Raw genomic sequence first — 55,714 nt, 5'->3', positions numbered from 1 at the left:
CCGGGCCGAAGGCGGAGCCGGAGATGACGGCCACCTTCTCTTCCATCAGGAACCGCTCGCAGAACTCATCGGAGCTCAGTCCGCTGGAGCGGATGTCCGGGAAGACATAGAAGGCGCCCTTGGGCTCAAAGCAGGGCAGACCGATGCGCCGCAGGCCCTCCACCAGGTAGCGGCGGCGGCCGTCGTACTCGTCCCGCATCTTCTCAATGTCCACGTCGCCGTTGCGCATGGCCTCCACCGCGGCGTACTGGCTCACGGTGGGGGCGGACATGATGCCGAACTGGTGGAGCTTGAGCATCTGCCGGATGATCTCCTTGGGACCGCAGACATAGCCCATGCGCCAGCCGGTCATGGCATGGCTCTTGGAGAAGCCGTTGACCACGATGGTCCGGTCCTTGAGCTCCGGCAGGTTGGCCGGGGAGACATGGTGCTGCCCATAGGTCAGCTCGGCGTAGATCTCGTCGGAGAGGACCATGATGTCGGTTCCCTCCAGCACCTTGGCGATCTCCTCCAGGTCCTTGCGCTCCATGATGCCTCCGGTGGGGTTGTTGGGGAAGGGAAGCACCAGCACCTTGGTACGGGGAGTGATGGCGGCACGCAGCTCGTCGGCGGTCAGACGGAACTCGTTTTCCGCCTTGGTCTCCACCAGCACCGGCGTGGCCCCCGCCATGTTGGCCAGCGGGCCGTAGCACACAAAGGAGGGGACGGGGACAATGACCTCATCCCCCGGATTGACCAGGCAGCGCAGGGTCAGGTCGATGGCCTCGCTGCCGCCCACCGTGACGATGATCTGGCTGGCAAAGTCATATTGCAGGTCAAAGCGGCGGTTCAGATAGGCGGCGATCTCCCGCCGCAGCTCGGCCATACCGGCATTGGAGGTGTATTTGGTAAATCCCTTCTCCAGGGAGTAGATGCCCGCGTCCCGGATGTGCCAGGGGGTCACAAAGTCCGGCTCGCCGATGCCCAGAGAGATGGCGTCCTTCATCTCCTCCAGGATGTCAAAGAAGCGCCGGATCCCGGAGGGCTGGACGTTCTTGATCCGGTCGGACAGAATGTTTTCATAGTTCATGAGAAGATCAGCTCCCTCTCCTGTTCCTCGGCTTTTTCAAAAATCAGATGCTTTTCCTTATATTTTTTCAGGATAAAGTGGGTGGCCGTGCCGGTCACATCCTCCAGCGTAGCCAGACGCTGACCCACGAACTGGGCCACCTCTTTCAGGGTGCGGCCGGAGATGATGACCGTCAGGTCAAAGGCGCCCGACATGAGATAGACGCTCTCCACTTCATCATACTGATAGATGCGCTCGGCCACCCGGTCAAATCCCTCGCCCCGCTGCGGCGTGACCTTGACCTCGATGAGAGCCGTGACCGCCTCCCGGTCGGTGCGGTCCCAGTCCACGATGGCCTTGTAGCCCAGCACGATCTTCTCTTCCTCATACATACGGATGGTCTTTTCGACCTCCTCCACCGTCATACCGGACATGGAGGCCAGCTGCTCATGGGTGAGGGTACAGTCCTCTTCCAGGAGTTGAAGCAGTTTTTTCATGCAAGTTTCCTCCTATCTTCTCCCATTTTTATTCCAAACAAAAGGCATGGTCCTAATTTTGATTATTATACTCCCTGGTGTATGTCGAATACAATAGCAGCCCTTTCCCTCGACAAAACTCTGCCATCCTGCACAATTTTTTGTCGAAAATATAGAAATCTTTTCTACATTTTCGTTAAAATTTCACTGGAATTTTCATTTATCCAGTGATATGATGAATCATATTCGCTGATTCTGCCCATTTCTTCCCATCCATTGGCCCCATCGGTCTGTGCCGGGAGTATCCACGCTTCCTTCAAGGAGAACGCTTTATGGAATACATCGACCTCGTCAACCGAATCATATCCGCCGAACACAGCGCCAGTGCGCTGGCGCAGGAGGCCCGGGAGAAGCAGGCCTCCCTGGACGCCGATCTGGAGCGGGAATGCGCCCAGCTGCGGCAGCGGTATCTGGAGCGGGCCCAGCGCCGGATCTCCATTGTGGAGGAGACCGAGGCGCAGCTCGCTGCCGAATCCATGGCCGCGGTGGATGCGCGCCTCTCCCACGCCATGGAGGCGCTGGAGGGGGCATACCGTGCCCATCAGCAGGAGTGGGTGGACGCCCTCTTCGCCCGGGTGGTGGGGCAGACGCCATGATCCGAGCACAGATGGAGTACGGCGCCCTCTCCTCCAAGGTCCACGCCCTGTATGGAAAGCGGCTCCGGTTGGCAGACTTTGAACATATGGCCTCTCTCCGGACCGAGGCCGAACTCTCCGAGTATCTGCGGAGCCATCCGGCCTGGTCCGCCTGCGCCGCCCGCCTCGCGGGCGGCGTCTATATCGGCCGGGTGGAACTGGAGCTGGCCCTCTGGGACCAGTTCCGGACCGATTACCGTAAGCTGCTCCACTTTATCCCAAGGGCGGACAAGGCCCTCTTCACCTTCCCCATCCTGCTCCAGGAACAGCGGGCCATCCTCTCCACCCTGCGGCGGCTCAAGGCGGGCCACCCCCTCTCGCCCCTTCCCCGATCCATTCTGCACAGCACGCTGGACCTCCAGGCCCTCGCCTCCTGTACGGACTTTGACGGGCTGACCGCCGCGGCCCGGGATACCATCTATGCCCCCGCCCTGCACCGGCTGCGTCCGGCCCAGGCGGGTACTCTCCCCGACTATACGGGAGCGGAAACCCTGCTCCGTTCCACGTATTTCTCCCACATGTACCATATCATCCACAAGTGCTACCGGGGAGAGACCAAGGCGGTGCTGCTGCGCTCCTATGGGGAGCAGATCGACTGGTTCAATCTGATCCATATTCTCCGTCTCAAGACCTATTTCCCCGGCCAGTCGGACTATCTGCCCGTCCTCTTCCCCTTTAATTACCGCCTGCGCCCCGAGATGATCCGCGCCCTGTGCGCCGCACCGGACCTCTCCAGTGCGCGGGAGCTGCTCCGGGACACTCCCTATGCCGCCGGTCTCTCTTCCAGCGGAGTAGAGGAGCTGGAGGACGCCTTCCGCCGGGCCTTTTATACCTTCAACCGCCGTCAGCTCACCCATGGCACCCCCTCGATCTATACCGCCATGGCCTACCTCAATCTGAAGGACCTGGAGCTCCATGCTCTGGTGAGTCTCATCGAGTCGGTCAAATACGGCGTACCCTACGACACTTCTCTGGCCCGCCTGTTTGGCTGAGCCTGACTTCCTTCCACAAAGGAGATGATCGGATGTCTGTTGTTCCCATGCGGCTTCTCACCGTGGCCGGTCCTCTGGAGCAGTTTGACGCGGTAGCCGCTTCCTGCGTGCTCGACCAGGAATTCCACCCGGAAAACGCCCTCTCTCTCATGGAGCGGGTGGGGCATTTGCGGCCCTTTGCCTACTCCAATCCCTATGCCGCTCCCCTGCGGCGGGCCGAGGAGCTGCTGGACGCGCTGGGCCTCTCCCCCGCCTATGAGCCCTTTGACGAGCCCTTGGATCTGGAGGCGATCTCCGGCTACTTCGACACGCTGGCGCAGACGCTGGACACGCTGACCAGCCGGAAGAGCCGGCAGGCCGAGCTCTTGGAGGAGGACCGCAGCATCGCGCTGGAGCTGGAGCACCTGCGCGGTCTCTCTACCCAGCTGGAACAGCTGTGGCACCTGGACTTCATCCGCTTCCGGTACGGCTATCTCCCGCGGGAGACCTACGACAGCTTTCAGTCCGCGCTCAATGAGCACGAGGAGCTCTTCTTCATCCCCACCAATGTGGAGGCCCGCCGGGTCTATGGCATCTACTTCACCGCGCGGGAGGGCCACGAAAAGGTGGACGCCCTCTTTACCTCCCTCCACTTTGTCCGCATCCACCTGGACCCAGCGGTCCACGGTACGCCCGAGGAGGCCATTGACGAGCTCACGGCCCTGGCTGCCAAGGCCTCGGACAAGCTGCGCACCCTGGAAGAGGAGCGGGACGCCTTTGCCGCCCGGGAGTGCGCCCATCTGCGTTCGGTCTGCTCCGCGCTGCGCTACCACAGTGAGCTCTATGATCTGCGCCGCTATGCCGCCCACTCCCGGGAGAGCTTCTATCTCATGGGCTGGGTGCCGGTAGACGGGCTGGATGCGGTGATGAAGGCCCTCTCCGCCTTTCCCGAGTGCTCCTGTGTGGTGGACCGGGCCGATGAACAGACGGCTTCCGTCAAGCCCCCCACCAAGCTGCGCAACTGTTTCCTGGGTCGGATCTTTCGCCCCTTCCTGGAGATGTACGGCCTGCCGGCCTATCACGAGCTGGACCCCTCGGTCTTTCTGGCCCTCACCTACTGCCTGTTCTTCGGCATCATGTTCGGCGATCTGGGGCAGGGCCTGGGCCTGGCGCTGATCGGTCTCATTCTGGCCAAGTGGAAGGGGATGTGGCTGGGCAACATTATCGCCCTGTGCGGCTTGTCCGGCGCCCTCTTCGGCTGCGTATACGGCAGCGTATTCGGTTTTGAAGATCTGCTCCCCGGCTTCAAGATTCTGGAGGAGAGCAGCCTGCTCCCCGGCTCCAGCAACGTGCTGGTGCTCCTGCTCTGCTCGGTGGGTCTGGGTGTGTGTATGCTGCTGCTGGTGATGGGCCTGAACATCTATAACGGCATCCGGCAGCGGGACATGGAGAAGATCTTCTTCGGTCCCAACGGGGTAGCAGGCATTCTCTTCTACGTGGGACTCATCGTGGCCGCCCTCTCTACTCTGGTCTTTGAAGTAAACCTCTTTGTCCCGGCCTATGTGCTGCCCGTCCTGGTCCTGCCGCTGGTCTGCATCCTGCTGCGGGAGCCCCTTTCCCTGCTGTGCTCCGGCGACCCGGCCTGGAAGGAGACCAAGCTGGGAGAGGTGCTGAGCATCGGCCTCTTTGAGCTCTTTGAGACCCTGCTCTCCTATCTCACCAACACCCTCTCCTTCCTGCGGATCGGGGCCTATGCCATCACCCACGTGGGCCTCATGATGGTGGTCCATATGCTGGCCGGCTCGGATCTCAACCCGGTGGTCATCGTACTGGGCAATCTCTTCGTCATGGGCTTTGAGGGCCTTCTGGTGGGTATCCAGGTGCTCCGTCTGGAGTTCTATGAGCTCTTCGGCCGCTTCTATGAGGACGGGGGCATCCCCTTCCGGCCCAAAAAGATTCAGTACACCGCCCGCAGCGGCGAGGAATAAATTTGTGGAGGCATCTCACATGAAATATCTGATCGTTCTCTTTGCCAGCCTGGCTATGTTTTCCCCTCTCTTTCTCACCGGAATCCGCCGCTACACCGGCCGGAAGGCCCGGCGGGCCCTGGGGGCCAACATCGCGTCCTTCTTCGCCTGCCTGATCCTGGCCACCGTGCTGGGCTTTGGCGGCAGCGCTTCCGCCGCAGGGGAGAGCGCCGCCGCGGCCGCCGGGGGACTTGCCGAGGGACTCAAGTACATCGGCGCGGCCCTGGCCGTTGGCCTGTCCGGCATCGGCGGCGGCATCGCCGTGGCCGCGGCCGCCTCTTCCGCGCTGGGCGCCATCTCGGAGAATGAGAAGGCCTTTGGTAAGGCGCTGATCTTCGTGGGCCTGGCCGAGGGCGTGGCTCTGTACGGCCTGATCGTGGCCCTGCTGCTCCTGTTCGCCTAAGCGGCAAAGGGGGCTTTTTCCGTGAAATACTTTGTGATCACCGACAGTACGGATACCCAGGTGGGTCTCCGCCTGGCCGGCATCGAGGGTGTGGTGGTCCGGGACGCCGAGGCCGCTGGGAAGGCCATCCGGGAGGCATCGGCCGACCCTGAGATCGGGGTACTCCTCATCACCGAGGGCCTGGCCGCCCTGTGTGAGGAGCTCATCGCCCCCATGAAGCTCACCGCCCATCGTCCCCTGGTGGTGGAGATTCCCGACCGGCACAGCCTGGGGCGCGCCAGCGATTCCATCACCCGCTACATCCGGGAGGCCATAGGCGTAAAGCTCTGATCCCTCCCGCTACCTTGATCCATGGAGGACTCCACTATGCCAGAACTATCCGAAAAACTGGACCGCTTTACCGCTCTGCTCCTCTCCCAGGCCGCCGCGGAGAATGAGCGCACCATGCAGGAACTGAAAGAAAAGCATGATGCCGCCCTCTCCAGCGCGGAGGATCAGATCCTGCTGGAGGCCTATACTTACATCCACGGCGAGGTCTCCCGCATCCGCAGCGAGCAGGGCCGCAAGGTCTCCCGCCATCTGCTGGAGAGCAAGCAGGCCCTCTACCGCCGGCGGGAGGAGATCGCCGGGGAGGTTTTTTCCCTGGTGCGGGAGCGCATCGGCGCCTTTACCGCCACACCTGCTTACGCCGACCAGCTCCGCGCCCGCCTGCAGGAGGCCGCCGCCCAGCTAGAAGGTGCAGAGGATCTGGTGCTCTATCTCCGGAGCGCGGACCTCTCTCTGGGCGAGCAGCTGCGGGAGGCACTGCCTGGCCGGAGCCTGGATATCCGTCCGGGTCCCTTTGCCCTGGGCGGCTTGATCCTGGAATCGGCCTCCCTGCGCCTGCGTCTGGACGCCTCCTATGACACTGCCATGGAGGAGCTGAGCGGTCATTTTGCCAGTCTGGTGGGGCTCTCCCTGGCCGCTCCGGCCGATGAGATCCCGGAGGAAGGGGGTGCGCAGGCATGAGCTATACGATCTACGGCATCAACGGCCCTGTCGTCACGGTACGCGGCGGCCGGGGGCTGGCCATGATGGACATGGTCCGGGTGGGCGACATGGGCCTGATCGGCGAAGTGGTGGGCGTGGAAGGCGACACCACCACCGTACAGGTCTATGAGGACACCGCCGGACTGATCCCCGGTCAACCGGTGACCAGTCTGGGGGCTCCCATGTCCATCACCCTGGGCCCCGGCCTGCTCAACAACATCTTTGACGGCATCGCCCGGCCCCTCAAGGTCATGGAGGAGCGGAGCGGTCCCTTCCTGGACCGTGGGCTGGACATCCCCACCCTGGACCCGGACCGCCGGTGGGAGACCACTGTTCTGGTCCGGGAGGGAGACCAACTCAAAGCGGGAGACTGCTATGCCCAGTGTCCTGAGACCACCCTCATCACCCACCGCTGTCTGGTGCCCGCCGGGCTCTCCGGCCGGGTGACTCATGCCGCCCCAAATGGCTCCTACACCGTGGCGGATGCGCTGATCGAGCTCACCGATGACCGAGGGACAGTCCACACCCTCCGACTGTCCCAGAGCTGGCCCATCCGCACCCCCCGCCCCATGGGAGAGCGGCTTCCCATCCACCGCCCCCTCATCACGGGACAGCGTATCATCGACACCCTCTTCCCCATCGGAAAAGGGGGCGCCGCCGCCATTCCCGGTCCCTTTGGCGCCGGCAAGACCATGACCCAGCACCAGCTGGCCAAGTGGTCCGACGCCGACATCATCGTCTATCTGGGATGCGGTGAGCGCGGCAACGAGATGACCCAGGCCCTGGAGGAGTTTTCCGAGCTGCTGGACCCCAAGAGCCAGCAGCCTCTGATGAACCGGACCATTCTCATCGCCAACACCTCCAATATGCCCGTGGCCGCCCGGGAGGCCTCGGTCTATACCGGCATGACCATCGCCGAGTACTACCGGGATATGGGCTACCACGTGGCCCTCATGGCCGACTCCACCTCCCGCTGGGCTGAGGCCCTGCGGGAGATCTCCGGCCGGCTGGAGGAAATGCCCGCGGAGGAGGGCTTCCCCGCCTATCTCGCCTCCCGCCTGGCCGAATTTTATGAGCGGGCGGGCTATGTCCGCACGCTGGAGGGCAAGGAGGGCAGCGTCACGGTCATCGGCGCTGTCTCCCCTCAGGGCGGCGACTTCTCCGAGCCCGTCACCCAGAATACCAAGCGGTATGTGCGCACCTTCTGGGGATTGGACCGGGCCCTGGCCTACGGGCGGCACTTCCCCTCCATCAACTGGCTCACCTCCTACTCCGAGTACATCGCCGATCTGAAGCCCTGGTATGACCAGCAGGTCAGTCCCCGCTTCATGGCCGACCGGCAGCGGATCTTCACCCTGCTTCAGGAGGAGGACCAGCTTCTGGAGATCGTCAAGCTCATCGGCGCCGACGTCCTCCCGGAGGAGCAGAAGCTGACCCTGGAGACCGCCCGGCTCATCCGGGTGGGCTTCCTGCAGCAAAACGCCTACAACCAGATCGACACTTACGTGCCGCTGGAAAAGCAGTTTCAGATGATGGAGGTCATTTTGGCCCTCTACGACGGGGCAAAGCCCCTGCTGGAGCGGGCCATCCCCCTCTCTCAGATCAAGGCCACCGGAATCTTTGCATCCCTGAGCAAGATCAAATACGAGGTCCCCAACGACACGCCCCAGCGCTTTGAGGGCTATCATGAGGCCATCCGCGCCGCCCTGCGCCAGGTGGATGAGGCCAACCGGTGACCCACCGAATCATGTCAGGAGCTGATACACCATGAGACTGGAATATATGGGGCTCTCGGAGCTCTCCGGTTCCCTCATCGCACTGGAGGGCGTGTCAGGCGTGGCCTACGACGAGACCGCCGAGATTACCCTGCCCGACGGGAAGCGCCGGGCGGGCCGGGTCATCCGCCTGGAGGGGGATAAGGCCATCCTCCAAGTCTTTGAGGGCACTCGTGGGCTCTCCCTGGACAATGCCCGCACCCACTTCACCGGGGAGCCTGTAAAGCTCCCCCTCTCCACCGAGATGCTGGGCCGGATCTTTGACGGCGCGGGCCGGCCCATCGACGGCCTGGGGGAGCTCTACCCGGAGGAGCGCCGGGACATCAACGGCTCGGCCATCAACCCGGTCTCCCGGCACTATCCCCGGGACTGCATCGAGACCGGCATCTCGGCCATCGACTGCAACATGACCCTGATCCGGGGGCAGAAGCTGCCCATCTTCTCCGGCTCGGGCATGAAGCACAACGAGCTGGCCGCCCAGATCGTGCGCCAGGCCCGGGTGGGCGAGGAGCGCAACTTCGCCATCGTCTTTGCCGCCATGGGCGTGAAGAATGACACCGCCGAATTTTTCCGCCGCAGCTTTGAGGAGGCTGGCGCCCTCCAGCGGGTGGTCATGTTCCGCAACCTGGCCTCCGACCCCATTATCGAGCGGATCCTCACCCCCCGCTGTGCCCTCACGGCGGCGGAATATCTCGCCTTCGACAAGGGATACCACGTGCTGGTCATCCTCACGGACATGACCTCCTACTGCGAGGCGGTGCGCGAGTTCTCCTCCTCCAAGGGAGAGATCCCCTCTCGGAAGGGCTTTCCCGCCTACCTCTACTCGGATCTGGCCTCCCTCTATGAGCGGGCCGGCATGATCCGGGGCCGTCCCGGCTCGGTGACTCAGGTCCCCATCCTCACCATGCCCAACGACGACATCACCCACCCCATCCCCGATCTGACCGGATACATCACCGAGGGGCAGATCGTGCTGGACCGGGATTTGGACCAGAAGGGCCTCTATCCGCCGGTCTCCATCCTCCCCTCCCTCTCCCGCCTGATGAAGGACGGCATCGGCGAGGGCTTTACCCGGGCCGACCACCCCGCCCTCTCCAACCAGCTCTTCGCCTCCTATTCCAAGGTGCAGGACGCCCGGAGTCTGGCCAGCGTCATTGGCGAGGACGAGCTCTCCGAGACCGATCGGCAGTACCTGACCTTCGGCCGGGCGCTCGAGCAGCTCTTCATCCGGCAGGACCCCCTCCAGCGCCGCACCATCCCGGAGACCCTGGATCTGGGCTGGAAGCTCCTCACCATTCTGCCCCGGAGTGAGCTGGACCGGGTGGACGACGCCACCCTCCAGGCCCACTATGTGGAGGGGGCCTATCAGAGCCTCCTCTCCGATCTCCCACAGTAATTCTCTCTGGAACGGAAGTGACCTCCTATGTCCGCCATTCTCCCCACCAAGGGTGCCCTGATGGCCGCCAAGCGCTCCCGGGCGCTGGCCGCCACCGGGTATGAGCTCATGGACCGCAAACGCAATATCCTGATCCGGGAGATGATGTCTCTCATGGATACCGCCAAAGAGGTCCAGACCCAGATTGACACGGTCTTTGCCGGAGCCTATGCCGCCTTACAGCACGCCAATGTAAAGCTGGGCATCTGTGATAAGATCGCCGAGGCCGTGGAGGTGGACCAGACACTGGAAATTCAGTACCGCTCCATCATGGGGGTGGAACTTCCCCACCTGCCTGACCGCTCCCCGCCCCCCAAGCCGGACTACGGCTTTGCCTCCACCAGCTCGGCGCTGGATAATGCCTTTATCCAGTTTCACCAGGTCAAGGATCTCATCCGGCAGCTGGCCGAGGTGGAGACCTCCATCTACCGTCTGGCGGTGGCCATCCGCAAGACCCAGAAGCGGGCCAACGCTCTGGAGCACATCGTGATCCCGGACTTTGACCGCACCATCCGTACCATCACCGACGCCCTGGAGGAAAAGGAGCGGGAGGAGTTTGTCCGCCTGAAGGTCATCAAGCGAAACAAAGTCTCCCGATAACAGCAATGCCGCCCGGTCCCATGCGGGACCGGGCGGCATTTTTTAATAGGTATGGTCACAGATCTCACGGATCTTGGCCTGAAGGGCTTTGAGATCGGCAAAGGTCTCGGGCCGCTTGCGGGGGTCCCGCAGCAGCGCCGCCGGGTGGTACAGGGCGGTCATCTGCACGCCCGCCTTCTCAAACCACTGCCCATGCTCCCGGGTGATCTTGAAATCCTCCTTGATGAGCTTCATGGCCGCAATCCGCCCCAGACAGACGATGATCTTGGGCCGAATCAAGGCCACCTGGTTGCGGAGATAGCCGATACAGGCCTCCTGCTCCGCTGCCAGCGGGTCCCGGTTTCCCGGGGGACGGCATTTTACCATATTGCCAATGAAGATCTTGGAGCGGTCCAGCTCGATCATGGCCAGCATCTCGTCCAGAAATTTTCCGCCACGTCCCACAAAGGGACGGCCGGTGAGGTCCTCCTGTTCGCCGGGCCCCTCGCCGATGAACATGACTTCCGCATTCTGAGCGCCCTCGCCGAACACCACATTGTGCCGGGTCTCGCACAGAGGGCAGTTCCGGCAGGACATACAGGCCTCATACAGTTCATTCCACGACTTCATTCTTTCCCTCCTCTCGGTATTCTTCTGGGAAGGAAAACGCAGCTTCTCCTTCCGTCGACGGCTTTCATTGTACCATATCTCCCCGCGCTTGCATACATCCCAGATGCAGAAAGGTCCGCACCCGTGGATGGGTACGGACCTTCCCGCAAGAAGAAAGAGGAATGGGGATGTTCTCACTGGTTTCAACACTCTGCCGCGGCGTTTCCGCAGGCTTTTGTTCCAAATTCATTGTAGAAGCTTTCAAGGAGGAAGTCAAGCCTCCCCCAACGCTTGCCATACAAAACCGTCCGGATGGTTTTCCGTATTTCATTTTTCCCATTTTGGTGCTAATCGTTTGGTTCCTTCTCTTTCCCTGCCATGGTCTGCACGTTTCGTTTTTCATCTAAGTTTCGATTGGCCCCATCGTAATTATAAATCCCGAAAACTCCTCATATCTCCCGTGTTAGGGCAATTTTTCTACCCTAACCTTAAACTTTTATCTGTTCTAAGCGCTTCGTCACCCTGCTGAATCTGATTTCCGCTCCCTGCCGGAAAGGTGCTTTCCTCCGTCGCCTGCCCGGCAGATCCCAGCTACCACATGTCCCAGCAGCAGCAGAGCGATCAGGTTGGGCAGAGCCATCAACCCGTTGAACAGGTCCGCCAGGTTCCAGACCAGATCCACCCGCAGCCCGGAACCTGCCACCAGGGCGGCCAGCACCACCCAGGTATAGACCAGCACGCCGCGCCGTCCAAAGAGGGCTTCCACATTCTGCTCCCCAAAGAAATACCACCCCACCACCGTGGAAAATCCAAAGAGCAGCATACAGATGGCTACGAATCCTTTTCCGGCCTGGCCAAAGGCCCGCTGGAAGGCCAACTGGGCCAGTGCGGTTCCCTCCAGTCCGCTCCCCAGGACGCCGGTCGTGAGCAGGACCAGTGCGGTCAAGGTCAAAATCACAAAGGTGGATACGAATACGCCCAGCATGGCCACGATCCCCTGTTCCTCCGGGCGCTTTACTTTTGCCTGCGCGTGGGCGTGGGGTGTGGAACCGAGTCCCGCCTCATTGGAAAAGAGTCCCCGCGCCACGCCATAGCGGATGGTCTCCCGCAGGGTCAGTCCCGCCGCGCCCCCTGCCACCGCCTGGGGCCGGAAGGCCCCCACAAAGATCGAGCGCACGGCCTCCGGGAGTTCTGTGCGGTTGAGCACCAGAATGGCCGCACACCCGGCCACATAGATCCCTGCCATCAGAGGCACCAGCTTTTCGGTCACAGAGGCCACCCGGCCTACTCCGCCCAGAAAGACAAAGGCAGAGACCACCGCCACACCAATCCCCAACGCCAGCGTTGGAATGTGGAAGGCATGCTGAAAGGCGCCCGCAATGGAGTTGGACTGCACCATATTTCCCATAATTCCCAGCGCCAGAATCAGGAGCACGGAGAAGATCCCCGCCAGGATACGCCCCACCCTGCCCCGCACGGCTGCGCGAATGTAGTAGGCCGGTCCCCCCAATACCGATCCGTCCGGACGGACAGAGCGGTAGGTCTGCGCCAGTACGGCTTCGGCATAGATGGTCGCCATGCCAAAAAAGCCGGAGACCCACATCCAGAAGATTGCCCCTGGTCCTCCGGCCGCCAGAGCCGTAGCACAGCCGGTGATGTTCCCCGTCCCCACCTGGGCCGCAATGGCAGTGGTCAGCGCCTGAAAGGGACTCATGCCTCGGGAACGTTCTGTCCCGCTTTTCCGGCGCAGTCCGGCCGTCAGTGTTCGAACCCCCATGCCCAGTTTCCGTACCTGTACCAGACGCAGCCGCAGGGTAAAATAGATTCCCACGGCCAACAGCACATACAACAGCACATGATTCCAGAGCCACTGGCTCACTGTCCCCAGTATGGTCGCTGCGTCCACACCCATCCGCTCCTTTATCCGTCGACTCGTATGGACCAGTTTCCCCGTTTGTGCGCGGATTTATCCACCTGGAAAAGGAGCTCTGTGGAAAAACATACGGCGCGGGATAATTCCCGCGCCGTACAAAAGAGCGATGCATCAGCAATTACTTTTTCAGAACATGCTCCTCTTCCATGCCCTTGGTGATCCGTACCACAACGCCGGACAGGCAGATCAGAGCAATCAGGTTGGGCAGAGCCATCACCGCGTTGAAGAAGTCGGCCAGGTTCCACACCAGGTCCACCTTCAGCAGAGAGCCAACAAAGACACACAGGATCACGATGATGGAGTAGACATTGACCGCCTTCTGACCAAAGAGGTACTTGATGTTCTGCTCGCCGAAGAAGTACCAACCAATGATGGTGGAGAAGGCAAAGAACAGCAGGCAGATGGCCACAAACATGTTGCCGAAGCTGCCAAAGACCGTGGAGAACGCGGACTGAGCCAGAGAGGCCGCAGTGCTGTCGTCGCCGATCATGTTGGGGGTAACCACACCGCTGGTGAGGATGACCAGCGCGGTGAGGGTCAGAACGATAAAGGTATCGATGAAAACACAGACGATCGCGATATGGCCCTGATCGCGGGGATCCTTCACCTTGGCCATCGCATGGGCATGGGGAGTGGAGCCGAGGCCGGCCTCATTGGAGAACAGACCGCGGGCCACGCCGTAGCGCATAGCAGTCATCATACCGACGCCAGCGCCGCCGCCCAGGATCGCCTGAGGATCAAAGGCGCCCACAAAGATCTGACGGAACACCTCGGGCACGGCCGTGATATGAGCACCGATCACGATCAGGCTGCCCACCAGGTAGCAGATAGCCATAATGGGGACCAGCTTCTCGGTCACAGAGGCGATGCGCTTCACGCCGCCCATAAAGATAAAGCCAGCCAGTACGGCCACGACGACGCCAACCACAGGCTTGGGAACACCGAAAGCAGTCTCAAAGGAGCTGCTGATGGAGTTGGACTGCACCATGTTGCCCATCAGGCCAAGGGCCAGGATGATGGCAATCGCGAAGAAGCCAGCCAGGAACTTTCCAAAGCCGCCCTGGAAACGGGCGCGGATGTAATACACAGGACCGCCGATGACCTGTCCGTCGGGGCCACGGGTCTTATACTTCTGGGCCAGCACAGCCTCTGCATAGATCGTGGACATACCGAGGAAAGCCGCGACCCAAACCCAGAACACTGCGCCGGGACCGCCCAGCAGGATGGCCGTAGCACAGCCCACCACGTTACCGGTGCCGACCTGAGCCGCCACGGAAGTAGCTGCCGCCTGGAAGGAGCTCATGCCGTCCTTATCGGCCTTTTTACCAGAAAGACTGAATCCTCCGAACATCTCGCGCCAGCCGGCGCCGAATTTGCGGATCTGAATAAAACCGAGCCGAACGGTGAACAGGATGCCGGTAAATACCAGTACATAGAGCAGTACGCTGTTCCAGACAAAATTACTGGCCGCACTTACGATAGCCGCTAATTGATCCATAGATATTCATCCTTTCTCTCCACACGGAATCGTTCCTGATGTCCCCCGGCCACACACCTGCCGGGGTGCCTTGCATCGCGCGCCCTTTCACCCCCTGTTTTTATGGGTTCTCGTCAACATATGCACAGCCGGAACCATGCATACCGCATTCCGAACCATGCTGTCATCAAAAAAGCCGGCCCCTGTGACGGGTCCGGCTTTGCAGAGCGCATTCCAACCAATGACATACTGCCGATGCACTCTACTCTGTCCTTTTGCCTGAGAGATCAGTGCTTACGCACCTTACACCTTCGGCCCCCGTCGCTGAGATTCTCCAGAGTTTGTGCCGCCACTTTGTCCATATACCACGAACACTTCCATTTTTCTGTCTTGTGAAAAATTGAATAAAAGACGGACAAAAGAAGCGGCCATCTCTATGCACTTTTTTGATGTGCCCCTATCATAGCCCTTTTTTTCGCTTTCGTCAAGCCATAATCTGGAATAGCTAGGATGAAATTCTCATTTCTATGGCTTTTTTCCAAAAAAATACTTGGCAGTTTAGTCATTTCCAACACTCTTCATATGTCTTTGATATAAAAACATATATAGAATTTCTCCTCCCAGAACAACACAGCAGGGGCGCCGTCTCCAATAGACGGCGCCCCTGCCTTCCGGTTGTGATATTCTTATGCGTTTACCTTGGCCAACGCCGCTTCCAGATCGGCCAGGATATCGTTGATATCCTCAATGCCCACCGAGAAGCGAACCAGATCCGGGGACACCCCGGCCGCATAGAGCTCCTGATCGTTCATCTGCCGGTGGGTGGTGGAGGCGGGATGCAGTACGCAGGTCTTGGCATCGGCCACATGGGTGGCGATGGAGGCCAGATTCAGCCCTGCCATAAAGGTCTCGGCCGCCTCGCGTCCGCCCTTGACACCAAAGGAGACCACGCCGCACACCCCGTTGGGGAGATACTTCTGGGCCAGCCCGTGATACGGATCGCCCTCCAGGCCGGGATAGCGGACCCACGCCACCTTTTCGTGCTTCTGCAGATACTGGGCCACGGCCAGGGCATTGGCGCAGTGGCGGGGAACCCGCAGGTGGAGCGTCTCCAGTCCCACATTCAGGAGATAGGAGTTCATGGGCGCCGGAACGGAGCCGAAGTCGCGCATGAGCTGAACGGTGGCCTTCGTAATATAGGCCCCTGCCACTCCAAACCGCTCCGTGTAGGTCACGCCGTGGTAGCTCTCGTCCGGCGTGCACAGTCCGGGGAATTTGTCGGGATACCGGGTCCAGTCAAAGGCGCCGGAGTCCACGATGGCCCCGCCCACCGCGTTGGCATGGCCGTCCATATACTTGGTGGTGGAGTGGGTGACAATATCGGCCCCATATTCGAAAGGCCGGCAGTTGATAGGCGTGGCAAAGGTGTTGTCCACGATGAGGGGCACGCCGTGGGCGTGTGCTGCCGCGGCAAACTTCTCAAAGTCCAGCACGGCCAGAGCGGGGTTGGCAATCGTCTCGCCGAATACCGCCTTGGTGTTGGGCCGGAAAGCGGCCTCCAGCTCCTCGGGCGTGCAGTCGGGCTCCACAAAGGTAAACTCAATGCCCATGCGCTTCATGGTCACTGCAAACAGATTGTATGTTCCGCCATAGATGGCCGTAGAGGAGACCACATGGTCTCCGCAGGAACAGATGTTGAAGATCGCGTAGAAGTTGGCGGCCTGTCCCGAAGAAGTGAGCATCGCGGCGCTCCCCCCTTCCAGTGCACAGATCTTTGCTGCCACACTGTCGTTGGTGGGATTTTGAAGCCGGGTATAGAAGTACCCGCTGGCCTCCAGATCAAACAGCTTTCCCATAGCCTCGCCCGTCTCATAGCGGAAGGTAGTGGACTGAATGATGGGAATATTGCGGGGTTCTCCGTTTCCGGGGCGGTATCCCGCATGGATGCACTGGGTATTGGGACGCTGCTGGCTCATATTGGGTCTTCCTTTCTATGGCGCGGTTGGCTGGCGCAAAGTTGTTTTATATAGTACGCTAGCGTATTGAATTTGTCAACTATTTTTCCAGAGACAGATCCAGCTTAAGGGCCTGATTAAGCCCGTTGGGCAGCTGGGCCGGCTGTCCGTCTGCTCGCAGCTGGACGGTACGCACCGTATCCACATTGCCCGCCATGGTGTTCACAATGGCGTATACCGTCAGGCGCAGCTGCTCCTCATCCTGTGCCAGCGTCTCCAGTACATCGGCGGGGAGGTTCACATAACAGACCCCATCCTCTACGATCACACCCAGCAGCTCTGTCTCAGCCGGAAGTACGGGGGTCATCGTGTCATAGCTGGGGCCCTGGATCAGCGCCTCCATCACCACCGCGCTCAGCGTGTCCTCCTCGGTGAGCAGCAGCCGCCGGTATTCCACGCCCAATCCGGTCCCATCGGCCCGGGGGAACCAGAGGGTGGCCGTCATTTCCATGGGCTCTCCCTCCGTTCCCAGAAGGATGACATCCTCAGGGCGCAGATTCTCCCCGGTGGTCAGCGGATTCTGCTCTCCCTCAATGGTCACATGGATGGAATCCACCCCCTCCACCTGACAGAGGGTCAGCGCCAGGCAGTAATTGGCCAGGGTCAGATCAATGCCGGAGAGTCCCTCATAGGCCTCGGAGAAATCCAGATCCAGCTTCCCATCGTTCAGCTCCCAGCTCCGTACCTCCAGTCCCTTGGGGAAGGGGGAGGTCAGCTCCATGGTTTCAGGTCCCGCCAGAAGACGGGCCAGCAATTCCTGGATCAGCGGCTCCTTGCCCTGGGCGTGCCAAAACTCGCCCCCTACTGCCGCCCCGCTCTCGTCATTCTCGGCCACAAAATAGATCTCATATGGATGCTCTGTGTCTTTGCCCTGGCTCTTGCCCATGCCGCAGCCGGCCAGAGTCAGAAGCGCCAGCACGAGAGGCAGCATTCGTTTTCTCATTCCGCTCCCTCCTCTTCTCCGTGCCAGCGAGGAAAGCACACCTCAAAGCAGGTGCCCTCCGGCTCCCGCCGGCGGGCCTCCACCCTGCCGCCGTTCTGAAGCACGGTATCCCGCACGATGGACAGCCCCAGACCGGTTCCGCCGGCCGCCCGGGAGCGCGCCTTATCCACTCGGTAAAAGCGATCAAAAATCTTGGGCAGGTCTTCCTCTGGGATACCCACTCCCGTGTCCTCCACCCGCAGGACCACCCAGTCGCCGTCCCCGGGGCGCTTTCCCCGGCGCAGCTGCAAACAGACAAAGACGCTTCCGCCCGGCAGATTATACTTGACGGCGTTTTCCATGAGGTTAAAGGCGATCTGATAGAGGTCGTCCTCTGTAGCCAGGACGGTGCAGCCCTCGATCAGGTCCATATGCAGCGACACATTCACCGCACCGGCCAGAGGCAGGAGCATATGCTCCACCCGGAGCAGCACCTGTTTCACATCCACCGGCCCCACCGCTCTGGGGGGCGCGGTATCCATTCGGGTCAGCGTGAGCAGCTTTTCCGTGATACGGGTCAGCCGCTCCGCCTCATTTCCAATGTCAGTGACAAATTCCCGCACCGTCTCCTCATCCATCCCATCGTTCTGAAGGATGGAGTCGGTCAGCAGACGGATGGAGGCCAGGGGGGTCTTGAGCTCGTGGGAGGCATCCGAGACAAACCGCCGGCGGACCTCCTCCGTGGTCTGAAGCCGCCCGGTCAGCTCATTGAATTCATCGGCCAGCCGCGTGAGCTCATCCCCACCGCCAATGGTGACCCGATGGCTGTACTCGCCCTCCCGCACGGTGTGGATACCGCTCAGAAGCGCGGCGATCCGCCGGGTCACCGCAGTGGAGAACAGAATGCTGAATCCCAGGCCGGCGGCGCATACCACCAGGGAGATATTGCGCAGATTGCTCTGAAAGTCCAGCAGCATCTCGGCCTGCTCTTTATCGTACTCGTAGAGATAGACGGCCCCCTGGGTCATCCCCCGGTAGAGGATGGGGGCGGCCGCCCGGGTGCGGAAGGCCCCATCCCGATATTCCGACCGGAACACATCGTTTCCCTTTAAGGCGCTGACCACTTCCCATAAAAGGGCATAGTGGTCCATGGCATTGTCCACCTCGCTGGTGTCGTAGAGCACCTTACCCGCCGGGTCGGTCACCATCACCCGGTCTACGCCGGTGACGCCCAGCTTTGTGAGGTTGGCCTCCACGCCCTCGGCGGTCAGTCCCTCGCCGCCCGCCAGCGTGGAGGTGATGATATCCGCCTGCCGCCAGAGAGAGTCCTGCTTGGACTGAAAAACCAGATTTTGCGAGATCAAAATGGGATAAATATTCAAAAAGATCAGCAGCGCGGCAATGATGGCCCCGTAGCTGAGAATAAATTTACTTTGGAGGGAGCGCCAGAAGGGCACTCGTCTTCCGCTCTGCCAGGGCCGCTCCATCTGCGCCTGCCTCCTTTCCCAAACGCCGCAGTCTCTCTGCCGGGCCAGATCAGCTGTTCTTCAGGTAGTAGCCCACGCCCCACTTGGTGAGGATATAAGCCGGGTGCGCCGGGTCCATCTCCAGCTTTTCCCGCAAGCGCCGGACATGGACATCCACGGTACGGTAGTCCCCGGCATACTCATAGCCCCAGACCACATTGAGCAGACTCTCTCGGCTGTATACCCGGCCCGGGTTGCGCATCAGCAGCTCCATCAGATCAAACTCTTTCGCCGTGAGCTCCACAGACTCTTTTCCCTTCCAGACCGAACGCTCGTCGGGGTCCAGGGTGATGTGCCCCGCAAAGAGTCGGCTTCCCCGCTCCTTCTGGGCCGTCATGCCCGCCCGGCGCAGCAGGGCCCGCACCCGTGCCTTCAGCTCCAGGATATTGAAGGGCTTGGTGATGTAGTCGTCCGCTCCGCACTCAAACCCCATGATCTTGTCGGCGTCCTCGCTGCGGGCTGTCAGCATAATGATGGGGACATTGGAAAACTCCCGAATCCGCATACAGGCCTGAAGCCCGTCGATCTTGGGCATCATCAGGTCCAAAATAATCAGGTCAAAGGCCCCTCCCCGGGCCAGCTCTACCGCACTCTCGCCGTCATAGGCGGTCTCAACCTGATAACCCTCGCTCTGGAGGTTGAATTTCATTCCTTTGACCAGTACCTTTTCGTCATCGACTACCAGTATTTTCAAGTTGTTTCCCTCCTTCATACCGTAATCCCATCGATCAGCCCCGCCAGAATCCCCTCGCCGATCCCCTTGACCCGGGTCAGCTCCTCAACGGTACGAAAGGGTCCGTTGTTCTGGCGGTCCTCCACAATGGCCTGAGCCCGTTTCTCCCCAATGCCCGGAAGGGTCTCCAGTTCCTCTGCGGTGGCGGTATTGATGTTGATCTTCCCGGACGCCGTTTCCGGTGCCTCTTCTTCCGGCTCCGCCGTTGGAGCGGCACTTGGCGCCTCTGTCCCGACTGTCGGAGCCGTGCTGGGCACTTCCTGCTCCTGCGCAGCGGTTGGAATGGTCACCACCGCCGCGCTGCTCCGTTCCACCTCGACCCGTACCGGCGGCGCGTCGAGCGCGCCCCTTGCCAGCCACCCCGCAGAAAAGGCCAGAAAGACGGCGGTCAGAAACAGCACCGCCCCCTCCAGACGCGAAATCCGCATGGTTCTTTTGGCTCCTTTCCGTTGCGTGTGCGACACTTTTTTGCTATAATGATGGTTACATAATCTCATTTCGTTCGGCCCCATCTCTGGTGCCGGATGTTCTTATATACATTTATTGAGTATATCACAATTGCAAGGAGTTTCCTATGAAAAAAAATCGTCTCGCATCCTTCCTCCTGCTGGCCGGTCTGTTGGCCGGTCTGGTATTTCCGCTCTCCGCCGGGGCCACGGAGACCCAGCCGGTCCAGACACCCGCTCCTTCCGCCGCCCCCTCCTCCGTTCCCCAGCAGCAGAGTGCGCTCCTCGCCTCCATGCACATCGAAGGCACCGCCGCACTGCTGGTGGACGATGACACAGGCGAGGTGCTCTATGAGCAGAACGCCCACGGCAAGGTTTACCCCGCTTCCATCACCAAAGTGATGACCTGTCTGCTCACCCTGGAGTCCATCGCCAGGGGCGAACATCAGCTGGACGAGGTGGTCACTGTCGGTGACCAGGTCAATTACGGCATTGGCGCCGACGGCTCCACCGCCGGCATCAAGGCGGGAGAGCAGCTCACCATCCACGATCTGCTGGGCGCCGCCCTCATCCCCTCCGCCAACGAGGCCTGCAATGCCATGGCACAGCTGGTGGCCGGGGATGTGGAGAAGTTTGTGGATCTGATGAACCAGCGCGCACAGGAACTGGGCATGAACGACACCCATTTTGCCAACCCCCACGGCTATCATGATCCCGACCATTACACCTCTGCCTATGACATCTACCTCATGGCCCACGAGGCCATGAAGGACCCCACCTTCCGGGAACTGGTCAGCTCGGTAGACTACAAGATCCCCGCCACCAACCTCAGCGAAGCCCGTACCCTCCACTCCACCAACGGCCTGGTCTCCACCTGGCGGGTGCGGGATTACTGGTATGAGTATGCCACCGGCATCAAGACCGGCTCTACCCCGGAGGCGGGACACTGTCTGGTCTCCTCCGCCACCAAAAATGACCGCAACCTCATCGCTGTGGTGATGGGTGCGGCCAACTATACCGAGAACAAGGACGTCAACTATTTTACCGAGAGCAAGCGTCTGCTGGAGTTCGGTTTCAACAACTTCTCCCGCCAGACCATTCTGGATGGCAGCAGTCTGGACTTTCCCGAGGTGTCGGTCACTCTCTCCAAGACTGATTATGTGACCGTCCGGCCTGCCGGTTCCCTGTCGGCCACTCTGCCCAACGACATTGATCCCGCCGCTTTCCAGCGTGAGCTGGACCTGCCCGAGAGTGTGGAAGCCCCCGTTGAGGAAGGTCAGGTCCTGGGTACCGTGACCCTCACCTACAACGGTCAGGAGTACGGTAAAGTGGATCTGGTGGCCAACAGCTCTGTGGAGCGCTCCGAGCTCCTCTACCGGCTGGATCGGATCCAGAAATTCTTTGACCAGCTCTGGGTCCGCATCGTCCTGGTCGTGCTGGCTGTACTGCTGGTCTTCCTCTTCCTCCGTCATCTGATTACCGGCCGCAAGCGTTCCCGTTACGGCGGAAGCCGTGCCCGGGGCGGCCGTGGTTCTTCCCGTTATTCCGGCCGCAGACGGCGCTGAGCAAAGGCCCGTCCCCACTTAAATCCGTGGGGACGGGCCTTTTTATTTTGATATCCGTCCTCTGCTAGACAGGGGACGTCCTCTCTTTTGCGTGCGTGGTCCGCAACTCGTTGACGATGAGCGCAATTGCCTCGATCTGTGTATCCGTCAATCCATCCACATTGATCGTGCGCTTTCCGGATGCCCCCAAAAGGTAATCCGTGCTGACTCCGAAGATCCGCGCCATGCGGATCAACACGTCATACGGAGGTAAATGCACACTGTTTTCATAAGAACTCACGACAGATTTGGAAACACCCAGCTGTTTTGCCAGTGCAATCTGTGACATTCCACGCTGTCCGCGCAGATGTTTGATCTTGGCTCCTATTTCAGGCAGGTACACATCCATCCCCCCTTATTCCTGTTATCTTTGACCATTGTATCGAATTCATGGACACGATAGCTGGAATAAATCCTGAAATACTTGACTCCACTTTTCAGACTGGGTATAATGGCTTCATCCTGCACCACTCTGGACTGTCCGCCGTCCACAGACGGACTTCATTTCAGCTCTGGCCGTCTGTCATCGCCCGCCGCAGCTGTTCCACCGCTCTCTTTTCGATCCGGGAGACCTGGACCTGGGACACCCCGAGCACCTGGGCGGTACGGTCCTGGGTGAAGGAGCGAAAATAGCGCAGAAGGATCACCTTCCGCTCCCGCTCGGGCAGGCAGCGGATGGCTTCCCGCAGCGTCTCACGCTCCACCACCTCCTCTTCAAATCCCGCGCCCCCCACCAGGCTCTCCAGCGTCAGGCCGTCTCCCGTCTCCATCTGGAGGGAGGCCACCGGCTGATTGGCCTCTTCTGCGGCGGCGATCTCTTCCGGCTCCAGTCCGGTCTCCTCCGCCAGCTCAGAGAGGGTGGGCTCCCGCCCCAGGGCGGCCGAGAGCCTGTCCCGGGCCTGGCGGACGCTTCCTCCCCGCTCCTTGAGTCCACGGCTGACCTTGAGGGTCCCGTCATCCCGGAGAAAGCGCCGGATCTCTCCGGTGATCTTTGGTACGGCATAGGTGGAGAACTGGCAGCCAAAGGCCGGGTCAAATCCCCGCACCGCCTTTAAAAATCCCAGGCACCCCAGTTGGTATAGGTCCTCCGGGTCCACGCCCCTCCCGTAATAGCGGCGCACGATCCCCCAGATCAATCCGGCATTTCCCTCCAGGATGCGGGCACAGGCGTCGTTATCCCCCCTCCTTGCCTCCTCCAGCAGTTCAGGGGTATCGGCCACACTCATACCGGCAGGCCCACGCGGCGCGCAATCTGCTTTGAGAGCACCACCGTTGTTCCTTTCCCCGGGGTGGAGCGCACCCGTACCCGGTCCATAAAGCTCTCCATAATGGTAAAGCCCATGCCGGAGCGCTCTTCATTTCCGGTGGTGTAGAGAGGCTCTCTGGCCCGGTCCACATCCTCAATGCCGACGCCGTTGTCCTTCACCAGGATCTCCACCGTCTGATCTCCAAACAGGCGCAGGCGCAGTGTGATCTTTCCCAGTGTCTGTGGGTAGGCATGCACAATGGCGTTGGTAACCGCCTCGCTGACAGCGGTCTTGACATCATTCACCTCATCCAGCGTGGGATCCAGCTGGGCCACAAAACAGGCCGCAGCCGTACGGGCAAAGCCCTCGTTGGCCGAGCGGCTGAGGAAGGTCATTACGACCTCATTTACCGGTTTTTGTCTCATATGTATCCCTCCCGGGGCGGGGATTTTTCCCGCCCGTCTCTGATTCAAAGGTCATCAGGCGCTCCAGTCCGGCGGTTTTGAGTACCTTCCACGCCTGCTCCGGCACCCCTGTCACCCGCACCGCCGCGCCGATCTCCGACGCCCGGCGATAGGCGCGCAGCAAAACCGCAATGCCGGAGCTGTCCATAAAGGTCACTCCGGACAGATCCAGGATCAGTTGACGGGGCAGGGCGGCTCCCACCGCCTGCTCCATCTCGGTCATGATGGTCCTGGCATGGTGGTGGTCCACCTCCCCGGTCACGTTCACCGTCAGTACGCGGCCTTCGCCCGTACAGATTACTGCCATAGCTTGTCCCTCCCCGGGAGGCCCGCGCCTCCTTGCCATAAAAAATGCTGTATACCAATTTTTGGTATACAGCGATTATATCTCATTCTGCCGCCGGAATTCGTCGAAGAGAGCACGAAAAGTCAATTCTGGCGATAGACCAACAGTTCTTCCACCCCGCAGTCCAGCACGAAGCACAGCCTTGCCAGAATATCCGCGTCGATCTTCTCCACTTCATTTTTATACCATTTGTCGATGACTTCATAGCGGGTATTGACCAGACGGGCCAGATGATTGCGGGTCAGCCCCCGCTCCTCCATCCGCTCCCGCAAACACAGTTCCACCCGCCCGTATGCTCTGACCCACGTTACACTTCGCTCATCCATAGCATCCCCCCAAACTATACTACAGGCATCCCCCTCTTTCTAACATATCCATATCTCTCGTTACTATGTGTATCGTTACTATTCACATCCGCAATTTTGTGGCATGATAGGTTCAAATCATCCGCACTTATCCCCTTCCGCCACATCCATTCCCTTTGGCAGGTTCCGGCCCTGCCTCTCTTTGTCATGCCTCCCCGGAAGAAAGGGTATCCATATGAAGCTTCTGATCTGTCTTCTTGTGCTCTTATCCCTCCTCTTTTTCCTGATCCTTCTGCTGGTCCTGAGGCGGCTGTACCATCTGCATCTGGAATGCCTGCGCTTGCAGATGGTGCTGGCCCAGCAGGATGATTACCGGACCCAGGCGCTGACCGATGTGCTCACCGGTCTTCCCAACCGCCGTTCTCTGCGCAACCTGCTCTCCGCGCTGTCCGGGTCCGGGCGGCCGGTCTGCGCCGTCACGCTGGATCTCAACGGGCTCAAGGAAATCAATGACTTACAGGGTCATGTGGCGGGGGACCATCTGCTCCGTCAGATGGCACAGTGCCTGCGCCACGCCTGCCCCTCCAATGTGCATGCCTTCCGGGTGGGGGGCGACGAATTTGTCCTGATCGGAGCCGATCTCTCGCGGGATCAGTCCAAGCGGTTTGTGGAGCATCTGCGCAGCCAGCTCTCCCACGCTGGCTTGGATGCCGCTCTGGGTTGGACATGGGGCACTGCGGACGCACTGGAAAACCTTTACGGCCTGCTGACCGAGAGTGACCGGCAGATGTATTTCCAGAAGCGCCGGATCCACAGGCGGTTTTCCTGGGCTTCCGGGCAATCGGCCGACCAGGCCCGTTCGGTCTGAATCCAGAACCTCTCTTCTGAAACAACAAGCCCCGCCGCGGTTATCCGCGGCGGGGCTTGTTCTCTTTTCTTACATGCTCTGGAGCTGTTCCTCCAGCTTCTCGATCAGGGCGCGCAGCTTTTCGGCCCGCTCCCGCTCGGCCTCCACCACGTTGGCGGGGGCCTTGCTCACAAAGCCGGGATTCTGGAGCTTGCCCTCCAGACCGGAGAGCATCTTGCGATTCTTGTCCAGCTCCTTCTGGACCCGGGCCTTCTCCTTCTCCAGATCCACCAGCTCACCCAGGGGGATGGAGATCTGAGCCACATGAGTGGCGATGACCACCTGTCCGGCCTCCTGCCGGGCCTCGGCGGCGGGCACCACCTCCACCTCGCTGGCGGAGGCCAGGCGCTTGAGGAAGGGAATTCCCGCCTCAAAGACAGCCTGCTCCTGGGTGGCCACGGTCAGATGGGCCTTCTTGGAGGGGGGCACGTTCATCTCGGCGCGGCGGGTACGCACGGCGCGGATGGCGTCCATGATGAGCTCCATGGCCTTCTCCTCCTGGGGGAAGGAGAGCTCGGCATGGTACTCAGGCCACTGCTGGAGCATCAGATAGTCGCCCTGGTGGGGCAGAGCCTGCCAGATCTCCTCGGTGATATAGGGCATGAAGGGATGCAGGAGCTTGAGGGTCTCGGTGAGCACATAGCACAGCACCTGCTGGGCGTTGCGCTTGGCCTCCTCGTCCTCGCCCTGGAGGCGGGCCTTGGTCAGCTCGATATACCAGTCGCAGTAGGAGTCCCAGATAAAGTCATAGACCTTCTGAGCTGCCACGCCCAGCTCGAACTTCTCCATGTTCTCGGTGACCTCGGGGATGACGCTGTTGAGCTTGGAGAGGATCCACTTGTCCTCCATCTCCAGGTGCTCGGGCAGGCGGCACTCCTCAATGGTCAGGTTCATCATCAGGAAGCGGCTGGCGTTCCAGATCTTGTTGGCAAAGTTGCGCATGGCCTCACACCGCTCGGTGTAGAAGCGCATGTCGTTTCCGGGGGAGTTGCCGGTGACCAGGTTGAAGCGCAGGGCATCGGCACCGTACTGGTTGGCCATTTCCAGGGGATCGATGCCGTTGCCCAGAGACTTGGACATCTTGCGGCCCTTGTCGTCCCGGACCAGGCCGTGGATGAACACGGTGTGGAAGGGAGGCTTTCCGGTGTGCTCGCAGGCCGAGAAGATCATCCGGGCCACCCAGAAGAAGATAATGTCGTAGCCGGTGACCAGCACGTCGGTGGGGAAGAAATACTTGAAGTCCTCGCTGTTCTCGTCGGGCCAGCCCAGAGTGGAGAAGGGCCACAGGGCGGAGGAGAACCAGGTGTCCAGCACGTCCTCCTCCTGCTTGATGTTCTTGGAGTGGCAGTGCTCGCACTCGGTGGGGTCCTCCTCGGACACGGTGATGTGGCCACACTCCTGGCAGGTCCAGGCGGGGATCTGGTGGCCCCACCACAGCTGGCGGGAGATGCACCAGTCATGGACGTTCTCCATCCAGTTGGTGTAGGTCTTGGAGAAGCGGTCGGGGACAAACTTGACCTCTCCGTCGTTGACCACCCGCAGGGCTTCCTTGGCCAGAGGCTCCATCTTCACGAACCACTGGGCGGAGATCAGGGGCTCCACGTCGCTGTGGCAGCGGTAGCAGGTGCCCACGTTGTGCTGGTGGGGCTCCACCTTTACCAGCCAGCCGCCCTCCTCCAGGTCATGGACGATGGCCTTGCGGGCCTCATAGCGATCCATACCGGAGTAGCGGCTGTAGCCCTCCACCACCTTGCCATTGTCGTCCAGCACCCGGATGGTCTCCAGGTTCTGCCGGAGGCCCACCTCGAAGTCGTTGGGGTCATGGGCGGGGGTCATCTTCACGCAGCCGGTGCCGAACTCCATGTCCACGTACTCGTCGGCCACAATGGGCATCTCCCGGCCCACCAGGGGCAGGATGCACTTCTTGCCCACGATGTCCTTGTAGCGCTCGTCGTTGGGGTTGACGGCCACGCCGGTGTCGCCCAGCATGGTCTCGGGCCGGGTGGTGGCCACGATGACATAGCGGCCCTCCTCCCCCTGGATGGGATAGCGGATGTGCCAGAAGGAGCCCGGCTTATCCTGGTACTCTACCTCGGCGTCGGAGAGGGCGGTGACGCAGTTGGGGCACCAGTTGATGATGCGGGAGCCCTTGTAGATGAGGCCCTTCTTGTAGAGGGAGACAAACACATGGCGGACGGCCTTGGACAGGCCCTCATCCATGGTGAAGCGGGCCCGGTCCCAGTCGCAGGAGGCGCCCAGCTTCTTCTGCTGCTCCACGATGCGGTTGCCGTACTTGTTCTTCCAGTCCCACACCCGCTCCAGGAACTTCTCCCGGCCCAGGTCATAACGGCTCAGGCCCTCGTTCTTGCGCAGCTCCTCCTCCACCTTGATCTGGGTGGCGATGCCGGCGTGGTCGGTGCCGGGGACCCACAGGGCGGCATAACCCTGCATCCGCTTAAAGCGGATCAGGATATCCTGGAGGGTGGAGTCCATGGCGTGACCCATGTGGAGCTGGCCGGTGACGTTGGGGGGCGGCATGACAATGGTGAAGGGCTTCTTGTCGGGGTCCCGATGGCCCTTGAAGCAGCCGTTTTTCTCCCACATCTCATAGACGCGGCTCTCTACCTCCTGGGGTTCATAGACCTTGGGAAGTTCTTTCTTCATACTGAAAACACTCCTGTTCTTGTGTGAACTTACATTTTGGTGACGGGAAGGCCCGTCTTGTCCCGCAGAAGGGTGCGCAGCTCCTCCGTCGTGCCGGCGGTGATGCCCCTCTTGTCAAAGACCTGGGCGTGGCGGTCGCTGAGGGCCAGAACAATAAAATTCTCCCCCTCGGCGATGGCCCTGATGCTCTCATAGCTCCAGCGGGTCTCGGCATTTTGGATGGTGGTCGTATAGTCGTGCTCGGTAAAGACAGTCTCGGTATCCCGTGCGCCAGGCAGAACCTTACGTCCGGCCAAAAAGCCATTGACTCGGTCCTCTGTAAGGAGGATGAGCAGCAGCACCACGGCCACCCCCAGGTCCAGCCATGCCTTCCATCCGGGATCGAGGATCAGATCTCCTACTCCAAACAGAAAGGCCAGGACCATCAGCACCACACCCACAATCCGGCTGCGGCGGCTCTTCTTACGGCGCACCGTCTTACGCAGGCCCCGGGCCATCGCGGTCAGCGCGTCCTTATCATAGTGTGTTCGGATCTTGATTTCCATACCGCGTCTCTCCTTTTACAAGAAAAAACGCCCTGAGCCAATGGCTCAGGGCGAACGAAGTCCGTGGTACCACCTGAATTTCCCGTATGGGACACTCATTTCCTCGATAACGGGAGGGACCGCCGCCGCTTACTCCATTCTGCGGCAGACTCCGGGACGACCTTCCCCGCGCTCCTCGGAAGCCTCGCACCAAAACGGCTTCTCTCTGCATCCGGAACAACGGGTACTCCTTCCCATCGTCGCTTTTGTCTTGATAACGCCTTTTAGTATATGAAATCCCCCGCAAAATGTCAAGAGAAAGTCCCTGTTTTCTCCCCTTGACCCACTTTTGCCGGCGTAGTACACTGGTGTTAATCACCGGAAAGGAGGAGCCGCTATGGAAGAGCATCCCATCGGCACAGTCCGTGCCGTCTATTTCAGCGCCACCGGCACCACCCGGACCGTCGCCCTCACCCTGGCCCGTACCCTGGCGGAGGAGCTCTCCGCCCCTCTGGAGGAGTATGATTTCACCCTCCCCGCCGCCCGCACCGCACCGCCGCCCGTCCAGGCAGGGGATCTCGTGGTGGCGGGCCTCCCGGTCTATGCCGGACGGCTGCCCAATGTCCTGCTCCCCTATCTGGAGACCTGGGAGGGGGCGGGCGCCCTGGCCCTGCCCCTGGTCCTCTTCGGCAACCGGAATTTTGACGACGCCCTCATCGAGCTGCGGAATCTGCTCATCCGGCGGGGCTTCCGCCCCTTTGCGGCGGCCGCTTTCGTCGGGGAGCACGCCTTTTCCACCACCCTGGCGGCCGGCCGGCCAGACCGGGCCGACCTGGACGCCGCCCGCGCCTTTGCCCGCCGGGCGGTCGACAAGCTCCGTGCAGGCCCGGTGGAGGAGCCGGTAGCCGTGGCGGGCCGGACCCCCATCGGCCCCTACTACCAGCCCCGGGACCGCTCCGGCTCGCCCATCGATATCCGTAAGGTGCGCTCCAAGGTGGGCGCGCAGTGTGACCAGTGCGGGCTGTGTGCCAAACTCTGTCCCATGGGCTCCATCGATCCCCGGGATGTGCGCTCCTATACCGGCATCTGCATCAAATGCGGCGCCTGCATCAAGGGCTGTCCCCGGCAGGCCCGCTATTATGACGATCCGGGCTACCTCTACCATAAGGAGGAGCTGGAGCTGGGATATGCCCGTCCCGCCTCCATCTCGCTCTTTCTCTGAGACAAAAAAACGCACCCTCTAGGGTGCGTTTTTTGTCTTCCGATTACGCCTTTGCCGTGGCCTGGCGCAGGGCACGGGCCAGCTGATCCGGGCAGGATGTGGGTTTCCCGCCGCACCGGATGCCGGAGAGGCGGTCGATGACCTCCTCCACCTTCATCCCAGCCACCAGGCTGGAAATCCCCTGCAGATTGCCGTTGCAGCCTCCCAGCACCTGAAGGGAACGGACCACGCCGTCCTCCACATCAATGAGCATCCGCTGAGAGCAGACGCCCTGGGTCTGATAGTCGATTACCATGCGTTTCTCTTCCTCCTTGGGGTACGGAATCGTTCGCAGGGTATCATATCACATCCCACAGCAAAAGGCAATGTGCCGCCCCCCTCATGGCGCAGACGAGACCTGGGACACTGCGGTGGCTCCATTCTTCTGCTCCTGCACCGCGCCCTGCCTTTCTTCTCTCGCCGTCCAGTAGGCGGTATTCTGGAACCGGTCCGGTTCAAATCGGAAGTACACCATATGTCCCACGCCTCCGTCCGCCCGCTCCTCCGGCGGGTCATTGTCCCCCACGAACACAAGATCGGCGACTTCCAGCGGATCGATGGGACTCTCCCAAAAGACACGGGTGGGATGGACGGCCAGGAGCGTGTTCTTTTCCTGGCTGTTCTCGTCCCGATAAATTTGAATGCTATAGTTCGGGTCAAAATGACCGGCGACTCGGGTCCCGTCCCACAGTCTGGCATAGATCCCCCAGTCGGTCTCCTTCTCTCTCTGGGCATCCAGCTGTGCCAAATACCCCTCATCGTCCGGCAGGATCAGGTCCATGGTCATGGATAGGGGCGACAGCGTCAGGTTTTCCAGCAGGACCGGACACACGCCCCCCAGGTTGACCATGGAGCGCCCGGTAAAAACATGGCTCTCGATCCGGCTTCCCTCCAGCGGGATGGTGAGATCAAAGTGGAACCCGGACAGTACCTCATCTGTCCACCCGCCCTCGGACGCGTTGTATCCCCTCAGGCTGTCTTCGACGCTGTCTCCATTTCCTCCGGTCGTCAGGCGAAGATAGTTTGCCTCCGCCGTAAACGTCCCTCCGGACCGTGTGATGGTGCACACCAACGGAAGGCGGTTGTCCAGGGGATCCGCATCCGGGAGGGAGCGGCATCCTCCGCTCACCGCGCTCCACTGGTCGGCATATTGGGTGTTGGCCTCATCCGCATAGAACCCCCACTCCACCGGCAGCCAGTAGTCTGCCCTTTGCCCCTGCTCCGGGAGCGCAGGCAGGCCTATTCCCTCCGGCGCGGCCAGCTCCAGAAAGACATACAGGGTCTGCTCATCCATGAGCACCTCTTCCACGGTCAGCGTAACGCCGGTACCGTTGGGGTCCTCATAGACCTGATGGATGGCCCGCGGGGCAACCTGTTTGGCCTGCTCCGCGGTCTCGATCCCAAAAAAGGCCCGGAACTGCGGCGATACATGGACCAGCGAGACCGCCCCCGCCGCTCCCACCAACAGAGAACAGACCGCCACAAGGGCTACGATCCCACGCTGGATATTCCGGGGGCGCCCCTTTTTCCGGTTTTCCATACCGGTCCCCAGCCGCTCCTTGAGCTGCTCTTTTTCTTCTTCCGAAAAGGCATATCGCTCCAATTCACTGCGCAGATGGTTCATAGCCGTCCTCCTCCAGTTTCTGCTTCAGCCGCCGCCTCGCCCGGGAAAGGCGCATCCGCACCGCATCCGTTCCGATCCCCAGCAGCGCGGCGATCTCCTGTGCGTCATATCCCATGTAATAGCGCAGCAGCAGCACCTCCCGGTCCCGGTCCGGTAAATGCCGCAGTTCCTCCAGGAGCCCACCCGGCTCCGGCTCGGGTGCAACGGGGTCGGCTACGCACTCCATCCCCACCACATTTCTTCTCCAAAAGCTGCGGCGCAGATTTTTGCAGGTGTTGATGGTCACACGCACGATCCAGGCCCGTTCCGCCTCCGGAGCCGGAAAGGTGCCGGTGTACTCCAGCCGCTTGAGGAGGACCGTCTGGCAGATGTCCTGCGCGTCGTGGCTGGAACGCACCCAGCTCAAGGAGAGCCGCAGGATCAGATCGGAATAGGTCTCCACCAGCCGCTCCGCCTCGTCGGGACACGCTTTCATTCACTCACTTCCCTTCCCTCGGTTCTGAACGCGTTCACCTATAAAACACATCACCCCATGCTTTTGTAACCGCTTTGGAAAAAAAGAAAAGCACGTGCCCGGATGGATGGTCCGGAACACGTGCTTTTATCCTATCACATCAAAAACATGGAGAACAGTACGGTCAAAATACCGCACGCGCCGATGGCCAGGCCGCTCATGGCTCCCTCGGTCTCCCCCAGCTCCAGGGCTTTGGAGGTCCCCACCGCATGGGAGCAGGCGCCGATAGCAAGGCCCGCCGTCAGGGGGTCCCGCACCCGGAAGACCCGGATCAGGGTGGGGGCCAGGATGCTTCCCAGGATTCCGGTCAGAATCACTGCCACCACCGTGATGGAGGTGATACCCCCATGACTGCCCGCGATGCTCACCGCGATGGGCGTAGTCACCGACTTGGGCATCAGCGCGGCCGTCAAACTCTCGTCCAGCCGAAAGAGACGGCACAGGGCATATACGCTCCCCATGGAGGTCAGAGACCCCACCGCACATCCCACCAGAATGGGAAGCCAATTCTGCTTCAGCAGCTCCACCTTTGTGTAGATGGAGACGGCCAGGCAGGCCGTGGCAGGTGCCAGGAAGAGATTGATGAGGGCTCCCCCCTGGTTGTAGGCCTCATAGGGGATGCGGAACACCAGCAGCACACCCACAATGAGCACAATCGCGATGATGAGGGGATTGCAGGCCACCAGCCCGGTCTTTTTCTGGATCCGGATGCCGATCCAAAAGGCGATCACACTCAGGGCAATGCCAAAAAACGGGGATTCAAATAGCTCAGCCATGATTACGTTTCCTCCGATTCATCAGATAGACCGTCAGCTTGATGCTGTATGCCGTGGCGGCAAAGGTGATGACTGTGGTCACAAGGCAGATCAGGACCAGCGGAATCAAGCTGCTTTTGAGCACATCAAAATAGTTCATGACGCTCACTCCGGCCGGGATAAAGAAAAAGGCCATGTTGGAGAGCAGAAAGTCCGACTTTTCCCGGATATGCTCCATGCGCAGCACTCCCGTTGCCAGCAGGAGAAACAACAAAATCATTCCGATCACACTGGCCGGGAAGGCAAAGGGCAAAAGTGCCTCTACCACCTGACTGACCCAGCAGATGGAAAAAATGATGGCGATCTGATAGATAATTTTCAATGGATCTGCACCCCCAGATGTAGGATTTCCAAGTGTTAAGTGTACGTCGCTCCCCTCCCGTTGTCAAACCAAGATTGCAGCCTCTCTTTTCCCCTCTCTTTATGCAATTTTTCATATACCGCTATCTTTCCCATGTTCATGGCGATAAAAAGCTTGTACGGGAGTCCAAATGGACTCCCGTACAGGCTAGAAGGTTTATCGCAACAGCTCCAGTTATGGAAAGGGAATCTATCCTGGAACTATGTACGCATAGGGATTACCGGTTGAAATAGGTCCGGTCGGTCACTGCCATCTTGGCGCACAGCTTGTATGCGGTCTCAAAGGCAGAGGTGGTGCACTTGCCGGTGCCGGCAATGTCGTAAGCGGTGCCATGGGCGGGGGTGGTGATGGCAAAGGGCTGGCCGGCCGCCACGGTGACGCCACGCTCAAAGCCCTTGAGCTTCAGCGCGATCTGGCCCTGGTCATGGTACATGGTCACCACGGCATTGAAGTCGCCCTTGAACGCACGGATGAACAGGGTGTCGGAGGGGAAGGGGCCGACGATGTTCTTGCCCTCGGCGTTGGCCTTGGCCACGGCGGGCTCCAGCACGTCGATCTCCTCACGGCCGCAGGTGCCGCTGTCACCGCCGTGGGGGTTGACGGCAGCGATGGCCACCTTGGGATCCTCATAGCCGGCGCGCTTCAGGGTCTCGTAGGCCAGGTTGATGGCATCGCCCACGGTCTTAGCGGTCAGATGGGCGCTGACATCCTTCAGGGGGATGTGGCTGGTGGCGCGGGAGGTCCACAGGCCGTCCAGCACGTTCATCTCGCCGTGGGGCTTGTCCATCACGCCCAGGCGCTCGGCGAAGAGCTCGTGCTCGCTCTCGAAGTGATAGCCGCCGTTCTTCATGGCCGCCTTGTTCAGAGGACCAAAGCAGAAGCCCTCCAGCAGGCCCTTCTTGCAGTACTCCATGATCATGCAGAGGTTGTCGGCCTCCTCCTTGCCGTTGACCGCGGAGACCACGGCGATCTCCACCTTGGAGGCGTCCAGGCTCTTGGTGTTCAGGAGCACCAGACCAGTCTCCTTCTTGGCCTCCTCCACGGCGGCCTCCATGGTCTCGGTCACGGTGTAGGCAAACTCAGTGCCGGTATCCTTCATGCCGCGGCGCAGAACGCTCTCATCACCCACCAGGATGGGCTTGGCGTGCTCCATCAGGAAGCCGTTGGCGCACAGCTTGGCAATGATCTCAGGGCCGATGCCCGCAGCATCTCCCAGAGGGACTGCCAGCAGGGGCTTTCCGGAAAACTGACTCATATTCTATTTCCTCCTGTCTCTTACAGTGCTTTCTGAAAGGAATGGCAGTTGGAGTTGGCCACTCCGTTTTCCTTATAAATGACGCCCTTTTTCATGACAAAGGACACGTGCTCCAGCACGGCGGGATCCTCCAGGGGGTTGCCCTGGACCGCGATCACGTCGGCGTCCGCACCGGCGCTCAGCTCGCCCTTCTTGCCCGCCACGCGGGAAATATAGGCCGCGTTGGAGGTGACACCCTTGAGAGCAGTGCGCTTGTCCGCGCCCAGCTCCACCGCGTAGACCACTTCCTTCCACAGCAGGCCGTGGTTGGCGTCGGTACCCAGCGCAAAGTGGATGCCGGCCTTGACCAGATCGCCCACGCACTTGCGCACGATCTCACGGCCCTCCCGGGCCTTGGCCACATTGGCGGGAGAGAGATAGGCCTCCCGGTCGGGATCCAGGTAAATGCCGGTGGTCAGATCCACCCAGCACTCGGGATGCGCCTTGAGCAGTTCGATATCCTCCTGAGAGGCACAGTAGGCGTGCTCGATGACCGCCACACCCTGCTCCACGCAGTCGTGGAGGGCCTTACCGCCGATGCAGTGAGCGGCCACAGGCAGATGCAGGCGCTCTCCCTCTTCCACCACCGTGCGGATCTCCTCCGCAGACAGGAAGGAGGGGACAAAGCCCTGGTTCACCGAGAACAGACCGGGCGTCGTAAAGATCTTGAGCACGTTCACGCCCTTGGACACGTTGGCCCGGGCGGTACGGCGGAACTCCTCCACGCCGGAGTGGGGCGCGCCGATGTAGCCGCTGCCGTTGGAGCCCTTCATGCCCACACCGGCGGTCAGCAGATCGGGACCGGTCACATTGCCCGCCTCGATCTCCTTCTTCAGCTTGAGATCCAGATCATACTTGTCACCCATGCAACGGGCAGTGGTGACGCCGGAGATCAGGTCGTCGTGCAGGCCCTCCAGAGCCAGCAGAGTCAGCTTGCACTCGGAAGCAGTGCCCAGGATCTCCAGATGCTCGCTCTTGCGGGCATCGATGGAGAGGTGGTTATGGCACTCGATCATGCCGGGCATCACGGTCTCCTCCGCAAAGGAAATGACCTGAGCGTCCGCCTTATCTTCCGCAGTCAGGGCGCTCTCAGCGACCACCTTGAGAATCTTGCCGTCCTCGATGACCACAGCGCCGTTGTGGATCTCCTCCAGCTCCGCGCCGGAGAGTACCGTTTTTGCCGTAATAATCTGTTTCATCGTTTTCTCCGTCCTTATCGTTCCATCAGTATTCAACGCTCCGGGATGGCCCCGGAAAGAGTCGATCGCGGCTGGTTCTTACTGAGCCAGCTCGTCCGCGCCAGGCACGTGGGCGCGGCGCTTTTTGCCCCGCTTCTCAAACCACTTGTCGCTCCACTTGGCCAGGAAGGAGACCATCAGAGGACAGAGGATGGCGGTGATGACCACGCTGGCCGCGATCTGAGCGGTGGCCGTCTCCACCTGGGGCTCAAAGGTGGGATCTGCCGCAGCAATGGCAGCCGGAGTGGTAGCAGCCACGCCGGCGGTGGTGCCGATGGCGGCGCCCATGGGATCGGGCTGACGGCGCAGCAGGCTGTAAATGATAAAGGACAGCAGGCCGGTGCTCACCAGGGTCAGCAGGCCCAGGACGATGCCGGAAACACCGGCAGCCGCAATGTTGAAGAGGTTCATGCCAGCGCCCAGCGTAAAGCCGTTGAAGGGGGGCAGGAGCACCATGCCGGGGGCCAGGATCTTACGCCACTCGTGGTCCAGGTTGCCCACGATGAAGCCCAGGATCATGGGCACCATGCAGGCGATCATGTCCTTGGCGGGGAAGGTGCCCATACCGGCGGCGCCCAGGGCGATCATGGTGAAGAAGGGGCCGTCGTTCAGCGCCAGGATGGAGGTGGCGCCCACGTCGCTCTCCTCACCGTACTCGCTGGCCAGGGTGGCGTAGATGACGCCGTTGGAGTTGGTCACAGCGCCGATCACAGCCAGGGAGCTCAGGCCCAGCAGACCGGCCTCGCCGAACATGGCGTTGAGCAGCAGGCCCAGGCCAAAGCCAATAAAGAACTTGAGGGCGGTCAGCACCACGCCCACATAAATGGTGCGTCCGGCCATCTTCACGTCAATGGTGGCGCCGCTGCAGAACAGGAACAGACCGATCAGAGTCTGGATCCCGCCCTTGAACAGGCCGGTGGTGAAGCCGCCGATGGTCAGAATATCGGGGAAAAAGGTGTTGACCAGGCATCCCAGCAGCAGGGGGATCACCATGACGCCGGCGGGGAACTTTTTCATCGTCCCCAAAATTCGTACGTTACCCAAGATGTTCATACTCTCGCTCTCCTTTGTTGTCTGAATGCGTTTGGCAACTCAGAGCTTCTCTTTATCGCATGCTTTCGCAATGCGTTTGCCCTTTGTTTATAGCAAGCAGTATGCCATTCTTGTCTTGTACCGCAATTCTCTCGGGTATTTTGTTTTGTTAAACAAAATATATCCAACTTCGCAAGCGTTATCTTGTGCTATATGTCATATTTCTTTCAACTTTTTTCCGGACAGACATATATTCTCCCACGTCTCTCGCTTCTATTGCACTTGTATTGCATTGCATTTTGCAATATATGCAATTCGAGGTAGTATCGCAACCTCATTTATGATATACTTTTTCCAAGGAGTGTGCAAGTTTCCTATGTATCATATTACCTTTCTAGCCCCCTATCCGGGCTGTATTCCCCTCATTGAACAGGTCTTTCAGGAGCGTCCGGACCGGGATCAGATCCAATACGAGATCCTTCCCGACTATTACAACAACCAATTGGAGCATGTGACCGGGGAGGCCATCATCTCCCGCGGTTTTACGGCCCACACCATGAAGCGTCTGAATATCCCCGGCGCGGAGCTCACCGCCAGCGGATACGATGTGGTCCGTGCGGTGGACCACTGTGTCAAAAGCTATCCCGGCACCCGAATCGCTGTGATCGGTGCCCTCAACCTGATCTATGGCTCGGAAATGCTCTCCCGCCTCTACGAGGACCGGGATATCCGCACCTATCCCATCCAGGATGAGACCCACCTGGAGGACACCATCCTCACTGCCATCCGGGAGGGTGCGCAGACGGTGGTAGGCGGCTCCTCCACCTGTGACATCGCCCGCCTGTACGGCATTCCCTCCGTCCTGATCGAATCGGGCCGCGAGAGTATCGATACCGCCATCAGCAACGCCATCAACATCATCAATGTCTCCCGCTATGAAAAGGAGAAGCGGAAAACCACCGACAATATCATCAATTACTCCTTCCAGGGCATCCTCCTGGTGGATCGGACGGGACATATCGAGGTGGCAAACCGCTATTGCCTGGAGCATCTCAATCAGCAGAAGGGCCCCATGAAGGGGCGGCACATTGAGGAATTTTTTCCGGAACTGCCCTACGAGGCTCTGATCCGCGGGGAAAAAAAGATCCTGTCCGAGATCTACCGCTGTGGGGACAAGCAGTTTCTCATGAACTGCGCCCCGGTAGAGGTGGAAGGACAGGTCACCAGCTGTGTCATTACCCTTCAGACCATTGAAAAGATCATGGAAGAGGAACGGGCCATCCGCAAGCGGATGCACAAACAGGGTTTTGTGGCCAAATACTCCTTTTCCGACATCCTACATGTGGGAAAGACTTTGGATGAGACCATTCACAACGCGGAGGACTTCAGCGCGGTGGAATACAACATCCTGATCCGCGGGGAGACCGGAACCGGCAAAGAGCTCTTTGCCCAGTCCATCCACAATGCCAGCCGGCGCAAAAACAAGCCCTTTGTGGCCATCAACTGCGCCGCCCTTCCGGACAATATCCTGGAAAGCGAGCTGTTCGGCTATGTAGAGGGTGCTTTTACCGGCGCAGCCAAGGGCGGCAAGGTGGGATTCTTTGAGATCGCCCACAAGGGCACGCTCTTTCTGGATGAGATCGGGGATATCTCACCCAAGCTGCAAAGCCGCCTCCTCCGCGTCCTACAGGAGCGGGAGATCATCCGTCTGGGCAGCGACACCGTCATTCCCATCGACGTGCGCATCATTGCCGCCACCAACAAGGACCTCTATGCGGAGGTCCAGGCCGGCGCATTCCGGGAGGACCTCTACTACCGCCTGGATGTGCTGGAGCTCAAGCTCCCGCCGGTGCGCCAGCGCAAACAGGACATTCCCTGTCTGGCCGAGCATTTTTTGAATTTTGAGCGTGAGAAGCATGCCTGTGTCCTCAAAGGGTTTACCAAGGGAGCGATGGAGCTGCTCACCTCCTACGACTGGCCCGGCAACGTGCGGGAATTGCGCAATTTCTGTGAGCGCATCTCCATTCTCTGCAAGCGGGAGTATGCCGAGGCCGCCGATGTCCTGCGCGCTCTGCCCAATCTGTCGGCGCCTCCCTCCTCCGCCCCGCTCCCCACTTCCGTCCCAAACAACGAGCGGGAAGAGCTTCAGCGTATCCTCCTGCTCCACCAGGGAAACCGCAAGGAAACCGCCCGTTATCTCGGCATCCATCCCAGTACGCTCTGGCGAAAAATGAAACGTCTGGGGCTGGAATAATCCCCTCCAAAATATCACACACGCCCGATCAGGTGAAACGAGTCCCCGCTGATCCGGCGTGTGTGATATATCTATGGTGCTCCTTCTCCGTCCATCGGAGCAGAAGCTGTGTGTCTGTCTGCATATGGCTCTGCCCTTGCGCCTTGTAACTGTGCTCCCATTCTCGCCTCAGACCGGTCTTTACCGCTCCTTTCTCTGGAGCTGAAGCCGGTCGGCAATCATTGCGATAAACTCGCTGTTGGTCGGTTTTCCCTTCGCATTGGAGACGGTATAACCAAAATATTTTTGCAGTGTCTCCAGGTCGCCCCGATCCCAGGCCACCTCGATGGCGTGGCGGATGGCCCGTTCCACCCGGCTGGCCGTGGTATTGAAGCGCTTGGCCACTTCCGGATAGAGGATCTTGGTCACAGCGTTGATGACCTCCATATCCTCCACCGCAATGATGATGGCTTCCCGCAGATACTGGTACCCCTTGATGTGGGCCGGCACCCCGATCTCATGGATGATGGCGGTGACCACGCTCTCCAGGCTCTGCTCCCGCTCGCCCCGCCGTCCGTCTCCCTCATTTCCGGCACAGGGGGCCGACATCTGCCGCAGCCGCTCCAGCAGCGTCGTCATCTTGCAGGGCTTCATGAGATAATAGTCCGCCCCCTCAGCCGCCGCCAGCTCTGCCACATTGCTGCGGACAAAGCCGGACAGAATCAGAATTCTAGGCCGGATCTCCAGATCCCGCAGGCTGCGCAATACTTCCAGTCCATCCTCATTTTGCAGCACCATGTCCATGACCAGAACCTCCGGGATCTTCTCCCGGACCAGCCGCACCGTCTCCTGCCCGTCCCCTGTGGCTCCTACCACCTCCAGGTCCGGCTCCCCTCCAATGGTATCGCACAGCAGTTTGCGGAACTCATTGCTCGCATCTGCAATCAGAATACGTTTCTTGTTCTCCATGTCGACTCCTTCTTCCAGCAGCATCCGTGCTTTCTTTCTGCCTGGCCAGGGCATTTTACCGGTTGATTAGTAATTTACCATAATCAGACAGCAAACGCAAGCTATTTTTACCAGTTTTTGGATTTTATATATTCGACACCACACGACCCTCTTTGCGACAATTCGATGGTTTCCGTATGGAAACTATCCCATGTTTCCCTTTTCTCGCTTTAAAGAAACGGCTGGGCCGAGCAAATGCTCGGCCCAGCCGTTTCCAATTCTGTTTCACATGGGAGCTCTGTTTGCGGCGGCAAACCGCCCGCTCTCTGCTCAGCGCCAGAACATCAGGCGGCGAAGCAGCCCCTTTCCTTTCCCAGTGCCCTTGGTCGGCGGAGCTGGTGCCTGTGCGCTCTCCCGCACCGCCTCTTCCATGAGATAGGCCTGCACATCCAGTTCCGCCCCTGTATCGGGGACGGGCACCATCTCATAGCTTCCGTCCTGCCGGAGATTGCGGGCCTTACGGGTATCCCCGCAATAGAGGGACACATAGTGCTGGATCTGTTCCCGGATGGCGGGGTCCCAGACCGGACAGGCGATCTCCACACGCCGCTCCGTGTTGCGGGTCATCAGATCGGCCGAGCCGATATACAGCTTGGTCTCCTTTCCCACGCCGAAGGCATAGATACGGGGATGCTCCAAAAAGCGCCCCACCACCGAGAATACCCGGATATGGTCGGTCAGCCCGGGCACACCCGGCCGCAGGCAGCAGATGCCCCGCACATTCATCGTGACCTGCACTCCTGCCTGACTGGCCTGGGCCAGCTTGTCGATCAGATCCCGGTCGGTCACGGAATTGACTTTGATGAAGATTCGGGCCTCCTTGCCCCGACGAGCCTTCTCGATCTCCTCATCCATCATCTCCAGCAGGCGGTTTTTCAGCCCGTAGGGAGCCACCAGCAGGTGCTCATATTCTCCCCGGAGATTGGAGGTGGACATGTTCTGGAAAAAGGCCGCTGCATCCGCTCCAATGGCCGGACTGGCGGTCAGCAGGCAGAAGTCCGTATAGAGCTTGGCGGTCTTTTCGTTGTAATTGCCCGTTCCAACCTGGGTAATGTACTGGATGCGGCCCTTCTCCCGCCGGGTGATCAGGCAGATCTTGGAGTGGACCTTAAAGCGCTCAAAACCGTAGAGCACCGTGCACCCGGCCTCCTCCAGGCGTTCGGCCCAGGCGATGTTGTTCTGCTCATCAAATCGGGCCCGCAGCTCCATGAGCACGGTGACATCCTTGCCGTTTTCCGCCGCGGCCGCCAGATATTCGACCAATTTCGCGGTGGAGGCCAGACGGTAGATGGTGATCTTGATGGACAACACCGCCGGATCCGATGCGGCCTCCTTGACCACCTTGAGGAAGGGCTCCATGGTGTGATAGGGGTAGAAGAGCAGTGCATCTCGCCGCAGGATCTGCGGGATCAGGGGGGTATTTTTCACCAGTCCAGCCGGCCACTGGGGCGTATACTTGGGATAGCACAGGGCCGCCGCGCTCTCCGGCGGCAGCTTTCCTTCCAGTCCAAAGACATACCCCATGGCCAGCGGACTATGGGCACAGAAGACATAGGCCCGCGGCAGGTCCAGACGCTGGCACAGATAGGTCAGCAGCTCCTCCGACGGCTCTCCCTGGACCTCCAGACGCACCGGGGCCAGACGTCCCCGGCGTTTGAGGACCTTCTGCATGTGGTCCCGGAAATCCTCTCCCACATCGTAGTCCTCATCTTCGGGGCTGATGTCGGCGTTGCGGGTGACCGAGATCACATGCTTCTCTTCCACCTGATAGGTCTCAAACAGCTGGTCCGCACAGGCCAGCACTACCTGTTCGGTGAGCAGATAGCGCAGACCGTTCTCCTCCAGCTGGAAGAAGGCAGGCAGCGTCTTGGGAATGGGTACCAGGCCAAAGCAGCGCTTCCCCTCCCGCCGGAGGGAGAGCACCACATTCAGGCTCTTGGAGGGCAAGTGCGGGAAGGGATGGTGGATATTGATCACCATGGGCGAGAGGACCGGCTGCACATAGTTCCGGAACCAGCGCTCCACCTGTTTGCGCTCCTTCCCGTCCAGCTCCTCCATGGACAGATTGCAGATATTGCAGCTGCGCAGCCGGGACTCCAGCTGGCTCATGATCTTGTCCCGCTGTTTATACATGCCGGGCACCGTCTTGCAGATGGCCTGGAGCTGCTCCGCGGGGGTGAGCCCGCTCTTGCTGTCCACATGGGTCTGCCGGGAGAGGCTCATATCGTAGATCGATCCCACGCGGATCATAAAGAACTCGTCCAGATTGCTGGTAAAAATGGCGGCAAATTTCAGCCGCTCAAAGAGAGGCACGCTCTCATCCCGCGCCTCGTCCAGCACCCGGCTGTCGAAGCGCAGCCAGGAGAGCTCCCGCTCCTGCGTGTATCGGGTATCCACGGTCTTATGCATGTTCATTCACTCCCATCACTCGTTTCAGCAGATATCCCTCCCGTACGCCGCACGTGCTCACCGAGACGGTCTCTACCTCATAGCTGTTCAGCACACAGTTGAGGATCACAAGGCCGGGCAGAATAGTATGTACCCGGTCGGGCACCGAGCGCAGGATCTGCCGCAGGGTCTTCTGGTCCCCCTTTTTCAGCTGCTGATAGAGCTCCTGCAGCTCCCAGGCCGGAAGGACCGGATTGTCGGGATCGGCGTTGCTCCGGTCGTTGCACAGCTTTGCCGCTGCACGGATGGTCCCGCCCACACCGGTCATATGGCTGCACCGCACCCCTGCGGTTTTGGCCCGCTCCAGCTCGGTCTTTACCTGGGCGCGGATGGCACGCCGCTCCTCTTTTGTGGGGAAGAGACCGGATACATATTTGGTATACAGGGAAAGGGAGCCCATGGGAAGGCTGCACCCGGAGGTGATCCTCCCGCCCTCGTAGGAGACCAGCTCGGTGGAGCCTCCGCCGATGTCCGCCAGCAATCCGGCCGCCGGCGCTCCGCCCCCCACGGTGGCCCCCAGGAAGGAATAGGCCGCCTCCTCCGCGCCGCTGAGGACCAAAACCTCGATCCCGGTCACCAGGCGGATGGTATCCAGCACCTCTTCCGTATTGACGATATTACGCAGGGACGCCGTGCCAAATACATGCATTTCCTGAATATCAAAATTCTCCAGTATAGCCTTAAAGCCGGCCAACACCCGGCAGGCCACCAGGATTCCGCTGTCGGAAAGTGTACCGTTCTGGATGTACCCGGCCAGGCCCGCCATCTCTTTTTTATTCATCAAAAGCTTGAATCGACGCCCCTCATAGTGGTAAATGGAGAGTCGAATGGTATTGGAACCCACATCTATGATCCCGCATTTCACGCTTTTCCACCTCTCTTATTGTGTTCAGTGTACGTGATTTTGGTGCGATCCGCAAGAAAATTTACAAAAGTTTTACGGTCAGAATGTCCAAAAAAAGCCCTGTTTTCTGCCCTCTTTCCGAAAACAACCGGGATATATGCCTCTCCTGCACAGAAAAAACGCGTCCGTCCATCCCTTTGGATGTACACGGACGCGTTTTCTGTCATTGGAATCAGCCGTTGGCCTCCAGCCAGCCGGGCAGCTCCTCCAGCCGGTTGAGTACTCCGTGGGCACCGGCCTCCTCAAAGGTCCTGCGGGCCTTCTCCGCCGCCGCAGCCTGCTCCTGGGCGGAGAGGGCCTTCCACTCCGCCTCGGTCAGACCCAGAACACTGCTTCCCTCAATGACGCCCAGAGAGCAGATCCCGGCGTTGAGACCTTCCTGAATGTCGGAAACCGTGTCGCCGATCTTGACTACCTGGTGCACCGACTGGATGCGGAACTTCTTCATATTGGCATAAATCATATACGGATAGGGACGGCCCAGTCCGTCCACCGCATCGGGGCTGAACCAGGCGTCCGGGGCATACCCCGCCCGGGCCGCGCCCGCGGTGACCACTTCCATCATGGCATCGGTGTATCCGGTGGTAGAGCCAATGCGCAGCCCCATGGCCCGCAGGCGCTCCACCGTCTCCAGCACGCCGGGCTTGGGCATGGCATACTGCTCCAGGCTCTCCATCAGCTTGGTCTCAAAGACACCGTAAATGGCATGGGCATCCTTGTCCTCCGGGGCACGGCCGTGGACCTGGGCCCAGCACGCGCCAATGCGCTCCATAGCCAGCATGGTGCGGATATGGTCGATCTTGAGCATGCCCATGGGCCGGCGGATCTCCTCCATGGTGGCCTCCACCCCAAAGGCGCGGAAGGCCTGGTCAAAGGCATTGACCGGCGCAAAACAGCCGTAGTCCACTGCGGTTCCGGCCCAGTCCAGAATCAAAAGCTTGGTGTTCATCCCTGCACCTCCCGCAGAAAATCAGCCATAATGGCGGCCAGCTTCTCAATATCCTCGGGATAGATCTCTCCGATATTGCCTACACGGAAGGTTTCCGCCTCCATCACCTTTCCGGGATAGAGTACGTATCCCCGCTCCTTGATGTACTGATACATCTCGCGGAAGGTGAACTTGGCCCCCTCAGGGTAGAAGAAGGTGGTAATGATGGGACCCTGGACCTCTGCCTCCAGATAGGTGCGGAAGCCCAGCGCCTCCATCCGCTGCACCAGGAGCTGGTGGTTCACGGCATAGCGGGCATAGCGGGCGGGGATGCCGCCTTCCGCCTTGAGCTCCTCCAGGGCCTTGGCAAAGGCCAGCACCACATGGGTGGGAGAGGTAAAGCGCCACTTGCCGTCAATGTCCATGGTACGCCACTGGGCGTACAGGTCCAGCGAAAGGGAGCGGGCCTTTCCGGCGCTCTCTTCCAGTTTCTTGCGCCGGGCCAGAATAAAGGAGAAGCCGGGCACACCCTGAATGCACTTGTTGGCGCTGCTGATGAGGAAGTCGATCCCCCAGTCGGCCACAGGAATGTCCACGCCGGCAAAGGAAGACATGGCGTCCACGATGAAGGTCTTGCCCGCCCGGCGGACCACCTCACCTACCGCCTGGATATCGTTGAGGATGCCGCTGGTGGTCTCGCTGTGTACCATGGATACATGGGTGATCCCGGGATCTGCCTCCAGCATCCGGGCAATCTTCTCCGGATTGGGGCGGCGGGTGTTCTCCTCCTCATAGAGGACATAGTTTACCCCCGCGTGCTGGGCAATCTCGGTCATGCGCAGGCCATAGGCGCCGTTGGCCGCAATGAGCAGCTTATCCCCCGTCCCCACCACACTGGTGATGACCGACTCCACACCGAAGGTACCGCTGCCCTGCATGAGCACCGCGGTATACTCGGGCTCAGACACATGGCCCAGCTCCAGCAGCGCGGCGCGGATGCGCTGGGTGATCTGCTTGTAATCGTCGTCCCAGGTGCAGTGGTCAAAAAGCATCTCCGCCTTCACGGTGTCCGTGGTGGTCAGCGGTCCGGGGGTGAGCAGCTTATAGCGATTCATGGGTCTCATTCTTCCTTTCTTCTCTAAAAACCAGGGGACGCACACCCGTGCGCCCCCTGTTATGATCGGTTCTATCAGGGCTTAGCGGATTCGGACAGCTCCTGGTGCTTCTGGAACAGCTCCAGAGTCAGAGGCTCGCTGAAGGTCTTGGGATAGGCGGACTTGTTGGCGGAATCCGAGGTCTCGCCCTCATAGAGGGGGTTGGGATAGGTGGCCAGCAGCTCCTCGCGGGCATTCTCGATGATGCACTGGGCCATCTCCATGGCCAGAGGATTGGTCTCATCCCCCTTGTCCAGCACAGCCACAGACTCCGTGAGGGAGAAGTTGCCCTCGGTGGGATCCACATAGTCGATGGGCAGGCCGTCGGCCTTGTCCGCCACCGCCTGGTGGCGCAGGCCGAAGCCCACAGCCAGCTCACCGGCGCGGCACAGCTTCAGAGGCGCAGAACCAGAGGTCTCGATGTGGTCGCCGGCGTTCTGATAAATGCCGGAGAGCACTTCCTGCGCGCCCTCATCTCCATACTCCGAGACCAGCGCCTGGATGAGCAGCCACGCAGTGGAGGAGGACTGAATGTCGGTCACAGCCACCTGACCGGCATAGACGGGATCGGTCAGATCCTTCAGGCTGGTGGGCATGGGCAGGCCCTCGGACTCCATGAGCTCGGTGTTGACGATGATGGCGCCCTCCTGCGAGGTGATGGGAGCGGTGTAGTCAGGCACTTCCTCCAGGGTATTCACATCAAAGGTCAGGGGCAGGAACATCTGGTTCTGATCCTGGGCGCTCTGGAGGTAGAAGGTGCTCATGGTGACCAGATCGGCCTCCAGATTTTTGCCCTCCGCCATCAGCTTTCCGCCCAGCTCGGAGGTGCCAAAGGTCTGGATGATGTACTTGTCCTTGTAGCCATTGGCATCCAGGGCGTTGGTCATCGCGGTGATGGCCTCATCGTCGGCGTTGGAGTAGAGGACCACCTGTTCCTCCTTGGGTGCGGCGTCGCCGCTGCCGGAATCGCTGCCCGTGCTTGCGCTGCCGGCGGCGCAGCCGCCCAGAAGGGCTGCCGCCATGCTGAGGGAAAGGCCCATGGCCATCAGTTTCTTGAGATGCATTTTGGTTTCTCTCCTCTTTTTTAAGCTTGTGTCTGTTGGATTGGTTTCTTCTTTTTATGATTTGCAAGGCAGGAAAAGGCCGCCTTTGCAACCAGGTTTGTGGCCAGGATCAGCAGCGAGAGCACAAAGACCTCGTTGAACTTGTTGACATACTGGAGCTGCTTGATCTTGGTGGTCAGCACCATCGTGCGCGCACCGGCAATGAAGATCAGGGCGCTGATGGTCACCATGGAGTTGATGAAATAGTAGCTGAATACCTCGATGAGGCTGGAGAGCGCATTGGGGGTGACCACCCGCAGGATGGTCTTGATCCAGCTGTCCCCCATGAGCATCGCGGTGGTCTCCCAGCCGGCGTTCATCTTGGAGAGGGAATTTTTCATCATGAGGTAGGGGGTGGAAAAGTAGTGCACCACATTGCATAGGATCATGAGAAGCAGGGTGTTCTGCAGCTCGGTTCCCGAGAACAGGAAGAGGTAGGCTACGCCCAGGACCATGCCGGGGATGGCGTTGGTCACCAGTGCGATGCTCTCCACGGTGCGCTTATACCCCTGTGCCAGCGTGCTCCGCGCTGTGATGAGGGCCGCTCCGTAGGCCACTACCGTTCCCAGAAGGGCGGTAGCAAGGGCCATGAAGAGGGAGTGCTGGTATACGGTCAGCAGTTCGCTGTCGGCGAACACAGTCTGCACATGCTCCAGAGAAAATCCCGTCTTGTAGGGCCAGTCCTCCACCATGGGCACCACAAAGATGACCGCGAAGAGGGAGAGCATCAGGACCGACAAGACCGCTGTCACGGCCCCCCATCCGGCGTCGCGGGCCGGGTTGCGGCGCAACTCCGCGGGGGAGATCCGGTTATACCGGATGTTGAAGCGCTCCAGAATCTGGAGGAGGCAGATACTTCCCACCGAGGGGATGAGCATGATGACGGCCACCACCGCGCCCCGGTTGAAGTCCGGGATGCCGCCCAGCATCTGATTGTAGAGCAGCGTGGCGATCACATCATATCCTCCGCCCACCGAGGCCGGGATACCGAAGTCGGTAAAGCTCAGGAAAAAGGCCTGGATAAAGGCACCGGCCAGCGTGCCCAGCAGGGGGCGCACTACCGCAATCCAGAAGGTGGACATGGTCTGGTCTCCCATGACCTTGGAGACCACCAGCGTCTTTTTATCCACATATCCCATGGTATTGTGGATCAGCAGGAAGGCGGTGGGCACCGTATAGATCACATATCCCACCAGCAGTCCCCAGAAACCGTAGATATCAAAGAGCTGCCGTCCCAGCAGACGGGTCAGGAGTCCCTGCTTGCCAAAGGAGTAGATGATGGCAAAGCCATAGGTAATGGTGGGCAAGAACATGGGCAGTGTGGCGATGGCGCTGATGAGGCGCTTGGCCCACAGGGGCAGGGCCGTATAGTGTACCGCGTAGGCCAGCAGGAACGCGATGACCACCGCGATCACCGCCGCGGCGGAGGCCACGGCAAAGCTGTTGCCCAGGGCGGGAAGGAAGCCCTTTTTGACCACAACGGAGGTGTAAAACTCCGTCGTAAGGCCGCCGTCCCACACCGATTTTCCAAAGAGAAGGAGGAGCGGCGCTGCCAGAAACGCCGCAAAGAGTGCCACAATGGCCCAAAAGATCAGCTTAAGTTCGATGTTTTTGCGCATTGTGTGTTACACAGCGGCAGCCACGCTCGGCCGGCCAAAGAGGGCATAGATATTGTCCCGCTTGATCTCCAGCTGATTGAGGATGAACTTGCGCACGAAGTCGTTTTTGGGCTGATGGACGATCTCCTCGGGTCTGGCATACTGGGAGATGGTTCCCTTATCAATGATCAGAACCCGGTCAGAGAGAGTCAGGGCCTCCTCGGGGTCGTGAGTCACGATGATGGTGGTGAGGTGATACTCCCGGGCAATGGTTTTGATCCGGTCCTTGATGGACTCTTTGATCACGCCGTCCAGGGCAGAGAGGGGCTCATCCAACAGCAGGATGCGGGGCTTCATCACCATGGTGCGGGCCAGGGCCACACGCTGCTTCTGGCCGCCCGAGAGCTGGTCCACCCGCTTGCTCAGATGGTCCCGCAGGCCCAGCAGGTCGATGAGCTCCTCCACCTCCTGCTGAGAGGTCAGGTGCGCGCGGTTTTTCAGGCCGTAGGTGATGTTCTTATAGACATTCAGATTGGGGAAGAGGGCATAGTCCTGAAAGACGATGTTGAAGCCCCGCTTCTCCATGGGAGTGCGGGTCAGATCCTCGCCGTTGTAGCGGATCTCTCCGCTGTCAGCATCGGTCAGGCCCAGGATCAGATTGAGCAGCGTCGTCTTTCCACAGCCGGAAGGGCCCAGAATAGACACGATCTCGCCATCCTCCACCCGGAGCGAAATATCATGCAGGACCGGAGTCCCGTCAAACGACTTACGGATGTGATTGAGTTCCAGCATACTTGTCTTCCTTTCGCATCGTTTCTCCGTTTTCATCCGTAGAGTACTATACCAGTCCGGCCCCGTTTCCTTCCACCAGGCTCCCGTAAAGGACTGGCAAAGACTCCGTCAGTTTGCCCCCCTTCCGGGATACCATCTCCTTACACACCGCTCCGTCGGTCTGTGCTTCCTCCGTTCTTTTAGGGAAATTGGGCACGGTTTTCCCTTTCTTTTGCCCGGAATCCCCCCGCTTTTTGTTCCATGGATACCGCTGCCGGCACACAGTCCTGGTTTTACAAATCCTTGACGCTTCTCCCCTTTCCGCTGGAAGCAAAGACAAAGGAGGGGCATCCGCCGCTCACCGCGCCGGATGCCCCGCACAAAAAATCCGTATATCAGCGATCCAGCAGGCGCACCAGAATGGAGGCTGCCTCAGCGCGGGTCGCGCTGCCCTGGGGATCCAGGCGCGCGCCATCCTTTCCGCTGAGAATTCCAGCGCCCACAGCCCACTTCATGGCCTCCTCCGCCCACGGGGAGATCTGATCGCGGTCCACAAAGGCACTCAGGTCTCCCGTAGAGGCCGGTGCACTGCCCCGATACTGCTCATAGCGGTAGAGCATGACCGCCAGCTGCTCCCGGGTAATGGCCTGATCCGGCGCAAAACGGCCCTCTCCCACGCCGGAGACAATGTTCTCTGCCGCCGCCCAATTGACGGCGCTCTCATACCAGCTTCCTGCACTCACGTCCTGAAAGGCCGCCTGTGCCGCGGCAGGGGTCCCCTCCTGCCGGTGGAGCACGGTCACCAGCATGGCGCGGCTCAGGGCCATATCCGGGCTGAACGTGGTGGCTGACGTACCGCTGAACAGCCCCATCTCCACTGCGCGCAGCGCGGCGTCTTTGCCCCAGTGTCCCTCCAGGTCCGTAAAGACACCGGGATTCAGCGGGGTCTCCCCCTCGTCGATATCCTCTTCCGGACGCTCACTCCCGCCGGAACCACCTGAGCCGCCGCTTCCGCCGCTGCTCTCTTCCCGCTCAATCTTTACCTGGAAGGGCGCCGAACTGGTGTCCCCCGTCGTGGTGCCATCCTCATTCAGGGTAACCACATTGGACGTTCCAAGGGACAGCAGGGCATCCTCACTGCCTGTATAGGTAAAGGTCAGCCGCGCCACACTGTACTCCCCCTGGAAGGCATTGCTGGCGCCGTAAAATCCGAAATAGACCCGGCCGTCCCGCACCACCTCCGGAGTGTGGGAGGCCTCCCGGATGGCCTGATCCAGATAGTCCACCTGGGTGAGGGTCGTCTTCTCCGGTAGATCGATTCCAAACTCTGCTCCGGCAAAGGGCTTGTCCTCCTCCAGACGCAACTCCAGCGTAAAGGTATTGCTGTTCTCCCCCAGCGTAATCTGGTCGGTGGAAGTCGTGATGACCGCCGCCTGCGCTCCCGCCGTCAGAAGGACGCCGGACAGCAGCGCCGCACAGGCCTGTTTGCTCATATGGTTCATATTGTGAAATCCACTCCTGTTCTTACGGTATAACGGTGGTGTGGGCATGGCCCGACAGGACCTCCCTCCAGCCACCACTCTGTCGTCGGCCGGGAATCTTTCTCTTGCGTGTTACAGCCCGGCCCATTGGTTTCCGCACTTTCATTGTAAATAGGTCATGTAAATACAACAACGCATCCCATGTGAAATCTGTGTAAATGCATATTCCTGCTCCCGGTGCCTTTTCCGATCCATTCTCCGTCTTTTGTTGACAGAAATCAGAGCTTTTCCCCCACTTTACCTGTCAAAAACAGGATATAACTGCTTTCTTTGGGACTGCAGCTTCTGTAAACGAATCGTATCCTCTGCAAAAAATCGGGATATGTGCCCCATTTTCCGCTCGTTTCCCGGTCTTATCCTCTCTAGTTATACAGAGGTTTTATCCAAACTTTACACCCCTTGGATAGAACTTCTCTTGTCCACCCCTTATACTGGTAATCAACCAGAGCAGGCGCTTGTGAGTCCAATCGAATCGGAACGGCTTTATGCCCCATTCAACGGATAGAGAGGAGCCATCTTATGCTTCCATGTCAGAACACTTGTCTCGCGTACACACCTGGCTGTCACAAAACCTGCAGCCGCTGGAAGGCCTTTCAGGAGCGGCAGTTCCTTCGCCGCCAGGCCCAGAAGGCATACCTGAAATATTATGGAGAACTGTGTACACTCCTCACCCGTCAATACCGCGGGATGGAGCCCCGCCATTCTCTTCGATGACTACCAGCTCCTCCTCTTTTAGTCATAACCACTGGCTAAGCCTGTGCTTTCCCTCCCCAATGAAGGCAAGTGTTGAAACTGCCCTTTTTTCTCATGCCGACTCTTTGAATCTCTTCAACCCGGTGTCCTTCCCTTCTCCCATCTCTTGACAAAACAGATCCAGAGGTAGATACTAAAGTTAAGATTTAGAAATTTTTTAAGCTTTTATGATCAGAATTCGATAAATAAAAATGGGAGGGCATCTGATATGAAAAAAATGGTTCGCAATCGTATTATCGCCGCCGCAGCTCTTTCCAGTCTGCTCTGCGGCGTCGCGCTGGCCTCCAGCGCGGTCACCACCAAAAAATCGAAGCCAACTACATGGGGATCCGTCTGGTCGTTGACGGCAAGGAAGTGACTCCCAAGGATCCCAATGGCAACGTGGTGGAGCCCTTCGCCAGCAATGGCACCACCTATCTGCCCGTCCGCGCCGTGAGTGAGGCCCTGGGGAAAGAGGTCACCTGGGACGGCGACACCGCTACCATCTATGTGGGCGAGGTCCCCGGTCAAACCGACAGCTGGATGAAGCTGCTGCCCCCCCTATCAGGTAAACTCGTGGAGCAAGATCTTTGACGGCAGCAATTCCGAAAAGTACATGACCGTATCTGGAAAGGACATCACGGAGGGCGTCTTCCTTCAGGACAACAATGGAGAAGCGGCCTATTCTCTCTGGAATACAGATTTGAAATACAATACCATGACCTTTACGGTAGGCCATGTGGACGGAACATACGAGGATGACTCCACTCTGGAGGTCTATCTGGACGGGGAGCTGAGTACCAGCTATGACCTCAAATGGGATGGTGCACCCCAAACGATCTCCCTTCCCTTGAATCGTGCCGCCAATGTGAAGCTCCTGCTCACGACATCCCCCGACTGGAATTCCAGAGCTGCATATGGCATCTATGATATTTCCTTCTCCTGAGCACACAAAGACATGCCCCGGCGGTCTGGATGACCGCCGGGGCATGTTCTATTTGGACAATCGCTCTGCCGCTGTACATCCCGAACCGCTTTCGGAAGCGTCTCATCTGTCACCTTGCGCACAGGGCGCACAATCTCAATACGGACAGAATCAAAATCACTGGCTGAGGCTAATCTTCCAGGGCCGGGCGCTTTCTATCGGTGTGTGCTCTTAGCTCTCTTCCGCGGTTTTCAGCATATTCTCCGCCAGAATACCGTAGCCCTGGGTGGGATCGTTGACCAGTACATGGGTCACTGCTCCCACCAGCTTGCCATTCTGGATGATCGGGGAGCCGGACATACCCTGTACGATGCCCCCTGTCTCCTTCAGAAGGGTCTCGTCCGTCACCTTGAGCATGAGGTCCCGGTGCTCTCCGCTGCTCTCCGGGTAGAGGCGCACAATCTCCACCTCATACTCCTTGATCTCCGTGCCCGCCACATTAGAGCGGATGGTGGCCTTTCCGGTGCGCACCTCGCTCCGCTGAGCCACCGGAATGGGCTCCATCCCTGTCTCCAGCTCCACGCCGGTCCAGGTGCCGAAAATGCCGCTGGAGGTGTTGGCATAGAGCTCTCCCAGGTCCTGCTCTACCTGGAAGGCCCCCCGAAGCTGGCCCGGGGCCCCCACGGCACCTTTCTGCACATCGCTCACTTCCGCAAACATAATGCTGCCCGACTGGAGCGGCATCAGCTTGGCGGTATCCATGTCACTGATCCCATGGCCCAGCGCGCCAAAGACACCGGAGGTCGGGTCATAAAAGGTAATGGTCCCGATCCCCGCCATGGAGTCCCGGATCCACGCCCCCAGCTTGTAGCTGCCGTCTGTGCTGCACTGGACCGCCTGGACCGTCATCTGGACCTCTTCTTCCCCCCGCTTGGCCCGGATGCTCATGGCCTCTCCTCCTGTCTCCTGGAGAATGGCCTGCACTTCTTCAATGGAGTCCACCTCTTCCTGATTCAGGTGGGTAATGATATCTCCTTCTTTTAGTCCGCAGGTCTTGGCCGGATTGGCTGTCCCTTTTTCCGTCTCGATATCGGCCAGTCCTACCACCATAACGCCGTCGGAAAACAGTTTGATCCCCACGGCACGGCCCATGGGGATCACCGTTCGGCTCACCGTATGCCCCTGCGCTGCGGATGCCTGCACCGGCGTTGCCACAGCCAGCAGCGCCCCCAGGGACAGCATCATTGCCGCCACCCGCAGCGCCAGTGCGCCCCACGGCTGCTTATTGGATTCTTCCCGCACAAAATCACCCCTTTTGATTTGATGTGTTTCATTCCGCAGATCCAATTGCGGAACACTCTTTAATATGGCTTCCACCTCGTGTTCCACACGCCGGCCGCTCTGCCAATGTCACACACCTTTGGCATGGAAGAATCTTCTCTTGTCCAAATGACGGGCTTTTCCCCCTTTCCTCCACTCATTTTTTCCCATTTTGTCAGAAAATCACTTTTTTCTCCCAGTCACTTTTTATTTTTTTCTCACTTTGCTATAATCATACACAACTTCTTCGAAAAGGATCTGATCGAACATGAGCACACTGAACGAACTCTCGCAAGCCATCCAAAAAGGTCGGACCAAATTAGTCCAGGAGCTGGTCCCCCGCGCTTTGGAAGAAGGACTCGCCCCCCGCGCCATTCTGGAGGATGGTCTGCTGGCCGGCATGGGAATCGTGGGCGAACAGTTTAAGGCCGGTACCATGTTCGTGCCCCAGGTCCTGATGGCAGCCAAGGCCATGAATGCAGGCACTGCGCTGCTCAAGCCCCACCTGACTGGTGACCATGCGGCCCCGCTTGGCCGCGCCTGCCTGGGCACGGTAAAGGGCGATCTCCACGACATCGGCAAAAATCTGGTCCGCATGATGTTTGAGGGCCAGGGGATCGAGGTCATTGACCTGGGCGTGGATGTGGCCCCTGAGACCTTTATCCGGACTGCCATGGAGCAGAACTGTTCCATCATTGCATGCTCTTCCCTCCTCACCACCTCCATGCCCGCCATGGGTGAGGTGGTGGAGGCCGCCAAGGCCGCCGGCATCCGCGATCAGGTCAAGATCATGGTGGGCGGCGCCCCGGTCACCCAACGCTTCTGTGAGGATATCGACGCTGATGCCTATACCGCCGACGCCGCCACTGCAGCTACCGTAGCTGCACAGTACCTCTCCGCACAGTAAACTGCAAAAATAGGCCGGTCCCCTTTTCCGGGGACCGGCCTATTTTTTATCCATTTTTTACTCAGACCGGACCGATGCACACCAGGCAGCAAGCAGCTCAGAGGTCCGCAAGTCGTCCCGGTTTTCCGGCGTGACCGTCACCAATTGCACCCCCGCATGGGCCCGTACCCGATCCAGAAAGGACTCCTGCCGGGGTTTGATGACCCCCAGAACCGGAAGCGGCCCGTCCAGCGCACGCAGCACCGCCTCCTGAAAGCGCAGATCGTTTCGCTCCAAAAAGCCCAGCTCGTCCATGACCATCACCGCACACCCGGGACGCGGTGTCAGGAGTTCCGGCCCCAGCGCGTCAAACCGGCCCGGCAGGATCTCCGCCCGTCCATTCCGACGCCGGGCCACCTGATTGTCCGCCCCACAGTCCGCATCCATCCCCCAGGGCAGAAGGTGGAGGGTATCCTCCGCTTCCGTCCGCCTCCAGCAGGTGCGAAATCCGCAGGCCGGCAGCCCCAGCGAGCGCAGCAGAGCGGACAGCAGCGTGGATTTCCCCACCTGGATCTCTCCCGTCAAAAACAAATGCACTGCCATTCCCTCCAAACCACGCGGAAACGCCGGATCGATCCGGCACGTTTTCCACATACGTTTCTTACAGAATATCCAGGGATATGCCCCGCTCCTCCGCCAGGGTATTGATCTCAGAGGCCACCTCCCGCAGACAGTTGCTGACCCCCTCCCGCTTTTCCGGTGTGGCCCGGAACAGGGGCATGGATACGCTCAATGCCGCAAATACGCTTCCCCGCTGCCGCAGCGGGACGGCCACACAGCACAGATGCGGCGTGGACTCCTCCTCTTCCCAGGCGATCCCGTTCTCCCGCACCTGTTTGAGCTGTGCCAGAAGGGGCTCCAGATCGGTGATGGTGTGGTCGGTCAGCCGTGGCAGTCCCTGGGAGAAGCGCTGCCGCACCTCGTCGTCCTCCAGACCGCTCAGCAGGGCCTTTCCCAGCGCTGTGGCATTGGCGGGCAGGCGGCTTCCCAGGCGTGAGATCATGCGGATGGCCTGGTCAGAGTCCGCCTTGCCGATATAGAGTACGTTTTCCCCGTCCAGAATGGCCAACTGACACGGCTCCTCGCAGCGCCGCGCCACCTGCTCCATCAGCTCCTGGACCCGCCGGAGAATGCTCTCCCGCCGTCCGGCCCCATAGGCCTCCCCCAGCACGTAGGCCGAGATGCCCACCGAATAGCGCCCGGTCTCCCGGTCCAGCCGCACATAGCGCCGCTGCGCCAGCGTATGCAGAATCGGAAAGAGACTGCTCTTTGGTGCATCCAGGGCGACTGACAGCTCCGTCAATGTCCTCCCCGCTCCGCCTTCCGACGCCAGGTGCTCCAATATATCCAAAACCCGTGTGGTGGCACGGTGCTGTTCCTGTCCCATAGGTTCCTCCATCCAGATCAGACCATTGCATTTTTTGATGGTATATTTTATCATCATAGCAAAGGCTCCTGTATTTTGCAAGTCCGACGCCTGTCCGGCACATTTCTCACCTCTGTATTTAGCACAAAATCCGCCCAATATCCCCGTTTTCTATTGACATTTCTCCCGTGAAATGGTACGTTACATATAGTATTCCGTAATGAGAACATTGTTCTTATTTAAGAACAGAAGCCTGTCTCTGCGCTCTTCGGGTGCCCGGAATGTATTTCCAAACAGACACCCGTTTGTATACCCCCACTGGTTCAGATCTGATCCACTCATGACCGAAAGGAGATATCCACCATGCGCAATGCAATGATCATTGACCCCAAGGACAATGTGGCCGTGGCCATTGAGGCCATTCAGAGCGGCGACACG

Annotated in this window: 55 protein-coding genes, 1 riboswitch and 1 other annotated feature (1 of these 57 only partly in view); of the genes, 17 read left to right on the top strand and 38 right to left on the bottom strand. The window is 59.8% G+C overall.

The genetic code is table 11. The features are described from left to right. Positions 1–1,069, bottom strand: partial view of an aminotransferase class I/II-fold pyridoxal phosphate-dependent enzyme gene (locus GPK94_RS12805; protein WP_101691388.1) — the 5' portion only. The gene continues 119 nt to the left of window position 1, outside the view; 1,069 of the gene's 1,188 nt are visible here — the first part of the coding sequence; its start codon is at positions 1,067–1,069; its stop codon lies beyond the left edge, outside the window. After that, positions 1,066–1,545, bottom strand: a complete 480-nt coding sequence (locus GPK94_RS12800; protein WP_101691389.1) for an Lrp/AsnC family transcriptional regulator — start codon at positions 1,543–1,545, stop codon at positions 1,066–1,068. The genes GPK94_RS12805 and GPK94_RS12800 overlap by 4 nt, the downstream gene beginning before the upstream one ends. A gap of 311 nt (positions 1,546–1,856) precedes the next feature. Here GPK94_RS12800 and GPK94_RS12795 point away from each other — a divergent pair, with 311 nt between their 5' ends. Genes GPK94_RS12795 through GPK94_RS12755 form a run of 9 tightly spaced genes read left to right on the top strand, consistent with a single transcriptional unit; the run spans position 1,857 to position 10,459 of the window. After that, complete coding sequence (locus GPK94_RS12795) at positions 1,857–2,180, top strand: hypothetical protein (RefSeq protein WP_215655997.1); 324 nt, start codon at positions 1,857–1,859, stop codon at positions 2,178–2,180. Further along, the gene (locus GPK94_RS12790; RefSeq protein ID WP_215655996.1) at positions 2,177–3,211 is read left to right on the top strand and encodes a V-type ATPase subunit; all 1,035 of its coding nucleotides are present in this window, start codon (positions 2,177–2,179) and stop codon (positions 3,209–3,211) included. Before GPK94_RS12795 ends, GPK94_RS12790 begins: the two co-directional genes overlap by 4 nt. A gap of 32 nt (positions 3,212–3,243) precedes the next feature. Then, positions 3,244–5,178 (top strand): V-type ATPase 116kDa subunit family protein, encoded by a 1,935-nt coding sequence (locus GPK94_RS12785; RefSeq protein WP_215655995.1) that lies wholly within the window; start codon positions 3,244–3,246, stop codon positions 5,176–5,178. Between the two features lie 19 nt (positions 5,179–5,197). Further along, positions 5,198–5,620: an ATP synthase subunit C gene (locus GPK94_RS12780; RefSeq protein ID WP_215655994.1), complete on the top strand. Its 423-nt coding sequence runs from the start codon at positions 5,198–5,200 to the stop codon at positions 5,618–5,620. 21 nt (positions 5,621–5,641) lie between these two features. Continuing rightward, positions 5,642–5,950: a V-type ATP synthase subunit F gene (locus tag GPK94_RS12775; RefSeq protein WP_186964132.1), complete on the top strand. Its 309-nt coding sequence runs from the start codon at positions 5,642–5,644 to the stop codon at positions 5,948–5,950. Between the two features lie 36 nt (positions 5,951–5,986). Next, positions 5,987–6,628 carry a V-type ATP synthase subunit E gene (locus GPK94_RS12770; RefSeq protein WP_215655993.1) on the top strand — a complete coding sequence of 214 codons (642 nt, stop codon included), beginning with the start codon at positions 5,987–5,989 and terminating at the stop codon, positions 6,626–6,628. Continuing rightward, entirely contained in the window at positions 6,625–8,385 is a 1,761-nt protein-coding gene (locus tag GPK94_RS12765; protein WP_215655992.1) for a V-type ATP synthase subunit A, read from the top strand. The genes GPK94_RS12770 and GPK94_RS12765 overlap by 4 nt, the downstream gene beginning before the upstream one ends. Positions 8,386–8,416: 31 nt before the next feature. Continuing rightward, positions 8,417–9,820 (top strand): V-type ATP synthase subunit B, encoded by a 1,404-nt coding sequence (locus GPK94_RS12760; protein ID WP_101691397.1) that lies wholly within the window; start codon positions 8,417–8,419, stop codon positions 9,818–9,820. 27 nt (positions 9,821–9,847) lie between these two features. Then, entirely contained in the window at positions 9,848–10,459 is a 612-nt protein-coding gene (locus GPK94_RS12755; protein WP_195279299.1) for a V-type ATP synthase subunit D, read from the top strand. 42 nt (positions 10,460–10,501) lie between these two features. On the opposite strand, the gene GPK94_RS12750 is transcribed toward GPK94_RS12755, so the two are convergent. From GPK94_RS12750 to GPK94_RS12715, 8 genes are all read right to left on the bottom strand, one after another. Beyond that, complete coding sequence (locus GPK94_RS12750; protein WP_101691399.1) at positions 10,502–11,068, bottom strand: uracil-DNA glycosylase; 567 nt, start codon at positions 11,066–11,068, stop codon at positions 10,502–10,504. A gap of 496 nt (positions 11,069–11,564) precedes the next feature. After that, positions 11,565–12,959, bottom strand: a complete 1,395-nt coding sequence (locus GPK94_RS12745) for a sodium:alanine symporter family protein (protein ID WP_215655991.1) — start codon at positions 12,957–12,959, stop codon at positions 11,565–11,567. Positions 12,960–13,098: 139 nt separating this feature from the next. Beyond that, on the bottom strand, positions 13,099–14,478 hold the full coding sequence (locus GPK94_RS12740) for a sodium:alanine symporter family protein (protein WP_215655990.1): 1,380 nt from the start codon (positions 14,476–14,478) through the stop codon (positions 13,099–13,101). 236 nt (positions 14,479–14,714) lie between these two features. Beyond that, positions 14,715–14,805, bottom strand: a riboswitch (glycine riboswitch). A gap of 338 nt (positions 14,806–15,143) precedes the next feature. Further along, positions 15,144–16,433: a PLP-dependent transferase gene (locus tag GPK94_RS12735; RefSeq protein ID WP_186964137.1), complete on the bottom strand. Its 1,290-nt coding sequence runs from the start codon at positions 16,431–16,433 to the stop codon at positions 15,144–15,146. Between the two features lie 79 nt (positions 16,434–16,512). Then, the gene (locus GPK94_RS12730) at positions 16,513–17,415 is read right to left on the bottom strand and encodes a GerMN domain-containing protein (RefSeq protein ID WP_215655989.1); all 903 of its coding nucleotides are present in this window, start codon (positions 17,413–17,415) and stop codon (positions 16,513–16,515) included. After that, a complete protein-coding gene (locus GPK94_RS12725) occupies positions 17,412–18,881 on the bottom strand; it encodes a HAMP domain-containing sensor histidine kinase (RefSeq protein ID WP_215655988.1) in 1,470 nt (489 codons plus the stop codon). Before GPK94_RS12725 ends, GPK94_RS12730 begins: the two co-directional genes overlap by 4 nt. Positions 18,882–18,930: 49 nt before the next feature. Next, positions 18,931–19,614 carry a response regulator transcription factor gene (locus tag GPK94_RS12720; protein ID WP_101691406.1) on the bottom strand — a complete coding sequence of 228 codons (684 nt, stop codon included), beginning with the start codon at positions 19,612–19,614 and terminating at the stop codon, positions 18,931–18,933. Positions 19,615–19,628: 14 nt separating this feature from the next. Further along, positions 19,629–20,081, bottom strand: coding sequence for a ComEA family DNA-binding protein (locus GPK94_RS12715; RefSeq protein ID WP_195279304.1), 453 nt, complete (start codon positions 20,079–20,081; stop codon positions 19,629–19,631). A gap of 146 nt (positions 20,082–20,227) precedes the next feature. On the opposite strand from GPK94_RS12715, the gene GPK94_RS12710 reads away from it, so the two are divergent. Continuing rightward, positions 20,228–21,664 carry a D-alanyl-D-alanine carboxypeptidase family protein gene (locus tag GPK94_RS12710; RefSeq protein WP_186964142.1) on the top strand — a complete coding sequence of 479 codons (1,437 nt, stop codon included), beginning with the start codon at positions 20,228–20,230 and terminating at the stop codon, positions 21,662–21,664. A gap of 64 nt (positions 21,665–21,728) precedes the next feature. Here the strand turns inward: GPK94_RS12710 and GPK94_RS12705 are convergent, their stop codons facing one another. The 5 genes from GPK94_RS12705 to GPK94_RS12685 form a co-directional block, all read right to left on the bottom strand. Further along, on the bottom strand, positions 21,729–22,052 hold the full coding sequence (locus GPK94_RS12705; RefSeq protein ID WP_193537818.1) for a helix-turn-helix transcriptional regulator: 324 nt from the start codon (positions 22,050–22,052) through the stop codon (positions 21,729–21,731). 157 nt (positions 22,053–22,209) lie between these two features. After that, positions 22,210–22,929, bottom strand: a complete 720-nt coding sequence (locus GPK94_RS12700) for a sigma-70 family RNA polymerase sigma factor (protein ID WP_101691410.1) — start codon at positions 22,927–22,929, stop codon at positions 22,210–22,212. Next, the gene (spoIIAB, locus tag GPK94_RS12695; RefSeq protein ID WP_101691411.1) at positions 22,926–23,375 is read right to left on the bottom strand and encodes an anti-sigma F factor; all 450 of its coding nucleotides are present in this window, start codon (positions 23,373–23,375) and stop codon (positions 22,926–22,928) included. Before spoIIAB ends, GPK94_RS12700 begins: the two co-directional genes overlap by 4 nt. Continuing rightward, entirely contained in the window at positions 23,353–23,721 is a 369-nt protein-coding gene (locus GPK94_RS12690) for an STAS domain-containing protein (RefSeq protein ID WP_101691412.1), read from the bottom strand. Before GPK94_RS12690 ends, spoIIAB begins: the two co-directional genes overlap by 23 nt. 122 nt (positions 23,722–23,843) lie before the next feature. Continuing rightward, entirely contained in the window at positions 23,844–24,086 is a 243-nt protein-coding gene (locus GPK94_RS12685) for a helix-turn-helix transcriptional regulator (RefSeq protein ID WP_215655987.1), read from the bottom strand. A gap of 214 nt (positions 24,087–24,300) precedes the next feature. On the opposite strand from GPK94_RS12685, the gene GPK94_RS12680 reads away from it, so the two are divergent. Next, the gene (locus GPK94_RS12680) at positions 24,301–24,933 is read left to right on the top strand and encodes a GGDEF domain-containing protein (protein ID WP_215655986.1); all 633 of its coding nucleotides are present in this window, start codon (positions 24,301–24,303) and stop codon (positions 24,931–24,933) included. 69 nt (positions 24,934–25,002) lie between these two features. On the opposite strand, the gene GPK94_RS12675 is transcribed toward GPK94_RS12680, so the two are convergent. Further along, a complete protein-coding gene (locus tag GPK94_RS12675; protein WP_215655985.1) occupies positions 25,003–27,636 on the bottom strand; it encodes a valine--tRNA ligase in 2,634 nt (877 codons plus the stop codon). A gap of 29 nt (positions 27,637–27,665) precedes the next feature. Then, positions 27,666–28,181 carry a YcxB family protein gene (locus GPK94_RS12670; RefSeq protein ID WP_215655984.1) on the bottom strand — a complete coding sequence of 172 codons (516 nt, stop codon included), beginning with the start codon at positions 28,179–28,181 and terminating at the stop codon, positions 27,666–27,668. A 43-nt stretch (positions 28,182–28,224) separates the two neighbouring features. Continuing rightward, positions 28,225–28,430: a binding site (T-box leader), on the bottom strand. Between the two features lie 127 nt (positions 28,431–28,557). On the opposite strand from GPK94_RS12670, the gene GPK94_RS12665 reads away from it, so the two are divergent. Then, on the top strand, positions 28,558–29,382 hold the full coding sequence (locus GPK94_RS12665) for a 4Fe-4S dicluster domain-containing protein (RefSeq protein WP_215655983.1): 825 nt from the start codon (positions 28,558–28,560) through the stop codon (positions 29,380–29,382). Positions 29,383–29,425: 43 nt separating this feature from the next. On the opposite strand, the gene GPK94_RS12660 is transcribed toward GPK94_RS12665, so the two are convergent. The 8 genes from GPK94_RS12660 to GPK94_RS12625 all read right to left on the bottom strand — a co-directional run bounded on the left by GPK94_RS12660 (position 29,426) and on the right by GPK94_RS12625 (position 36,320). Then, complete coding sequence (locus tag GPK94_RS12660) at positions 29,426–29,677, bottom strand: TIGR03905 family TSCPD domain-containing protein (RefSeq protein ID WP_101691418.1); 252 nt, start codon at positions 29,675–29,677, stop codon at positions 29,426–29,428. Positions 29,678–29,761: 84 nt separating this feature from the next. Next, the gene (locus tag GPK94_RS12655) at positions 29,762–31,045 is read right to left on the bottom strand and encodes a DUF4179 domain-containing protein (protein WP_215655982.1); all 1,284 of its coding nucleotides are present in this window, start codon (positions 31,043–31,045) and stop codon (positions 29,762–29,764) included. Continuing rightward, positions 31,026–31,520 (bottom strand): RNA polymerase sigma factor, encoded by a 495-nt coding sequence (locus GPK94_RS12650; RefSeq protein WP_215655981.1) that lies wholly within the window; start codon positions 31,518–31,520, stop codon positions 31,026–31,028. Before GPK94_RS12650 ends, GPK94_RS12655 begins: the two co-directional genes overlap by 20 nt. A gap of 134 nt (positions 31,521–31,654) precedes the next feature. Next, complete coding sequence (locus GPK94_RS12645) at positions 31,655–32,335, bottom strand: LrgB family protein (protein WP_193537835.1); 681 nt, start codon at positions 32,333–32,335, stop codon at positions 31,655–31,657. Continuing rightward, a complete protein-coding gene (locus tag GPK94_RS12640; protein WP_193537837.1) occupies positions 32,328–32,696 on the bottom strand; it encodes a CidA/LrgA family protein in 369 nt (122 codons plus the stop codon). The genes GPK94_RS12645 and GPK94_RS12640 overlap by 8 nt, the downstream gene beginning before the upstream one ends. 256 nt (positions 32,697–32,952) lie before the next feature. Beyond that, positions 32,953–33,990: a 4-hydroxythreonine-4-phosphate dehydrogenase PdxA gene (locus GPK94_RS12635; protein ID WP_101691422.1), complete on the bottom strand. Its 1,038-nt coding sequence runs from the start codon at positions 33,988–33,990 to the stop codon at positions 32,953–32,955. 20 nt (positions 33,991–34,010) lie between these two features. Next, a complete protein-coding gene (locus GPK94_RS12630) occupies positions 34,011–35,228 on the bottom strand; it encodes an amidohydrolase family protein (protein ID WP_101691423.1) in 1,218 nt (405 codons plus the stop codon). A gap of 78 nt (positions 35,229–35,306) precedes the next feature. Continuing rightward, positions 35,307–36,320 (bottom strand): 2-keto-3-deoxygluconate permease, encoded by a 1,014-nt coding sequence (locus GPK94_RS12625; RefSeq protein ID WP_215655980.1) that lies wholly within the window; start codon positions 36,318–36,320, stop codon positions 35,307–35,309. 355 nt (positions 36,321–36,675) lie between these two features. On the opposite strand from GPK94_RS12625, the gene GPK94_RS12620 reads away from it, so the two are divergent. Then, positions 36,676–38,553, top strand: coding sequence for a sigma 54-interacting transcriptional regulator (locus GPK94_RS12620; RefSeq protein WP_215655979.1), 1,878 nt, complete (start codon positions 36,676–36,678; stop codon positions 38,551–38,553). A gap of 180 nt (positions 38,554–38,733) precedes the next feature. On the opposite strand, the gene spo0A is transcribed toward GPK94_RS12620, so the two are convergent. The 9 genes from spo0A to GPK94_RS12575 all read right to left on the bottom strand — a co-directional run bounded on the left by spo0A (position 38,734) and on the right by GPK94_RS12575 (position 49,948). Next, on the bottom strand, positions 38,734–39,501 hold the full coding sequence (gene spo0A / locus GPK94_RS12615; RefSeq protein WP_215655978.1) for a sporulation transcription factor Spo0A: 768 nt from the start codon (positions 39,499–39,501) through the stop codon (positions 38,734–38,736). Between the two features lie 309 nt (positions 39,502–39,810). After that, positions 39,811–41,949, bottom strand: a complete 2,139-nt coding sequence (ppk1, locus tag GPK94_RS12610) for a polyphosphate kinase 1 (protein WP_101691427.1) — start codon at positions 41,947–41,949, stop codon at positions 39,811–39,813. Beyond that, entirely contained in the window at positions 41,942–42,853 is a 912-nt protein-coding gene (locus tag GPK94_RS12605; protein ID WP_215655977.1) for a phosphatase, read from the bottom strand. Before GPK94_RS12605 ends, ppk1 begins: the two co-directional genes overlap by 8 nt. A 211-nt stretch (positions 42,854–43,064) precedes the next feature. Beyond that, positions 43,065–43,841 carry a phosphonoacetaldehyde hydrolase gene (gene phnX, locus GPK94_RS12600; RefSeq protein ID WP_101691429.1) on the bottom strand — a complete coding sequence of 259 codons (777 nt, stop codon included), beginning with the start codon at positions 43,839–43,841 and terminating at the stop codon, positions 43,065–43,067. Next, positions 43,838–44,935 carry a 2-aminoethylphosphonate--pyruvate transaminase gene (locus GPK94_RS12595; RefSeq protein WP_215655976.1) on the bottom strand — a complete coding sequence of 366 codons (1,098 nt, stop codon included), beginning with the start codon at positions 44,933–44,935 and terminating at the stop codon, positions 43,838–43,840. Before GPK94_RS12595 ends, phnX begins: the two co-directional genes overlap by 4 nt. 74 nt (positions 44,936–45,009) lie before the next feature. Continuing rightward, positions 45,010–46,038 carry an extracellular solute-binding protein gene (locus GPK94_RS12590; protein ID WP_186964154.1) on the bottom strand — a complete coding sequence of 343 codons (1,029 nt, stop codon included), beginning with the start codon at positions 46,036–46,038 and terminating at the stop codon, positions 45,010–45,012. A gap of 20 nt (positions 46,039–46,058) precedes the next feature. Beyond that, on the bottom strand, positions 46,059–47,696 hold the full coding sequence (locus tag GPK94_RS12585) for an ABC transporter permease subunit (protein ID WP_193537885.1): 1,638 nt from the start codon (positions 47,694–47,696) through the stop codon (positions 46,059–46,061). A gap of 6 nt (positions 47,697–47,702) precedes the next feature. Continuing rightward, positions 47,703–48,467 carry an ABC transporter ATP-binding protein gene (locus tag GPK94_RS12580; RefSeq protein ID WP_186964156.1) on the bottom strand — a complete coding sequence of 255 codons (765 nt, stop codon included), beginning with the start codon at positions 48,465–48,467 and terminating at the stop codon, positions 47,703–47,705. 374 nt (positions 48,468–48,841) lie between these two features. Further along, positions 48,842–49,948 carry an S-layer homology domain-containing protein gene (locus tag GPK94_RS12575; RefSeq protein WP_215655975.1) on the bottom strand — a complete coding sequence of 369 codons (1,107 nt, stop codon included), beginning with the start codon at positions 49,946–49,948 and terminating at the stop codon, positions 48,842–48,844. A gap of 1,000 nt (positions 49,949–50,948) precedes the next feature. On the opposite strand from GPK94_RS12575, the gene GPK94_RS12570 reads away from it, so the two are divergent. The 3 genes from GPK94_RS12570 to GPK94_RS12560 are packed head-to-tail and all read left to right on the top strand — an operon-like array spanning position 50,949 to position 51,665. Next, positions 50,949–51,098, top strand: a complete 150-nt coding sequence (locus GPK94_RS12570; RefSeq protein WP_215655974.1) for a hypothetical protein — start codon at positions 50,949–50,951, stop codon at positions 51,096–51,098. Continuing rightward, a complete protein-coding gene (locus tag GPK94_RS12565; protein WP_215655973.1) occupies positions 51,062–51,313 on the top strand; it encodes a stalk domain-containing protein in 252 nt (83 codons plus the stop codon). Before GPK94_RS12570 ends, GPK94_RS12565 begins: the two co-directional genes overlap by 37 nt. A gap of 22 nt (positions 51,314–51,335) precedes the next feature. Then, positions 51,336–51,665 (top strand): hypothetical protein, encoded by a 330-nt coding sequence (locus GPK94_RS12560; protein ID WP_215655972.1) that lies wholly within the window; start codon positions 51,336–51,338, stop codon positions 51,663–51,665. 210 nt (positions 51,666–51,875) lie between these two features. Here GPK94_RS12560 and spoIVB read toward each other — a convergent pair whose 3' ends face one another. Continuing rightward, positions 51,876–52,946, bottom strand: coding sequence for a SpoIVB peptidase (gene spoIVB, locus GPK94_RS12555; protein WP_215655971.1), 1,071 nt, complete (start codon positions 52,944–52,946; stop codon positions 51,876–51,878). Positions 52,947–53,232: 286 nt separating this feature from the next. Here spoIVB and GPK94_RS12550 point away from each other — a divergent pair, with 286 nt between their 5' ends. After that, positions 53,233–53,871, top strand: a complete 639-nt coding sequence (locus GPK94_RS12550) for a corrinoid protein (RefSeq protein WP_215655970.1) — start codon at positions 53,233–53,235, stop codon at positions 53,869–53,871. A gap of 57 nt (positions 53,872–53,928) precedes the next feature. On the opposite strand, the gene GPK94_RS12545 is transcribed toward GPK94_RS12550, so the two are convergent. From GPK94_RS12545 to GPK94_RS12535, 3 genes are all read right to left on the bottom strand, one after another. Continuing rightward, a complete protein-coding gene (locus GPK94_RS12545) occupies positions 53,929–54,447 on the bottom strand; it encodes a nucleoside-triphosphatase (RefSeq protein WP_215655969.1) in 519 nt (172 codons plus the stop codon). 64 nt (positions 54,448–54,511) lie between these two features. Further along, entirely contained in the window at positions 54,512–55,354 is an 843-nt protein-coding gene (locus GPK94_RS12540) for an IclR family transcriptional regulator (protein ID WP_252192633.1), read from the bottom strand. 123 nt (positions 55,355–55,477) lie between these two features. After that, positions 55,478–55,714, bottom strand: a 237-nt coding sequence (locus tag GPK94_RS12535; RefSeq protein WP_215655968.1) for a hypothetical protein, incomplete at its 5' end; no start/stop codon positions are given.

This window comes from Pseudoflavonifractor sp. MCC625 (assembly GCF_018784545.1).
GTDB lineage: Bacteria > Bacillota > Clostridia > Oscillospirales > Oscillospiraceae > Pseudoflavonifractor_A > Pseudoflavonifractor_A gallinarum.
Note: the sequence above shows the minus strand (reverse complement) of the source record. Positions and strands in the feature narration are given on the sequence as shown.

Excerpts from the sequence above, each read along its gene's own strand:
- GPK94_RS12800 (WP_101691389.1), bottom strand. The coding sequence starts at position 1,545 with ATGAAAAAACTGCTTCAACTCCTGGAAGAGGACTGTACCCTCACCCAT.
- GPK94_RS12795 (WP_215655997.1), top strand. The coding sequence starts at position 1,857 with ATGGAATACATCGACCTCGTCAACCGAATCATATCCGCCGAACACAGC.
- GPK94_RS12790 (WP_215655996.1), top strand. The coding sequence starts at position 2,177 with ATGATCCGAGCACAGATGGAGTACGGCGCCCTCTCCTCCAAGGTCCAC.
- GPK94_RS12785 (WP_215655995.1), top strand. The coding sequence starts at position 3,244 with ATGTCTGTTGTTCCCATGCGGCTTCTCACCGTGGCCGGTCCTCTGGAG.
- GPK94_RS12780 (WP_215655994.1), top strand. The coding sequence starts at position 5,198 with ATGAAATATCTGATCGTTCTCTTTGCCAGCCTGGCTATGTTTTCCCCT.
- GPK94_RS12770 (WP_215655993.1), top strand. The coding sequence starts at position 5,987 with ATGCCAGAACTATCCGAAAAACTGGACCGCTTTACCGCTCTGCTCCTC.
- GPK94_RS12765 (WP_215655992.1), top strand. The coding sequence starts at position 6,625 with ATGAGCTATACGATCTACGGCATCAACGGCCCTGTCGTCACGGTACGC.
- GPK94_RS12760 (WP_101691397.1), top strand. The coding sequence starts at position 8,417 with ATGAGACTGGAATATATGGGGCTCTCGGAGCTCTCCGGTTCCCTCATC.
- GPK94_RS12755 (WP_195279299.1), top strand. The coding sequence starts at position 9,848 with ATGTCCGCCATTCTCCCCACCAAGGGTGCCCTGATGGCCGCCAAGCGC.
- GPK94_RS12750 (WP_101691399.1), bottom strand. The coding sequence starts at position 11,068 with ATGAAGTCGTGGAATGAACTGTATGAGGCCTGTATGTCCTGCCGGAAC.
- GPK94_RS12745 (WP_215655991.1), bottom strand. The coding sequence starts at position 12,959 with ATGGGTGTGGACGCAGCGACCATACTGGGGACAGTGAGCCAGTGGCTC.
- GPK94_RS12740 (WP_215655990.1), bottom strand. The coding sequence starts at position 14,478 with ATGGATCAATTAGCGGCTATCGTAAGTGCGGCCAGTAATTTTGTCTGG.
- GPK94_RS12735 (WP_186964137.1), bottom strand. The coding sequence starts at position 16,433 with ATGAGCCAGCAGCGTCCCAATACCCAGTGCATCCATGCGGGATACCGC.
- GPK94_RS12730 (WP_215655989.1), bottom strand. The coding sequence starts at position 17,415 with ATGAGAAAACGAATGCTGCCTCTCGTGCTGGCGCTTCTGACTCTGGCC.
- GPK94_RS12725 (WP_215655988.1), bottom strand. The coding sequence starts at position 18,881 with ATGGAGCGGCCCTGGCAGAGCGGAAGACGAGTGCCCTTCTGGCGCTCC.
- GPK94_RS12715 (WP_195279304.1), bottom strand. The coding sequence starts at position 20,081 with ATGCGGATTTCGCGTCTGGAGGGGGCGGTGCTGTTTCTGACCGCCGTC.
- GPK94_RS12710 (WP_186964142.1), top strand. The coding sequence starts at position 20,228 with ATGAAAAAAAATCGTCTCGCATCCTTCCTCCTGCTGGCCGGTCTGTTG.
- GPK94_RS12705 (WP_193537818.1), bottom strand. The coding sequence starts at position 22,052 with ATGGATGTGTACCTGCCTGAAATAGGAGCCAAGATCAAACATCTGCGC.
- GPK94_RS12700 (WP_101691410.1), bottom strand. The coding sequence starts at position 22,929 with ATGAGTGTGGCCGATACCCCTGAACTGCTGGAGGAGGCAAGGAGGGGG.
- spoIIAB (WP_101691411.1), bottom strand. The coding sequence starts at position 23,375 with ATGAGACAAAAACCGGTAAATGAGGTCGTAATGACCTTCCTCAGCCGC.
- GPK94_RS12690 (WP_101691412.1), bottom strand. The coding sequence starts at position 23,721 with ATGGCAGTAATCTGTACGGGCGAAGGCCGCGTACTGACGGTGAACGTG.
- GPK94_RS12685 (WP_215655987.1), bottom strand. The coding sequence starts at position 24,086 with ATGGATGAGCGAAGTGTAACGTGGGTCAGAGCATACGGGCGGGTGGAA.
- GPK94_RS12680 (WP_215655986.1), top strand. The coding sequence starts at position 24,301 with ATGAAGCTTCTGATCTGTCTTCTTGTGCTCTTATCCCTCCTCTTTTTC.
- GPK94_RS12675 (WP_215655985.1), bottom strand. The coding sequence starts at position 27,636 with ATGAAGAAAGAACTTCCCAAGGTCTATGAACCCCAGGAGGTAGAGAGC.
- GPK94_RS12670 (WP_215655984.1), bottom strand. The coding sequence starts at position 28,181 with ATGGAAATCAAGATCCGAACACACTATGATAAGGACGCGCTGACCGCG.
- GPK94_RS12665 (WP_215655983.1), top strand. The coding sequence starts at position 28,558 with ATGGAAGAGCATCCCATCGGCACAGTCCGTGCCGTCTATTTCAGCGCC.
- GPK94_RS12660 (WP_101691418.1), bottom strand. The coding sequence starts at position 29,677 with ATGGTAATCGACTATCAGACCCAGGGCGTCTGCTCTCAGCGGATGCTC.
- GPK94_RS12655 (WP_215655982.1), bottom strand. The coding sequence starts at position 31,045 with ATGAACCATCTGCGCAGTGAATTGGAGCGATATGCCTTTTCGGAAGAA.
- GPK94_RS12650 (WP_215655981.1), bottom strand. The coding sequence starts at position 31,520 with ATGAAAGCGTGTCCCGACGAGGCGGAGCGGCTGGTGGAGACCTATTCC.
- GPK94_RS12645 (WP_193537835.1), bottom strand. The coding sequence starts at position 32,335 with ATGGCTGAGCTATTTGAATCCCCGTTTTTTGGCATTGCCCTGAGTGTG.
- GPK94_RS12635 (WP_101691422.1), bottom strand. The coding sequence starts at position 33,990 with ATGAGTCAGTTTTCCGGAAAGCCCCTGCTGGCAGTCCCTCTGGGAGAT.
- GPK94_RS12630 (WP_101691423.1), bottom strand. The coding sequence starts at position 35,228 with ATGAAACAGATTATTACGGCAAAAACGGTACTCTCCGGCGCGGAGCTG.
- GPK94_RS12625 (WP_215655980.1), bottom strand. The coding sequence starts at position 36,320 with ATGAACATCTTGGGTAACGTACGAATTTTGGGGACGATGAAAAAGTTC.
- GPK94_RS12620 (WP_215655979.1), top strand. The coding sequence starts at position 36,676 with ATGTATCATATTACCTTTCTAGCCCCCTATCCGGGCTGTATTCCCCTC.
- spo0A (WP_215655978.1), bottom strand. The coding sequence starts at position 39,501 with ATGGAGAACAAGAAACGTATTCTGATTGCAGATGCGAGCAATGAGTTC.
- ppk1 (WP_101691427.1), bottom strand. The coding sequence starts at position 41,949 with ATGCATAAGACCGTGGATACCCGATACACGCAGGAGCGGGAGCTCTCC.
- phnX (WP_101691429.1), bottom strand. The coding sequence starts at position 43,841 with ATGAACACCAAGCTTTTGATTCTGGACTGGGCCGGAACCGCAGTGGAC.
- GPK94_RS12595 (WP_215655976.1), bottom strand. The coding sequence starts at position 44,935 with ATGAATCGCTATAAGCTGCTCACCCCCGGACCGCTGACCACCACGGAC.
- GPK94_RS12590 (WP_186964154.1), bottom strand. The coding sequence starts at position 46,038 with ATGCATCTCAAGAAACTGATGGCCATGGGCCTTTCCCTCAGCATGGCG.
- GPK94_RS12585 (WP_193537885.1), bottom strand. The coding sequence starts at position 47,696 with ATGCGCAAAAACATCGAACTTAAGCTGATCTTTTGGGCCATTGTGGCA.
- GPK94_RS12580 (WP_186964156.1), bottom strand. The coding sequence starts at position 48,467 with ATGCTGGAACTCAATCACATCCGTAAGTCGTTTGACGGGACTCCGGTC.
- GPK94_RS12575 (WP_215655975.1), bottom strand. The coding sequence starts at position 49,948 with ATGAACCATATGAGCAAACAGGCCTGTGCGGCGCTGCTGTCCGGCGTC.
- GPK94_RS12570 (WP_215655974.1), top strand. The coding sequence starts at position 50,949 with ATGAAAAAAATGGTTCGCAATCGTATTATCGCCGCCGCAGCTCTTTCC.
- GPK94_RS12565 (WP_215655973.1), top strand. The coding sequence starts at position 51,062 with ATGGGGATCCGTCTGGTCGTTGACGGCAAGGAAGTGACTCCCAAGGAT.
- GPK94_RS12560 (WP_215655972.1), top strand. The coding sequence starts at position 51,336 with ATGACCGTATCTGGAAAGGACATCACGGAGGGCGTCTTCCTTCAGGAC.
- GPK94_RS12550 (WP_215655970.1), top strand. The coding sequence starts at position 53,233 with ATGAGCACACTGAACGAACTCTCGCAAGCCATCCAAAAAGGTCGGACC.
- GPK94_RS12540 (WP_252192633.1), bottom strand. The coding sequence starts at position 55,354 with ATGATGATAAAATATACCATCAAAAAATGCAATGGTCTGATCTGGATG.